We start from the raw sequence: 51,167 nt of genomic DNA, 5'->3' as shown, positions 1-51,167 counted from the left end.
ATGCCGAGGAGTCGTCGGACGCCTCCCGGTCTTCGGATGCCGAGGAGTCGTCGGACGCCTCCCGGTCTTCGGATGCCGAGGAGTCGTCGGACGCCTCCCGGTCTTCGGATGCCGAGGAGTCGTCGGACGCCGCCGAGGCTTCTTCCGAGGAACCGGCCGAGGCCGCGTCCGGGGCAACCACCTCCGACGACTCGGACACCGAGCGTCAGGAGTCAACCGACAAGTAAGGCATGACAAGTTGGCAAAGTCATGCGCATGACCGAACGGGAGAGCGCAGAGTCGACCCTGTCCGTGCGATCCGCTGATCGACGCACGCTCGAAGGGAAGACTCCATGGCACTCTCCCGTTCGGCACGTTTAGGATCCCTCGCCACCGCGGCGGCCTCCTTCCTCGTCATCGCCGCCTCCTCCGCCCCCACCCCCGGCGCGGACGGCATCGGCGACCCCTACTTCCCGCAGCTGGGCAACGGCGGCTTCGACGCCCGCCACTACGCCCTCGACATCGCCTACAACCCGGACACCGACCGCCTCGACGGCCGGGCGATGCTGACGGCCCGCGCCACTCGGACCCTGTCCTCCTTCGATCTGGACCTGCAGAAACTGGAGGTCACCCAGGTCGACGTGAACGGCAGACGCGCCCGGTTCACCCGCGACGGCGACGAACTGCGCATCACCCCGCGCGACGCCCTGCGCAAGGGCAGGACCTTCACGGTCACCGTCACCTACGGCGGCATACCCGAACCCCTCGGCGGCCCCATCGTGTTCGGCTCGAACTACGGCTGGATGAAGACCGGTGACGGTGTCTTCGTCGCCTGCGAGCCCAACGCCGCCTCCACCTGGTTCCCGTCCAGCGACCACCCCTCCGACAAGGCCACCTACGACATCCGGATCAAGGCGCCCAAGGGCCTGACCGGCGTCTCCAACGGCCGGCTGGTCTCGACGTACGACAGGGGCGGCTCGACGTACACCCACTGGCGCGAGACGAGGCCCATGGCGACGTACCTCGCGACCGCCACCATCGGGAAGTTCGACGTGAAGACCGGCAGGACGCCGGGCGGCATCCCGATCTATGTCGCCATCGACCCGAAGCTGGTGAACAGCAACAGCGTCGACGTCTACGCCGTCACCGCCGCGGCCACCGACTACTGGTCGCAGGTCTTCGGGCCGTACCCGTTCGAGGAGACCGGCGCGATCGTCGACGACATGCCCGAGGCCGGGTTCTCGCTGGAGGTGCAGTCCAAGCCCGCCTACTCGGCCGTGCGCAACGAGACGACGATCGTGCACGAGCTGGCCCACCAGTGGTTCGGCGACTCGGTGTCGGTGGAGCGCTGGAAGGACATCTGGCTCAACGAGGGCTTCGCCACCTACGCCCAGTGGCTGTGGGCCGAGCACCAGGGCACCCGCTCGGCGCACGACTCCTTCCGCGCGGCGTACGACGCCCGGCCGGCCGACAGCGCCTTCTGGCAGATCAAGGTGGCCGACCCGCAGCGCGACACCATGTTCGCCTCCGCCGTCTACCAGCGGGGCGCGATGACGCTCCAGGCGCTGCGCGAGCGCATCGGCGACGCGGCCTTCTTCCGGCTGCTGCCCGCCTGGACGAGGCTGCACCGCTACGGCAACGCGAACACGGCCGACTTCGTCCGGCTCGCGGAAAAGGTGTCCGGGCGAAAGCTCGGCGACCTTTTCCAGGAGTGGCTCTTCACGACAGGGAAACCCGCCCTCTGAACCTTGCATCGTAAGGTCGGCAGCCGATTCTGAGTAAGAATGTGGGGTGCTTGAGCAACTGTTCAACCCCTCCGTCCAGCACACGCTCGACCTGGTCGGCATCTTCGTGTTCGCCATCTCCGGCGCGCTGCTGGCCGTCCGCAAGAACTTCGACGTCTTCGGCATCGCCGTCCTCGCCGAGGCCACCGCGCTGGGCGGAGGGCTGTTCCGCGACCTGGTCATCGGGGCCGTACCACCGTCCGCCTTCACGGACCTCGGGTACTTCATCACCCCGCTGCTCGCCGCGCTCCTGGTCTTCTTCCTGCACCCGCACGTGGAGCGCATCCAGGTCGCGGTCAACGTCTTCGACGCGGCCGGCCTCGGCCTGTTCTGCGTCGCCGGCACGACGAAGGCGTACGACTACGGGCTCGGCCTCACCGCGTCGGCGGCCCTGGGTCTGGCCACCGCCGTGGGCGGCGGTGTGCTGCGGGACGTGCTCGCCAACGAGGTGCCCTCGCTGCTGCGCTGGGACCGCGATCTGTACGCGGTCCCGGCGATGGTCGGCGCCACCATGGTGGTGCTGTGCATCCGCTACGACGCGCTGACCCCCTTCACGAGCGGGCTCGCGGTGGTCACCGCTTTCGTCCTGCGCCTGCTTGCGATGAGGTTCCACTGGCGAGCGCCGCGTGCGTGGAACCGGCGGTCGACGGTACGGGAGGAGTAGACGTCCGGGTGTGGTGGGCGGAGTTCTGCCCCAGCTCCACCGTCAGCCAGCGGAACACCGTCGGCACCTGCGGCCGCCACAGAGCCATGCTGTGGGGGCCCGAGTTGCGCGGCAGGAAGACCACGCGCACGGTCGTCGGCGGCTTCGCGATCTGCTCCAGGGCGACGCCGGCCTGGTACCCGTCGCCGGACTCGCCGGAGAGGTAGAGCGCTATCCGGGGCGGCGTGCGGTACTTCTTCAACAGGACGTACGGGTTGTTCGCCCGGCGCAGCTCGATGCTCTGGGCGGCGAGTGAATTGCGTTCACCTATGGGGTCGTTGTAGCCGGAGAGGCTCACCGCGGCCCGGTAGCGGTCGGGGTGCGCGACCGCGAGCTTGGTCGCGCAGTGCGCCCCGGCCGAGTAGCCGGCGGTCGCCCAGCCGTTCGGCGCGGACTCGGCGCGGAAGTTGTCCGTGATCATCTTCGGTACGTCGATGCTCAGCCAGGAGTCCGCGTTCACGGTGCCCGGGATGTTGGCGCAGCCCGTGTCGATCTTGGCGATGAGGTTGGTGCGCGGGGCGACCAGGATGAACGGCGCGACCCGGCCGCTCTTCATCAGCGGCAGCAGCTGCTTGTGCACCTTCAGGGAGCCGAACCAGGCCTTCGCCGAGCCCGGGTAGCCGGACAGCAGCTCGACGACGGGGAACTTCTTGGTGCGGTAGGCGGGCTCGTCGTACTGCGGCGGCAGCCAGACGTAGACCTCGGCGTTCACGCCCGAGACCCGGCCCTTGAGCTGGGTGACCTTGACCCCGCCGGCCGCGTGCATCCCGGGGCCGTCGGCCTGGGTGAACGTCTGCCGCACCTTGGGCAGCTTGCGGTAGGCGATCCCGCCCGTGCCGTCGGCGCCCAGGTCGGCGGCCTGCTGCACGTGGTTGCCCGTGCCGAGCAGGTCGGACCAGTTGTCGTACAGGTTGTTGGCGTTGTTGACCAGCACGAAGACCAGGGTGACGGCCGTGGTCTGGGCGAACAGCAGCATCAGCGCCCGGACGGCGTTGCGCAGCACCCTGGGGCCCTTCAGGCGCGTCCACAGCACGAAGGGCAGCACCAGGGCGACGACGGCCAGCGCGATGGTCGTGTACAGGAACGGAGTCCCGGTGAGGCTCATGTCCCCATAGAGGGAAAAAGAGGGCCTCGGGTTACGGACGAGTACGGACACTTACCGAGAAATTGCCGGAGCCTCACCCATGAAGCGACGCGTGTCACATGATCACACCAGCCAAAGCTACCGCTTAGTAGTTTCCTGTTGTACGGTTCACGCATGCCAGAAGCAGCTTCCGTACCGGCCGTGCGGGCCACGATCGGCGACAGCGAGTTCGACCGTGACACCGCGGTCACCCTGCGCGCACCCGGCGTCTACGACATTGACCTCTCCGCCGGCTGGACGATCATCAACGCCGTCAACGGCGGCTATCTGCTGGCCGTGCTCGGCCGCGCCCTCGCGGACGCCCTGCCGCACCCGCATCCGTTCACGATCTCGGCGCACTACCTGACCGCGTCCCAGCCCGGGCCGGCCGTGGTCCGCACGGACGTCGTCCGCACCGGCCGCACCCTCTCCACCGGCCAGGCCTCCCTCTTCCAGTACGACGAGGAGGGCCGCGAGGTCGAACGCATCCGCGTCCTGGCCTCGTACGGCGACCTGGACGCGCTGCCCGACGACGTCCGCACCACGGCGAAGCCGCCCGCGATCCCGCCGATGGACCAGTGCTTCGGGCCCGAGGACGGTCCGGCTCCCGTCCCCGGCAGCTCGGCCATCGCCGACCGCCTGATGCTCAAGCTGGACCCGGCCACCCTGGGCTGGGCGCTCGGCTCGCCCTCCGGCAAGGGGGAGATGCGGGCCTGGTTCGGCCTCGCCGACGGCCGCGACGCCGACCCCCTCTCCCTGCTGCTCGCCGTGGACGCGTTGCCCCCCACCGCCTTCGAGCTCGGCCTGAGCGGCTGGGTGCCGACGGTCGAGCTGACCGTGCACGTCCGCTCCCGGCCGGCCCCGGGCCCGCTGCGCGTCTCCATCACCACGCGCAACCTCGCCGGCGGCTTCCTGGAGGAGGACGCCGAGGTGTGGGACAGCGCCGACCGGCTGGTGGCGCAGTCCCGGCAGCTGGCACGGGTCAGGCTCTGCTGAGCGGCCTGCGACCCAGCCAGGCCGCCAACTCCTCGTGGACGCCCGCCCCTTCGGGCGCGGGGCGGGCCGCGTCGAAGGGTGTGTCCGCGTCGCGCTGCGGGTCGGGCAGGACACGGCGGGCGGTGGTGAGAGCGAACTCGGCGAGTTCGGGGTCGAGTTCGAGGGGGCGGCCGAGCGCCTCGTTCAGGTCCCAGGTGTGCGTCACCAGCTCCATGACATATCCGGACAGGGCGGCGCGCCCGGGGATGACCGCGCCCCACGGCACGCGGACCGTCGCCGCCAGGCGCTCGTCGCCCGCCCAGGCCTTGAGGACCCGCGTACGGACCTCGTCGTAGGCCGCCACCCAGCCGTCGTCCTCGACGCCGTCGGCGAACGGCCGTACGGCGAGTCCGTCGCCGCCCTCGCCGACGACCGCGATGCGCACGGTGCCACCGACGACGTGGCTCAGCAGGGTGCGCACGTCGAACTCGGTACAGGGAGTGGGCCCGGCCAGCTGCTCGGGCCGTACGGTCTTGATGAGCGCCGCCGCCTGCTCGGTGGCGCGGGTGTACAGCGGGCGGGGGTCGATGGTGTCCATGAGTCGCCTCTCCGTGAGTCGGTACGGCCCGAGGATCCCCGCATAACGTGACAGTTTCCGTCAACATTTGCCCCGGACCGCACGCGGCGCGATTCTGGCGGCGTGAAGTCCGACCGCCTGCTGTCGATCCTGCTGCTCCTGCAGACCCGGGTCGCGTGCCCGCGCACGAACTCGCCGAACGGCTCGAGGTGTCGGTGCGCACCATCTACCGCGACATCGAGGCCCTGTCGGCCTCCGGTGTCCCCGTGTACGCCGAGCGCGGGCGGCACGGCGGCATCGAGCTGCTCGCCGGATTCCGTACGGACGTCACCGGCCTGACCGCCGACGAGTCCCGCGCCCTGTTCGTCCTGGCCGCGCAGGGCGCGCACGCCGCGCTCGGCCTGGACGCGGCGCTCGGCTCGGCGCTGCGCAAGGTGATGGCCGCGCTGCCGGCACCGCACCGGCCGGCCGCGGAGGCGACCAGCCGCCGTGTCCTGGTCGACGCCACGCGCTGGAAGGGCGGACCGCTAAAGGCCGTCGACCTCGACGTCCTGCAGGACGCGGTGTTCGCCGACCGGCGCCTGAAGCTGCGTTACCGGCACAGCGGGGAGCGGCAGACGCGGACGTACACGGTCGACCCCTACGGTCTCGTGTCCAAGGCGGGCGTCTGGTACCTGGTCGCCGACCGGCGCGCGAAACCGCAGCTCTTCCGCGCCGACCGGGTGCACTCGGCCCGGCTCCTGGACGACCCCGTGCGGCGTCGGCCCGGCGTCGAACTCGCCGACGCCTGGGAGGTGTTGCGCCGCCAGGTCGAGGAACGGCCCGGCGGACTGGACGTCACCGTACGGGTGCGGCGGGACCGCCTCGACATGTTCCTGCGCCTGAACGCCTCGTCGCTCGTCGAACTCCCCGACGACGACGGCGAGAGCGAGTGGGTGACCGCCCGGCTGTCGTACGGCTTCGTCCGCGAGGCCCGCCAACTGCTCTCGTTCACCGATCAGGTGGAGGTGCTCTCCCCGCCCGAGGTGCGCGAAGAACTCAGGGCGGCGGCCGCCTCAATCACGGAGCTGTACCAGTGAGCAGGCGAGGACGGCAGGTGTAATCCCTGGTCGGCGGGGCCTCTTGGGATCCGCTTTGCCCGACGCGCAGGCCGGGGACAGAGTGAGCCCGAGGAAGCCCGAAGCTGCCGGCTCGGGCTCAGTCCAGCCAGTGCCGGCGGCCGATGCTGATCAGCCGCAGCTGCCGGGTCGCGACCTGGGTCACGTGCTCCCGCTCCTCCTCCGGGGCGTCCAGCGCCTCCAGGAAGAGCGAGGCGGTGATCAGCATCTGGTCGACGTACAGGTGGGCGAGCATGAGCAGGTCGTCGTCGCTCCAGCCCTCGGACTCCGGGTCCTTCGCCAGCTCGTCCTTCACCTCCCGGGCGAACCGGACCAGTTGCTCCCGGATGGCCTCCCGCACCGGCTGGACCCCGCCATGTCGCTCACGGGCGATGAAACGGACGTGGGCGGGGTACGCGTCCACATGACGGGCGATCAGTTCGATGGCGCGCGTGATGCGTTCCTCGCTGTCGTCCGCCGTGGACACCGTCGTCCGGATCATCGGGTGCAGGCTGCCCAGGGCTTCCTCGACCAGGGCCACGCCGAGGTCCGCCGTGGAGCGGAAGTGCCGGTAGAAGGCGGTCGGGGCGACGCCGACGGCGCGCGTGACCTCGCGCAGGCCCAGGCTGCTCAGGCTCTGCTCCTCCAGCAGCCCCAACGCCGCGTCCAGGAGCGCCTTTCGGGTCTTCTGCTTCTGGGCCTGCCGGATGCCGAGGGTGTGACTCATGCCATGCAGTTAACAACTGTTCTCTTGAATTTCAAAGCCCTGGACACGCTAGACTCGGAAGTCAGTGAACAACTGTAACTACATCCGTTCACCAAAACTTCACGAGGGGCGATCCAAAAGCCCCTCGGAAGCACCTTGGAGGGGGATCTGATCCCATGCTGTTCCTCGTCGCCGCACTTCTGCTGCTCGGTGTGGTCATGGGCACCGTGGCCCATGCACCGCTGGGCTTCACCGTCGTCGCCGCCGTCGTGATCGCCGCCTGGCTCGTCGTCTTCGCGCTCCGCGAGCGCCATGGCCGCCGGCGCGGTACGTCGGCCAACTGACCCGCTGTCCCTCTGACCGTCTCGCCGTTGTCCCTCTGACCGTCTCGTCCGTCCGACCGTCGGGAGCTGACCCACCATGCAACTCACCGCACCGGCCACTCGCCGCACCGGTACACGCGACGCCGACGGCATGGCCGTCGCGTCCTTCGTCCTCGGCCTGCTCGGCCTCCTCGTCCTGAACGTCTTCCTTGGCCCCATCGCCATCGCCCTGGCCGGCGCGGCCCTGTGGCGCGGCACGACCCGCCGTGGCCGCGCATACCTGGGCCTGGCCCTCGGAGTCGCCGACCTCGTGGTCCTGCTCGCCTTCATGCAGGCGGACAGCACGGTGTCGTGGAGTTTCTGAGCAGGCCGAGGGCAATCCACGGTTGCGGCCCCGAGGACGACGGGGCGCACACCCCCGCCCGCAATCCCGCCCGCAATGGCAACCCCGGCCGAGACTCGGCCGAGGTCGGCCACACGCGCCCCGTAGAATCGGGCTCACCATGGCTTACCTCGACCACGCCGCGACCACCCCGATGCTCCCGGAGGCGGCAGAGGCGCTGACCGCCCAGCTGAGCGTCACCGGCAACGCCTCCTCCCTCCATGCATCCGGCCGTAGGGCCCGCCGCACGGTCGAGGAGTCCCGCGAAACCCTCGCCGAAGCCCTCGGCGCCCGCCCCAGCGAGGTCGTCTTCACCTCCGGCGGCACCGAGGCCGACAACCTCGCCGTGAAGGGCCTGTACTGGTCCCGGCGTGACGCCGACCCGGCCCGTACCCGCGTCCTCGCCAGCCCCGTCGAGCACCACGCGGTCCTCGACGCCGTCCACTGGCTCGGCGAACACGAGGGCGCCACCGTCGAGTACCTCCCGGTCGACACCTACGGCCGCGTCCACCCCGAGGCCCTGCGCGAGGCCATCGCCCGCAACCCCGACGACGTCGCCCTGGCCACCGTCATGTGGGCGAACAACGAGATCGGCACGGTGCTGCCGGTCCGTGAACTGGCGGAGGTGGCGGGGGAGTTCGGCATCCCCCTGCACGCCGACGCAGTCCAGGCCTTCGGCCAGGTCCCGGTCGACTTCGCCGCCTCCGGCCTCGCCGCGATGACGGTCTCCGGACACAAGATCGGCGGCCCGTACGGCATCGGCGCCCTGATCCTCGGCCGCGAGTACACCCCGATACCCGTCCTGCACGGCGGCGGCCAGGAGCGCCACGTCCGCTCCGGCACCCTCGACGTCCCCGCGATCGCGTCCTTCGCGGTGGCCGGCCGTCTGGCCGCCGAGCAGCGCGAGTGGTTCGCCCGCGAGATCGGCGCCCTGCGCGACGACCTGATCGCCGCGGTCCGCGCGGCGGTGCCGGACGCGATCCTGGGCGGTGACCCGGTGGACCGTCTCCCGGCCAACGCCCACTTCACCTTCCCCGGCTGCGAGGGCGACTCCCTGCTGCTCCTGCTGGACGCCCAGGGCATCGAGTGCTCGACCGGCTCCGCCTGCACCGCGGGCGTCGCGCAGCCCAGCCACGTCCTTCTGGCCACCGGCACCGACCCGGACCTGGCCCGCGGCACCCTCCGCTTCTCCTTCGGCCACACCTCTACGGAGGCGGACGTGGAAGCGGTCGCCAAGGCCATCGGCCCCGCGGTGGAACGCGCCCGCGCGGCGGGCCTCAGCTAGGACAGGCGGCGGGCCTCAGCCTGTAAAGAGTCCTCCGCCTGTACAGAGCCAGTACAGAGCCAGTACAGAGCCAGTACAGAGCCAGTACAGACGCAAACGACCTACGAGACGGGTTCCCTTCGCCGGCATTGCCCGGATCAGGTACTAGGGGTCGCTGTCCAGTCTTTCGACTTTTCGGCCTCTCAGCCCCACCGTCGATGTCGGCCCTGGCGGAGGTCTAAGCCTCACGCCAAAGTCGGCTACTCCGGTCGGACTCCCTCACTCGTCCCGTAGGTCTGTTATCACTATAGACCTGATGTAGTCGGGCATAAGGGTCTGAAGCATGATTTTTTTCTTTAATTCTCGCGGGCTGGCCTGTTCCGGTCCGCTCCCGGCCGACTATGCCTTCGCCGTGCGCGCCTGCCGCACCGACCGTGGGTAGCGGTCCCAGTCCCAGTGCGGCCCCGGATCCGTGTGATCCGTCCCCGGCACCTCCACGTGGCCGATGATGTGCTGCCGGTCGACGGGTATGCCGTACCGCCCGCAGATCCGGGCCGTCAGCCGCGCCGAGGCGGCGTACATCGCGTCCGTGAAGGACGAGGACCGCTCGACGAAGCCCTCGTGCTCGATGCCGACGCTCCGCTCGTTGTAGGCCCGGTTGCCCGCGTGGAAGGCCACGTCCAGCTCGCGGATCAGCTGTGTGACGTGCCCGTCCCGGCGGACGGTGTAGTGCGCGGCGGCCCCGTGCCCCGGGTCCTGGAAGACCTTCACCGCGGTTGCGTAGCTGCCCTGCGTGACATGGATGACGACCCGGTCGATGGAGTAGTCGTCCGGGCGGTCCGCCCGCCGGTAGTTCGCCGGGGAGGCCGCCACCCACCGCGCGCCCCGGAAGTCCACCGCGCCCGCCACCCGCGGCTTCTCCACACCCGGCAGCCGCCACCACAGCCGGGACAGTTCGTCCCGGGCAGCGCGGCCCCGCCCACGGCCGCCACCGCCCCGCCGATGAGCACCGCCCGCCGCGCCGGCCGCCGCCCCGTGTCGTCCTTCGTCGCCCCCATGCGATTTTCAACGGATATGCGGCCGCCCCGGTTCCCGCGGCCCCGTACTCTGGAAGAGCTATGACTGACACCCCGCAGCGCCCCCTCCGCGTCCTCGCCGCCATGTCGGGCGGAGTCGACTCCGCCGTCGCCGCCGCGCGCGCCGCGGAAGCCGGCCACGACGTGACCGGCGTCCACCTCGCACTCTCCGCGAACCCGCAGTCGTTCCGCACGGGCGCGCGCGGCTGTTGCACCATCGAGGACTCGCGCGACGCCCGCCGCGCCGCGGATGTCATCGGCATCCCGTTCTACGTCTGGGACCTCGCCGACCGCTTCCATGAGGACGTCGTCGAGGACTTCGTCGCCGAGTACGAGGCCGGCCGCACCCCGAACCCGTGCCTGCGCTGCAACGAGAAGATCAAGTTCGCCGCGCTCCTGGACAAGGCGCTGGCCCTCGGCTTCGACGCGGTCTGCACCGGCCACTACGCGAAGATCGTCACGCTGCCCGACGGCACGCGCGAGCTGCACCGCGCCTCCGACATGGCCAAGGACCAGTCGTACGTCCTCGGTGTGCTCGACGAGAAGCAGCTGGCGCACGCGATGTTCCCGCTCGGCGACACGGTCACCACCAAGGACGAGATCCGCGCGGAGGCCGAGCGCCGCGGACTCGCCGTCGCCAAGAAGCCGGACTCGCACGACATCTGCTTCATCGCCGACGGCGACACCCAGGGCTTCCTCGCCCGGCGGCTCGGCAAGGCCGAGGGCGACATCGTCGACGAGTCCGGCACCAAGCTGGGCACGCACGAGGGCGCGTACGGCTTCACCATCGGCCAGCGCAAGGGCCTCAGGATCGCCACCCCGGCCCCCGACGGCAAGCCGCGCTACGTCCTGGACATCTCCCCGGTGACGAACACCGTGATGGTCGGACCAGCGTCCGCCCTGGACGTCAGCGGGCTCACGGCGATCAAGCCGCGCTGGTGCGGCACCGCCCCGACCGGCCCCGGCACCTACACCGCCCAGCTGCGCGCCCACGGCGGCGAGACCGAGGTCACCGCCGAACTCGTCGACGGCGAGCTCCGGGTGACCTTCACCGAGCCGGTCCGCGGCGTCGCCCCCGGACAGGCGATCGTCCTGTACGACGGCACGCGCGTGGTGGGCTCGGCGACCATCGCGTCGACGGTCCGGGCGACGGCCGGGGTGGCGTGACCGGAACCCCGCAGGCCGGGGCCGCGTAACCGCCGGAGCTACACGCCGAAGAACTCCGCCAGCACCGGCGCCAGGACCTGCGGCTCCACCGCGTGGGTCTGGCCCTCCAGGGTTCGGTGCGTCCCCTGGGGCACGCTCTGCACGATCTGCTGGGCCGCCTCACGCATCCAGTCCGGGCTCGCGCCGCCCGCAAGGGCCAGGACCGGCACCGTGATCGTGGCCAGCCGGTCGCGGGGGACCAGGCCGTCGCCCATCACGGCGTTGTCGTACGCGAGCGTGGGTGCGATCGCCTCCATGCCGGCCCACATGGGGGACTGGCGGGCGTTGGCGATCATCTCCGGAGCCAGGCCGGTGAGCCGGAGGAACAGCTCGACCGCGTCCCCGCGCCGGTCCTCCGCGAGCGCCTTGGTCAGGTTGCCGGTGTACTGCGCGCGCTCCTCGGCGCCGCCCTCGTACAGGGCGAACGGCGGCTCGTAGACGGCCACTTGACGGACCGGCAGCCCGCTTGCCGCCGCGTGCAGTGCCAGCGCGCCGCCCGACGAGGTGCCGTAGAGCGCCGCCTCGCCGCCCACCGCCTCGATCACCGCCGCGAGGTCCTCGACCTCGCGCTGCACCGCGTACGGCGCCGTGTCCCCGCTCTCGCCGCGGCCCCGGCGGTCGTACACGACGGCGCTGAAGCGGTCCGAAAGGGCAGCCGCCAGCGGCGCCACCGTGGCCCCCGTCGACATCGCGCCGCTGACGAGGACGACCACCGGGCCCTGTCCGGTGCGGTGGTAGGCGATGGAGGTGCCGTCACGCGAGATGGTCTTCTTGTCCATGTCTGTGAAGACTGCCACGGGAGACGGAACTCATCCGGGAGGCGCCGGAAGTCGGTCGGCGGCGTGACACCCAGTCGGTCACCACGCTTCTGCTTCGTAGAAGCAGAGGTGGTCCTTGATCTCGGCGACATCGGGCTTGGGATCCGGATACGCCCAGACGAGGTCCGCCGCGCCCGGCACGGACCAGTACGACGCCGTCCCCTTGAAGGGGCAGTAGGTGTGCGTGTCGGAGGGAGTGAGGAGGTCGAGGCGTACGTCCTCGGCGGGGAGGTAGTAGCGCACCGGGCAGCCGGTCTCGCGCAGCACGAGGGGCCGGTCGCTCTCCGCGAGGACCTGGTCGCCGTGGACGACCCGTACGCGCTGCGTGCCGTGCTCGATGGTGATCGTGTGTCCTTGAGTCATACCTGCATAGCGTCCGCGGGGGCGGGGTTCTTCCCGTGTACGGCACATGCTTCCCCTCCCGCGTACGGTGGGCGCATGAACATCTGCGTCTTCCTCTCCGCCGCCGACCTCGACGACCGCTACACGCGCCCCGCGCGGGACTTCGCCAAGCTGATCGGCAAGGGCGGGCACAGCCTGGTGTGGGGAGGTTCCGACGTCGGGCTGATGAAGGTGGTCGCCGACGGCGTGCAGGAGGCGGGCGGCCGGCTCGTCGGCGTCTCGGTCGACTTCCTCTCGGCCAAGGCCCGGCCGGGCGCCGACGAGATGGTGATCGCGCGGGACCTCGCCGAACGCAAGAAGCTCCTGCTGGAGAAGGCCGACGCGGTGGTGATCATGGTGGGCGGCACCGGAACGCTCGACGAGGCCACCGAGATCCTGGAGCTGAAGAAGCACGGCCGGACGGACAAGCCGGTCGTGCTGCTGAACACGGCCGGCTTCTACGACGGCCTCGAGGAGCAGTTCCGCCGCATGGAGGCCGAGGGGTTCCTGCCGCGGCCGCTGAGCGACCTGGTGTTCTTCGCCGAGGAGCCGGCGAGCGCGATGACCTACCTGGAGGAGTCGCTCGGCGGCCGCTGAGGCGGTGGTGCGAGCATGGCGGGCATGGCTACACATGTGATCACCGGGGCGGGTTCCGGCATCGGCGCGGCCGTGGCCCGCCGCCTGCACGCGCGCGGGGACGACCTCGTGCTGCACGCGCGTGATGCGGGAAGGGCGAAGGAGCTGGCGGCCGAGTTCCCCGGCGCCCGGACGCTGGTCGGCGACCTGGCTGACCCGGACCGGCTGAGCTGGGCCTTCTCGCACCAGACGCTTCCCGACCGGGTGGACTCCCTCCTTCACATCGCGGGCGTGGTCGACCTGGGCCCGGTCGGCGAGCTGACCCCCAAGGCCTGGCACCAGCAGCTCAACGTCAACCTGATCGCCCCCGCCGAGCTGACCCGCCACTTCCTGCCCCAGCTGCGCGCGTCACGCGGCCACGTGGTGTTCGTGAACTCGGGCGCCGGCCTGAACGCCCACGCCGACTGGTCCGCGTACGCGGCGTCGAAGCACGGTCTGAAGGCCCTCGCCGACTCCCTCCGCCACGAGGAACACGCCAACGGCATCCGCGTCACCTCGGTCTACCCCGGCCGCACGGCGAGCCCCATGCAGGCGAAGGTCCACCAGCAGGAGGGCAAGGAATACGACCCCGGGAAGTGGATCAACCCCGAGTCGGTCGCGACGACGATCCTGATGGCCCTGGACCTCCCGAGGGACGCGGAGGTCAACGAACTGACGGTGCGACCGGGGCGGTGACAGGGGCTTCCGCGGCGCCGACGGTCGCTGCTCAGCGCGGACCGGCGGCACTCGGCCGGCCCGGTGTTCAGGGACGAGGACAGCCATCCCGGGCCCCCACCCACCCGCCGCGGAGCCGGAGCGGGAAGCGGTGCCTCTTCGGCTTTGGTCGGCGGCATCCCAGCCCGTCCGGCGTTTGAGGACGAGGCCGTTCAGGCCGAAGCGGGGATCCGGGGGCGGCAGCCCCCGGGGACGGCCGCAGCGGCACCGGGCACCCCGGAACGGGCACAGGCACCCTGAATCGGCCCCACCGCCGGCGGCATACGCTTCGGGGGTGACTGAAAACAGCGAGTTCAGGTTCGGTGCCGCCACCGGCGTCGGGTCGATGCCGGGCGGCGACGCCCGGGAGGCGGCCAAGACCGTCACCGACACCTTCGAGGACTTCCCCTTCCTGCCCGAGCTGCCTGCCCGCGGGCCCGGGGCCGACATGGTCGGGCGGACCGCGGGGATGCTGGTCGAGCTGTACGCGCGCGTGGAGCCCAGCGGGTGGCGGATCGGGGACCGGCCGGGGCGGGACACCCATCGGGCGCGGTCGTGGCTCGGGGAGGACCTGGACGCGCTGGAGGAGTTCACGCAGGGATACGAGGGCCCGTTGAAGGTGCAGGCCGTCGGCCCCTGGACCCTCGCCGCCCACCTGGAACTGAAGAACGGCGAGGCCGCCCTCTCCGATCCCGGCGCCTGCCGGGACCTGGCCGCATCGCTCGCCGAGGGGCTGCGGCTCCATCTCGCCGAGGTGCAGCGTCGCGTCCCCGGCGCGCAGCTCGTCCTGCAGCTCGACGAGCCCTCCCTCACCGCCGTCCTGCGCGGCCAGGTGAAGACCGCCAGCGGCTACCGCACCCACCGGGCCGTCGACCGGCAGGTCGTCGAGGCCACGCTCCGGGACGTCCTCGGGGTTCACGCCCGAGGTCCCGTCGTGGTCCACTCGTGCGCACCGGACGTCCCGATCGCCCTCCTGCGCCGCGCGGGCGCGGCGGCGATCTCCCTCGACCTCTCGCTCCTCACCGAGCGTGACGACGACGCGATCGGAGAAGCCGTGGAAGGAGGCACCCGGCTCTTCGCCGGTGTCGTCCCGACCGCGGACGGCCCATTGTCAGACCCTGCCGGTAGCGTCATGGGTGTCAGGACGCTGTGGCGCAGGCTGGGGCTGCAACCGGGGCTTCTCGCGGAGGCGGTCACCATCACCTCGGCATGCGGACTCGCGGGCGCTTCCCCCGCGTACGCACGCCAGGCGCTCGCCCACTGCGTCCGGGCGGCGAGATCCCTCGCGGACAACCCAGAGTAACGGGAGGACAACACGGTGGCCGGCGACAAGCAAGCGGAGACGACGGTGCCCGCCGAGGCACGGGAGAAGCACGCGCGGCTGGCGGAGCAGGTCGAGGAGCACCGCTTCCGGTACTACGTGAAGGACGCTCCCGTCATCAGCGACGCCCAGTTCGACCAGCTCCTGCGCTCCCTGGAGGCGTTGGAGGAGGAGTACCCGGAGCTGCGCACGCCCGACTCGCCGACCCAGAAGGTCGCGGGGTCGTACGAGACGGAGTTCACGGAGGTCGAGCACCGCCAGCGCATGCTCTCCCTGGACAACACCTTCAACGACGACGATCTCGCCGCCTGGGCCGACCGTGTCGCCAGAGAACTGGGCGACCAGGAGTACCACTTCCTGTGCGAGCTGAAGGTCGACGGCCTCGCCGTCAACCTCACCTACGAGCGTGGCCGCCTCACCCGCGCGGCCACCCGCGGCGACGGCCGCACCGGCGAGGACATCACCCCCAATGTCCGGACGATCGCGGAGATTCCGGACCGCCTGAAGGGCGACCGCGTCCCGGACCTCGTGGAGGTCCGCGGCGAGGTCTACTTCCCGATGGAGAAGTTCGAGGAGCTCAACGCCCGCCTGGTCGCGGCCGGCGACAAGCCCTTCGCCAACCCGCGCAACGCAGCGGCCGGTTCGCTGCGCCAGAAGGACCCGCGCGTCACCGCCACCCGCCCCCTGCACATGGTGGTCCACGGCATCGGCGCCCTGGAGGGCTTCGAGGGCCTCACCCGCCTCTCCCAGGCCTACGACCTGCTGAAGACCTGGGGCCTGCCCACCTCCCGGCACACCAAGGTGGTCGACGACCTCGACGGCGTCCGCGAGTTCATCGCCTACTACGGCGAGAACCGCCACTCCGTGGAGCACGAGATCGACGGCGTCGTCGTCAAGGTCGACGAGATCCCGCTCCAGGGCCGCCTCGGCTCCACCTCGCGCGCCCCGCGCTGGGCGATCGCCTACAAGTACGCGCCGGAAGAGGTCAACACCAAGCTCGTCAACATCCGCGTGGGCGTGGGCCGTACGGGCCGGGTCACGCCGTACGCCCAGGTCGAACCGGTCACGGTCGCGGGCTCGGAGGTCGAGTTCGCCACGCTGCACAACCAGGACGTCGTCAAGGCCAAGGGCGTCCTCATCGGCGACACGGTGGTGCTGCGCAAGGCGGGTGACGTCATCCCGGAGATCCTCGGCCCGGTCGTCGACCTGCGTGACGGCAGCGAGCGCGAGTTCGTGATGCCGTCCGAGTGCCCCGAGTGCGGTACGCCGCTCAGGCCGATGAAGGAGGGCGACGTCGACCTCCGCTGCCCGAACGCCCGTACGTGTCCTGCCCAGTTGCGCGAACGCCTCTTCTATCTCGCGGGTCGCAAGGCGCTGGACATCGAGCACTTCGGGTACGTCGCCGCGGCCGCCCTCACCAAGCCGCTGGAGCCCGAGGAGCCGCCGCTGAAGGACGAGGGCGACCTGTTCGACCTCACCGTCGAGCAGTTGCTGCCCATCAAGGCCTACGTCCTCGACCAGGACAGCGGTCTGCCCAAGCGCGACCCGAAGACCGGTGAGGAGAAGGTCGTCAGGGTCTTCGCCAACCAGCAGGGCGAGCCCAAGAAGAACGCGCTTGCCATGCTGGAGAACATCGCAGCCGCCAAGCAGCGCCCGCTCGCCCGTATCCTCACCGGCCTGTCGATCCGTCACGTCGGGCCGGTCGCCGCCGAGGCGCTGGCCCGCGAGTTCCGTTCCATCGACCGCATCGAGCAGGCCAGTGAGGAGGAGTTGGCGAACACCGACGGCGTAGGCCCGATCATCGCCGCCTCCCTCAAGGAGTGGTTCGCCGAGGAGTGGCACCAGGAGATCATCCGCAAGTGGAAGGCCGCGGGCGTCCGCATGGAGGAGGAGGGCTCCGGCGAGGACGAAGGCCCGCGCCCGCTCGAGGGGCTGACCGTCGTGGTCACCGGCACGCTCGAACACTTCACGCGCGACGGCGCCAAGGAGGCGCTGCAGAGCCGGGGTGCGAAGGTGACCGGTTCGGTTTCGAAGAAGACGTCCTTCGTTGTTGTGGGTGACAATCCTGGGTCGAAATACGACAAGGCGATGCAGCTCAAAGTGCCTGTTCTGAACGAGGAGGGCTTCAACGTCCTGCTGGAACAGGGCCCGGACGCGGCGGCCGAAGTCGCGCTTCCGACCGGCGAGTAGCGGTTGAAGGCCACCCGTTCGGCGCATACCAGATGCATACGGGCGGCCGGGGCGCATTCGGGCAACCGTCGACGACCGCTGCCCGTGAAAGCCTTCTGCGGCCTACTGTTGAGGTGTGCGCCTGCCGTGCCCAGCTGCGGTCGGGGCATCCCCGTGCTCTTGATGAGTACGTGGAAGGGTTTTCCAACGCGGTGCCGTTGATGGTTGTCGGGCAACGGGCCGCGGGGCGTGGGCACCGCCGGCTGTGAGAGGGACGGGAATGGAACCGACCGAGAGCGCTGTCGCGCACTCACGGCTGCGCCGGATGACCGGCGCATGGCGGGGGTGGTGCCGGGGCCGGACTTCGGTGCGTCCGGGCCCGGAGGGGCGCGCCGTTGGACAGTACACCGTGGCGGAGGGCCGCGCCTCCGCACAGTTGACCACCGAACGCGCCCCCGGACTGGCGGGCGCCGAGTCCGAACGGCACCTGTCTCGGCCCGTGCTGCCCGCGACGCTCGTCGCGGCTGCGGTGTTCGCCCTGGGCGCCGGCTTCTACCGGGCGTTCACCGGCCACCACGCGCTCTTCCCGTCCGGCACGGTCGGCTGGTCCCTGGCCGTGCTCACCGGCATCATCGTCGGACACCTGGTCATGCTCGGCCGCGCCTGCCGGTGGGGCGGCACTGGCTCGGGTGCCGCCCTCACCCTCGCCGTCCTCATGCTCTACGGCTGGGTGCCCGCCGGCATGGTCAGCCTCACCGTCGTCGTCCTGGTCGGCATAGCCCGGCGCCACCGCTGGCGGCAGGGCGTGCTGCACGGCGCGGTGGACATCCTCGGCATCGGCGCCGGCGCCCTGGTGCTGGGCGCCTTCGGCCGCGTACCGACGGTCGAGCAGCCCTGGAACCCCGGCAGTTGGACCGCCTACACCGTGCCCCAGGTGATGCTGGCCGCGGCCGCCTACCTCGCGGTCACCCGCACCCTGCTGTGGTACCTGCACGCCCCGCGCACCGGCGGCCTGCCCACCGTCGCCTGCACCGCCCTGGCCCGACAGGGCCTGGTCGCGGTCGCGCTGCTGGGCATCGCCCCGCTGGTGTGCGTGGTCGCCGTCGCCAACCCCATCCTGCTGCCGCTGTTCTCCATCCCGCTCATCGCCCTCGACTCCACCCTGTGGATAGCCCGCGCCCGCGCCGAGGAGCAGCTGCGCGACCCGCTGACCGGGCTGCCCAACCGGCAGTGGCTCCTGGAGCGCATCTGGACCGCCCTGGACGACGCCGAGCGCATCGGCGCACGTGCCGCCCTCATGCTGATCGACCTCGACCGGTTCCGTTCGGTCAACGACACGCTCGGCCATCTCGCCGGGGACCGGCTGCTGCTCCAGATAGCCGACCGGCTGCGGCTGGCGCTGCCGCGCGGGGCGGAGGCCGCGCGGCTGGGCGGTGACGAGTTCGCCGTGTTACTGCCGGTCGCCGACTCCACGACGTCCGCGACCCGCGTCGCCCGCGGCCTGGTGGCCGCCCTCAGCTCCCCCCTCGACCTCGACGGGCTCACCCTCGTCCTGGAGGCCAGCGCCGGTGTCGCCGTCTTCCCCGACCACGCCCTTGACGCCGAGGGCATGCTGCGCCGGGCGGACGTGGCGATGTACCAGGCGAAGCGGGACCGCACGGGGGTGGAGGTCTACGAGTCCAAGCGGGACTCGAACACACCCGACCGGCTCGGCCTGCTGGGGGATCTGCGCCGGGCCCTCGACGCCCACGAGGTCGAGCTGCACTACCAGCCGAAGGTCCGCTTCGACGGACAGGTCGTCGGCCTCGAGGCGCTGGTCCGCTGGGTGCATCCCGAGCGCGGCAAGGTGCCGCCGGACGAGTTCATAGCGATCGCCGAGTCCTCGGGGCTGATGCCCCATCTGACGGAGTACGTGCTGGAGACCGCCCTCGGGCAGGTCGCCGAGTGGCGGGCCCAGGGCCTGTACGTACCGGTGGCGGTCAACGTCTCCCCGCGCGACGTCCACACCCCCGGCTTCGCCGGTTCGGTGGCCGCCCGCCTGGCCCGGCACGGCGTCCCGGCGGGAGCGCTCCAGCTGGAGATAACGGAGCACGTCCTGCTGGAGGACCCGCAGCGCGCCGCCGACACCCTGCACGCCCTGACCGGACACGGCGTGAAGATGTCGCTGGACGACTTCGGCACCGGCTACTCCTCCCTGGTGCACCTGCGTCGGCTGCCGGTGAGCGAGCTGAAGATCGACCGCTCGTTCGTGGCCCGGCTGGTGGTGGACACGGAGGACGCCGAGATCGTGCGCTGCACGGTCGACCTCGCACACTCCCTCGGCCTGCTCGTCGTCGCCGAGGGCGTCGAGGACGACGAGACCTGGGAACGCCTGCGCGACCTCGGCTGTGACGCCGTCCAGGGCTGGCTGGTCGCGGCCGCGATGCCCCCCGAGGAGACGACGGCGTGGCTGCGGGCGCGGGGGTCCCGCGGGTGGCAGCGCCCCGCGGCCGCGTTGCCTGCGGCGGCTGCCGACGAGTGACTTTCCCGCCCGCCAGTTCGGCCCGGGGCAGGCCTCTCCCGTGGGGGTTGCCCGCCGTTGGCGGCGGTCTGTTCAGTTCACCTTCTCCGGCACGAAGTGACTGATCAGCAGCGCCAGCCGACGCTCGTGCGCCTTGGCCGGTAGGCGGCCGCTGCGCATCAGGGTCACCAGGCCGTGCAGCCCGGCCCAGTACGTCTCCGTCAGCAGCCCCGGGTCGTCCCCCTCGGCCGCGACCGGCTCGACGGCCTGCAGCAGCTCGCCGAACGCCTCCTGCAGGGCCGGCGGAGCCTCCGGCGTGGCGAACGGCAGGTCGACGGTGTGCGTGAACATCGCGTCGTACAGCGCGGGCCGCCGCTGCGCGAAGGCGGTGTACGCCTCGCCCACCGCCGCCAGCGCCTCCCGGGCGCCGTTGGCCGCCGTGCGCGCCGTCCGCAGTTCGGCCGCCATCTCCGCGAAACCCTGCACCGCGACCGCGGCCATGATCGCGTCCTTGCCCTTGAAGTGGCTGTAGAGGACGGGCTGGCTGTACTCGATCTCGGCGGCCAGCCGCCGCGTGGTGACCGCGTCCCAGCCCTCGGCCTCCGCCAGTTCCCGCGCGGCGGTGACGATCAGCCGTTGCCGCTCCGCCCGTTCGCGCTCCCGGCGCGTCTGAATCGACATGGCTGGGATTCTAGCAGTGCTAGTGTTTCTGTCGGCGCTCTGCTAGCTTCGCTCTCATCCCTAGCGCTGCTAGCAAGGACATGGGCGTGACCACCACCGCGTACACCCTGGCCGTCGTGCTCGACCTGTTCGTCCTGTTCATCGGGGCCCGGTTCCTGCTCCAGCCCCGCCCCTCCGCGGCCGGCTACGGCGTGCCCGCCAAGCCGGACGGGGACGCCGCCTACCTCACGATCAAAGGACTGAGGGACGGCACCTTCGGTCTCCTGGGCCTGGCCCTGCTCGCGTTCGTCGGCGCCGAGGCCGAAGCCTGGTTCATGCTCTGCGTGGCGGTGATCCCGCTGTTCGACGCCCTGATCGTGCTGCGCCACGGCGGCACGAAGGCCGTGGCGTTCGGGATTCACTTCGCCACCGCAGTCGTTGTGCTGATCAGTGCCGGACTGCTCTTCGCCGTCTGATCACGTCCGTATGGACACGTCCGATCACGTCCGTATAGACACGTCCGATCACGTTCGTACAGACACGTCCGATCACGTTCGTACGGACATGCCTGATCACGTCCGTAGCGACACAAGGGGCCCAAGAAATGTCTCTGTTCGTGCCGAAGTTCGACGAGTCCGTGATCGTCCGCGATGCCGAGGCCGAGGTGGTCGGCCGTGCGCCCACCACGGTGAAGCTGCTGGCCGACAGCAGCGCGACCGGCGGGGCGCTGTCCACCGTGCGCGTCACCCTCACCGAGGGTGCCGACGGCGCCCGCCCGCACCTCCACAACAACTCCGCCGAGATGTTCTTCATCCTCGACGGCGCCGCCGAGCTCCTCTCCGGCGACGACGTCGTCACCGCCGAGCGCGGCGACCTCGTCGTCGTCCCGCCGGGCAGGCCGCATGCCTTCGCCGCCGCTCCGGGGACCGCTGCCGACCTCCTCATCGTCATCACCCCCGGCGTCGAACGCTTCGAGTACTTCCGCCACCTCCAGCGCATCCGCCTCGGCGAGGTCACCCCGGAGAGCCTGCTGGAGGTGCAGGAGCTGTACGACAACCACTTCCTGCGCAGCGAGGCCTGGGACGGGCGCCGCTGAGCGACGTGGCCTGCGGGCCCCGGGGAAACCGTTTCACGGGCACCGGGCCCCGCCCCATAGGATTGGGTCCAAACCACACACACTCACCCCAGAGGATCGCTGCATGCCTGGCATCACGCGCGAGGAGGTCGCCCACCTCGCCCGGCTGGCGCGTCTGGAGCTGAAGCCCGAAGAGCTCGACCACTTCGCAGGCCAGCTGGACGACATCATCGGCGCGGTGGCCCGCGTCAGTGAGGTCGCCGACCAAGACGTACCGCCGACCTCCCACCCGCTGCCCCTGACGAACGTCATGCGTGCGGACGAGGTCCGTCCCTCGCTCACCCCCGAGCAGGCGCTCTCCGGCGCCCCGGCCCAGGAGCAGCAGCGTTTCAAGGTGCCGCAGATCCTGGGTGAGGAGTAACAGCCATGACGGACACCCCCATCATCAAGCTCACCGCCGCCGAGACCGCCGAGAAGATCGCCTCCGGTGAGCTCACGGCCGTCGAGGTCACCGAGGCCCACCTGGCCCGGATCGAGGCCGTCGACGAGAAGGTCCACGCCTTCCTGCACGTCGACCGCGAGGGCGCCCTCGCGCAGGCCCGCGCCGTCGACGAGAAGCGGGCGCGCGGCGAGAGGCTCGGCCCGCTGGCCGGCGTGCCGCTCGCCCTCAAGGACATCTTCACCACCGAGGGCGTGCCGACCACGGTCGGCTCCAAGATCCTCGAGGGGTGGATCCCGCCGTACGACGCGACCCTCACCAAGAAGCTGAAGGCCGCCGACGTCGTGATCCTCGGCAAGACCAACATGGACGAGTTCGCCATGGGGTCCTCGACCGAGAACAGCGCCTTCGGCCCGACCGGCAACCCGTGGGACCTCACCCGCATCCCGGGCGGTTCCGGCGGCGGGTCGAGCGCCGCGCTCGCCTCCTTCCAGGCCCCGCTCGCCATCGGCACCGACACCGGCGGCTCCATCCGCCAGCCGGCCGCGGTCACCGGCACGGTCGGCGTGAAGCCGACCTACGGCGCGGTCTCCCGGTACGGCATGGTCGCCTTCTCGTCCTCCCTCGACCAGGGCGGCCCCTGCGCCCGTACGGTGCTGGACGCGGCCCTGCTGCACGAGGTGATCGCCGGGCACGACCCGCTCGACTCCACCTCCATCGACGCCCCGGTCCCGCCGGTCGTCGAGGCCGCCCGCAACGGCTCGGTGCAGGGCATGCGCGTGGGCGTCGTCAAGCAGTTCCGCGGCGAGGGCTACCAGGCCGGCGTCATCCAGCGGTTCGACGAGTCCGTCGAGCTGCTCAAGAAGCTGGGCGCCGAGATCGTCGAGCTGGACTGCCCGTCCTTCGACCTGGCCCTGTCGGCCTACTACCTGATCGCGCCGTCCGAGTGCTCGTCCAACCTGGCCCGCTTCGACGGCCTGCGCTACGGCCTGCGCGTCGGCGACGACGGCACGCACTCCGCCGAAGAGGTCACCTCTTTCACCCGTGAGGAGGGCTTCGGCCCCGAGGTCAAGCGCCGCATCATGCTCGGCACGTACGCCCTGAGCTCCGGCTACTACGACGCGTACTACGGCAGCGCCCAGAAGGTCCGCACGCTCATCAAGCGGGACTTCGACAAGGCCTTCGAGCAGGTCGACGTGATCGTCTCCCCGACGACCCCGACCACCGCCTTCCCGATCGGCGAGCGCGCCGACGACCCGATGGCGATGTACCTCGCGGACCTGTGCACCATCCCGACCAACCTGGCGGGCAACGCGGCCATGTCCCTGCCCTGCGGCCTCGCGCCGGAGGACAACCTCCCGGTCGGCCTGCAGATCATCGCCCCGGTGATGAAGGACGACCGCCTGTACAAGGTCGGCGCCGCCGCCGAGGCCGCGTTCGTGGAAAAGTGGGGGCACCCGCTGCTCGAGGAGGCTCCGTCGCTGTGAGTAAGGCACTGTCCAAGGCCAAGGGCTTCAAGAAGTCCCGGTCCGGTACGTACCTGTCCATGGCCACCACCGCGTTCGGCGCGATCAGTGTCGTCAAGCAGGCCAAGAAGGCCCGCCTGGAGAGCGACACGCTGCGCCTGATCGACGCGGCCGTGTCCGCCGCCGCCATCGTCACCGGCCTCGCCATCCTCTACCGCGAGCTGAAGCGGCTGGGCGACGACGACGTCCTGCTGGGCTGAGAGGGAAGTTTTCACCGTGACCACCACGACCGACCTGGTGTCGTACGAGGACGCGCTGGCGTCGTACGACCCCGTCATGGGCCTCGAGGTCCATGTCGAACTCGGCACCAAGACCAAGATGTTCTGCGGCTGTTCCACCGCCCTTGGCGCCGAGCCGAACACCCAGACCTGCCCCACCTGCCTCGGCCTGCCCGGCTCGCTCCCCGTCGTCAACGCGACCGGCGTCGAGTCCGCGATCAAGATCGGTCTCGCGCTGAACTGCGAGATCGCCGAGTGGTGCCGCTTCGCCCGGAAGAACTACTTCTATCCGGACATGCCGAAGAACTTCCAGACCTCCCAGTACGACGAGCCGATCGCCTTCAACGGCTACCTCGACGTGCAGCTGGAGGACGGCGAGACCTTCCGCGTGGAGATCGAGCGTGCCCACATGGAGGAGGACACCGGCAAGTCGACGCACGTCGGCGGCGCCACCGGCCGTATCCACGGCGCGTCCCACTCCCTGCTGGACTACAACCGCGCCGGCATCCCGCTCATCGAGATCGTCACCAAGCCGATCGTCGGCGCCGGCGAGCGCGCCCCCGAGGTGGCCAAGGCGTACGTCCGCGAGCTGCGCGAGCTCATCCGGGCGCTCGGCGTCTCCGAGGCCCGCATGGAGATGGGCCAGATGCGCTGCGACGTGAACCTGTCGCTGATGCCCAAGGGCAGCGACAAGTTCGGCACCCGCTCCGAGACGAAGAACGTCAATTCGCTGCGATCGGTGGAGCGCGCCTGCCGCTACGAGATCCAGCGTCACGCGGCCGTCCTCAGCAGCGGCGGCACGATCGTCCAGGAGACCCGCCACTTCCACGAGGACACCGGGACCACGACCTCGGGCCGAGTGAAGGAGGAGGCCGAGGACTACCGGTACTTCCCGGAGCCGGACCTGGTGCCGGTGGCCCCGCCGCGCGAGTGGGTCGAGGAGATCCGCGCCGCGCTGCCCGAACTGCCGCTGGTCCGCCGCAACCGGCTCCGCGAGGAATGGGGCATCTCGGCGACCGACATGCAGGCGATCCTCAACGCCGGTGCCCTGGAGCCGATCGTCGCCACCATCGAGGCCGGTGCCGACGCCGCCTCCGCCCGCAAGTGGTGGATGGGCGAACTCGCCCGGCACGCCAACGAGTCCGGCAAGGCCCTGGACGAGCTGCCGATCACGCCGCAGCAGGTCGCCCGGGTCACCGAGCTGGTCTCCTCCGGCGACCTGAACGACAAGCTGGCCCGCCAGGTCATCGAGGGCGTCCTCGCGGGCGAGGGCACCCCGGACGAGGTCGTCGACAAGCGCGGCCTGAAGGTCGTCTCCGACGAGGGCGCGCTCACCGCCGCCGTCGACGAGGCCATCGCCGGCAACCCGGCCATCGCGGACAAGATCCGCGGCGGCAAGGTGGCCGCGGCCGGCGCCCTGGTCGGCGCGGTCATGAAGGCCACCCGCGGCCAGGCCGACGCGGCCCGCGTCAAGGAGCTGATCCTGGAGAAGCTGGGCGTCAGCGAGGGCTGAGCCCTCATCAAGTCGCCCCAGGGGGATGCATCGGCTGCGATGCATCCCCCTGGGCATGCCGTCAGTTTTCAGGGCATGTCATCACAGGCGCCGCCCCACGACACGGGCGAAGCCCAGCGCGCGGCCTTCGTCTGCGCGCAGCATCGCTGCCGACTCGCGGGCCATGCCCGCCATGACCTCGCTCGGGCTCTCCTCGGCGCACACCTCGCTCCACAGCAGCCAGTCCCGCCAGCCGTCCGGCTGCCAGTCGGCGGCCTCGACCGCCACGGCCCCGCTGCGCGTCCAGTGGCGCCGCCACCAGGCAGGGGAGTGGAACGCCCAGAAGTCGGGGTCCCAGTACAGCTTGAGGTGCTCCGGCGGCTCGACGCCTTCCGGCTCCTCGCGCAGCGCCGGTACGACGACGCCGATCCGCTCGCCGTGCTTCAGCAACCGCGTCAGGGTGGGCAGGTACAGGTCGTTGGTGTCGAAGTACTGGTATGCGTCGATGGAGACGATCGCATCGAAGGTGCCCTCGCCGAACGGCAGGTCGTGCGCCTCGGCGTACACCGGCAGCACCCGGTCGGCGACGCCCGCCTCGGCGACGCGGCGGGGGTTCTCGTCGGGCTTGATCCACAGGTCGGCCGCGGTGACCCGGAGGTCGTACTCCCTGGCCAGGAAGACGGAGGTCAGCGCCCGGCCGCAGCCCAGGTCGAGGACCCGTGCACCGGAGGGCAGGGAGTCCAGTCCCAGAGCTGGGGCCAGCCACTCCAGCAGCCACAGCGGGTGCGGGCCCATCTGGTTGTCGACGATCCAGCGGACGTCGTAGCGGTTGCTGTGCGGGTAACGGGCGTGGGTCAGGCGGCTAGTGAGGTCGTCGGTCGAAGTCCTCGAGGTGAAGTCGGACATCGGTGAACGGGCTCCTTGGGTCCTTGGGGAACGAAAGGGGCGCGTAGGAGCTCGGTCGGACCTTCAAACAATGCACCTGCCCTGGTCGGCGGCGAGGAGCCGAGGACGGTGGTCGCGCGGAGGCTAACAAGCGCCGCCTGCCACCCGCACGCGGTTTTCCTCAGCCGGAGGCGCTACGCTCGCCCGCCATGAGTGGACGCGCCGATTCCCAAACGCACCCCGAGACAGCCGAACTGGAGGACGTCGAGGCTGCCGGCGTAGAGGACGAGGAAGACGTCGAGGACCCGGCCGGGGAGGCGCGCCGGGCCCGTTGGGCGGCGGCCGGGGCCGGGGCCTTGCTGACGCTCGCCGGCCTCGCCGCGTCGCTGCTGCGCCTGACCGGCTCGGCCCCGGCCCTCGTCCCCGCCGCCTACGCCCTCGGCGCCGCTGTCTGCGCGCTCGCGGCCTTCCTGGGTTCCCGGGGCCGCACCCGGCGGGCGCTGTGGCTGCTGATCGCCGGGGTGATGGTGATGGCGCTCGGGGACCAGTCCGACTGAGCAACCGTTCCTAAAGACTGAGCGGGAGTGAGTCCTGTTGCCAGGACTCATGCTCAGCCGAACGCCCCGAACGGTGTTGGGCGTTCTGGTTCCCTGCGTTCGCTCCGCATCCGGCGTCGACGGATCGTGTCCATGGTCCGGGAATGCGGGGGCGGGTTCCCTCACGCCCAGGGACCTCCCATCGGGCCTGGGCGGTCCGATGCCCCGCACGATCGCTCTGGTCGTGTGGGGGCGGTGCCGTCCGTCGCCGGATGGGGTGTCCCTGGGCGCGCCTTCCGATCGCCACGGCGGCCGCGTCGTGGCGGGTGGTTTCTGATCCTCGTCTCGGTGGCCGTCCTCGATCAGTCGTTGATCGACGACGAGTAGCCGGGGCCGTGCGCGGCCTCGCGAAAGGGAGAGCGATGTTCAACGCGTTCGAGGAACTGTTCGCACCAGGCCGCAAGCACACCCGCGACGAGCAGAACCGGCTGGAGCTGACCCGGGAGGACGTCGGGGACAACGACCCCGGCAGGGGCCCGATAGACCTCGCGTCCGGGAAGGTGGTGGTGCGGCTGTCCGGGCCGGACGAAGAGGAGTCCGCCGAGGAGTGAGAACCGGGCGGTTCACTTCACTTCACTTCACCTCCAGCTCCAGGATGCGGTCGTCGCCCTTCTTCGGTGTGCCCCGGCCGTCCGTGTTGCTGGTGACCAGCCAGAGTTTGCCGCCGCCCGCCGAGACCACCGTGCGCAGGCGGCCGTACGCCCCGCTCAGGAAGGCCTGCGGGGCCGCCGAGGCTTCCGTGCCCTTCAACGGGATGCGCCACAGGCGCCGCCCCTTCAGGCCCGCCATCCAGACGGAGCCCTCGGCGTAGGCGATGCCGCTGGGGGAGGCCTCTTCGGTGTGCCACTGGGCGATCGGGTTGTGGTACTTCGGGTTGCCGGATGTGCCCTCGGCGTCCGGCCAGCCGTAGTCGTCGCCCGGCTTGATCGCGTTCAGCTCGTCCCAGGTGTCCTGCCCGAACTCCGAGGCGAACAGGCGCTGTCTGTCGTCCCAGGCCAGCCCCTGCACATTGCGGTGGCCGTACGAGTACACCGGGGAGTGCGGGAACGGGTTGCCCGGGGCCGGTTCGCCCTCGGGGGTCAGACGCAGGATCTTGCCGCCGAGCGACTCCTTGTCCTGGGCCAGGCCCCGCTCACCGCTCTCGCCCGTGCCCGCGTACAGCATTTTGTCGGGGCCGAAGGCGATCCGGCCGCCGTTGTGGATGATGCCCTTGGGGATGCCCTTGAAGATCGTGTCGGGTGCGCCCAACTGCTCCCCGGACGGCTTCTTCTCGGCGTACAGCATGCGGACGATGCGGTTGTCCGAGGCCGAGGTGAAGTACGCGTAGATCATGTGGTCCGAGGCGTAGTCGGGGGAGAGCGCGATGCCGAGGAGGCCGCCCTCGCCGGCCGGTGACACCCCGGACACCCTGCCGAGCTCGGTCTTCTTCCCCGTCCTGTCGTCGACCCGCGTGATCGTGCCCTGGTCGCGGGAGGAGACGAGGAGATCGCCGTCGGGCAGGGGAGCCAGGCCCCAAGGTGTGTTCAGGCCCTCCGCGACCGTGCGCAGCACCTTCACCGAGCCCTTGGCGGGCGGCGCGGTCTCGCCGGCCGCACGCCCGGTGGGCGAGGAACCCGCGGCCGTTCGGCTCGGCGAGGCGCTGTCACCGCCGCCCGACGAGCCGCCTCCGCCGTCGGAGGAGCAGCCGGCCGTCAGCAGCACCGCGGTAGCGGCCAACACGGCCGTCACAGCTCGACGTTGCACGATCATGTCCCTTCGACGCGGCGGGTCCTACTTGTCTTACACCGCCCGCACCTTCCAGGTTCCCGATCACCGCGATCCGATGCACCGGCCCGAGCCCGTCACGGACTCCGCACCGCCCACCCGTCAGTCCCAGGCCTCCCACCCGTCAGTCCCACGACCCCTGCGCCGCCGGAAGCCGAGCCACCTCCGCCAGGTCCTCCGGGGTCAGTCGCAGGTCCGCCGCACCCGCGTTCTCCGTGACCCAGCGCTCCTGCTTGGTGCCCGGTACCGGGATGACGTGGCGGCCCTGGGCAAGGACCCACGCCAGGGCGACCTGGGCCGGGGTGACGTCCTCGCCGTGGCGTCGGGCCACGCGGCGCAGGCCGGCGACGATCGGCTGGTTCGCGGCCATCATCTCGGCGGTGAAGCGGGGGTGGCGGGCGCGCACGTCGTCCGGTTCAAAGCCCTCGCCGGGGGTCAGCGTGCCGGTCAGGAAACCGTTGCCGAGCGGCATCGCGGCCAGGAAGCCGACCCCGCGAGCCTCGCACCACGGCAGCAGCGCCTCCAGCGCCTCCGTCGACCACACCGACAGCTCGGCCTGCACCGCGCTCACCGGGAAGACCTGCTGCACCCGCTCCAGTTGCCGGATCGTCCCGTCGTGCAGCCGCGCCCCGGACCGGCGCCCGCCGCGGGCACCCACGGCGCACAGACCCAACGCCCTCACCTTTCCGGCCCGCACGAGCTCCGCCATCGCCCCCCAGGTCTCCTCGATCGGGACCTCGGGGTCGGCGCGGTGCAGCTGGTAGAGGTCGATCACGTCCGTCTGCAAACGCCTGAGCGACGCGTCGCAGGCCCGCTTCACATAGCCGGGGCGGCCGTTGGCCACGATGTGCTGCTCGCCCACCAGAAGGCCGACCTTCGTCGACACGAAGGCGTCCTCGCGCCGCTCCTTCAACGCCCGCCCCACCAGCAGCTCGTTGGTGAACGGGCCGTACATGTCGGCCGTGTCCAGGAGCGTCGAGCCCACGTCCAGCGCCCGGTGCACCGCCCTGAGGGACTCCTCGCCCCGCTGCCGCGACGCACTGTACGCCCAGCTCATCGGCATGCACCCGAGTCCGACGGCCCCCACCGCGAGTGCCGCCGCGCCGATCGTCCTGCGCTCCACCTGGCCGTAACCCTCCCTCTCCTGGGGCCCACCAACCTAACCTCTGCGTCCGCGCGCCCCTGACATAGCCTCCTGACCATGACTGCTGACGTGTGGCTGCCCATCCCGCCGGACGAGATCGAAGGGCTCCCCGAGGGGCCCGCCTACCGCTTCTGGGACGGCGCCGAGGAGTTCCCCGCGGACCCCGCCGACTGCGTCTTCTACGTCGTCCCCTACATGAAGCCCAGCGAGGTCGGCGTACGCCCGCTGCCCCGCATGAGCTCGGTGCGGGTCGTGCAGACGCTGTCCGCCGGCACCGACCACGTGGAGCCGGGCCTGGAGCACCTGCCCCCGGGGGTGCAGCTCTGCAACGCGCGCGGGGTGCACGAGGCGAGCACGGGCGAGCTCACCCTCGCCCTGATCCTCGCCTCGCTTCGCGGCATCCCCGACTTGGTACGGGCCCAGGACCGGGAGGAGTGGCTGGGAGGTTTCCGTCCGGCGCTGGCCGACAAGAACGTCCTCATCGTGGGGTACGGCTCCATCGGCGCCGCCATCGAGGACCGGCTCGCACCGTTCGAGGTTGCGCGGGTGGCGCGCGTGGCGCGCTCCGAGCGCACCACGGCGCGCGGTCCGGTGCATCCGCTCACCGATCTGCCCTCCCTGCTTCCGGAAGCCGATGTCGTCGTCCTGTCCACGCCCTTGACAGAGGCCACGCGCGGCCTTGTGGGAGCCGACTTCCTCGCGCGGATGAAGGACGGCGCGCTCCTCGTGAATGTCGCCCGCGGTCCCGTCGTCGACACCAAGGCGCTGCTGGCCGAGCTGGAAAGGGGCCGCATCATCGCCGCCCTCGACGTCACCGACCCCGAACCGCTGCCCCCGGGACACCCCTTGTGGCACGCGCCGGGCGTGCTGATCAGCCCCCATGTCGGCGGGCCCACGTCCGCGTTCCTGCCGCGCGCCAAGCGGCTGCTGGTGGACCAGTTGCGCCGCTTCGTGAACCGGGAGCCGCTCGCCAACGTGATCCTTACGACGGGCACGACCGGCCCGTAATCCGCTTCGGGTACCCTCCGCAACCCTTCGGACGCGGTCCGTACCCGGCTCCCCGCTGATCGTCACGGAGCGTAGAGAACCTATGTCCCTGAGTGACGAGACTGGTGTATCGTCCCGACAGGGGCTGCGCCGCGCACCATTCGGCGCCGGGATGGACATTTCAGACTTGTGAGGGGGGCGACGGGCGATGCACGGCCTATGGACGAACGATCCGACGCGGCGGAGCCGTCGGCGGCGACCCTGGCGCACGGCCGCGCGCAGACGCGGCCATCACAGCTGTCACGGGGGCCATCACAGCCCACACCACCGTAGGCACAGCGGCCGCAGGAGGCATGCGCACCCAGCGCACCCAGCGCACCGGGACCCGCGGGACCCGGCAGCGCGGACCGGGAGGGTCCGGTGAGCCCGCCCCCGCCCGCCACGACCACCCTGGACGGAGTGCTGCGGGCGGAGCCGTCGTCGGGAGCGCTGCCGCCCCGCCGGTCCGCCACCGGCGGCAGGCTGAGCCTGGCCCCCCAACTGGTCCTGGTGCTGGTGTGCGCGGGATACGGCGTCGGCTCCGCGTTCGGCTGGGGTTCCAGCGAGGTCGCTCTGATCATGGGTGACTTCGGGCTGAGCGCCGCGGCCGGCACCGCCGCCGTGTCCTGCGCCCTGTACGCCCGCAGCCACCGTGTCCGCTTTCGACCCGCGTGGCTGCTGTTCGCCCTCTCCTCGGCGATGGCGTCCCTCGGCAACGCAATCTGGGGGTGGTACGAGGTCGTCCTCGACGCGCCCGTGCCCAGCCCCAGTTGCGCCGACCTGTTCTTCCTGTGTTTCGCGCCGCCCGCGATCGTCGGCCTGTTGGTGCTCGCCAAACGGCCGGTGACCAAGGCGGGTTGGGTGTGCCTGGCGCTGGACGCCTGGCTGATCGGGGGATCGCTGCTCACGCTGTCGTGGAGCCTCGCGCTCGCCCAGGCGGCCAAGTTCGACGGGCCGAGCGTGGCGCACACCGCGCTCTCCCTGGCGTACCCGCTGCTGGACATCGCCCTGGTCAGCATGGTGCTCGCGCTGCACTTCCGGCGCTCGTCGGTCAACCGCACCGCCGTGAACACCGCGATCGGCGCGCTCGCCCTGACCGTGATGTGCGACGCGCTGTTCACCTCGCCGCTGCTGCACAACAGCTACCACTCCGGTCAGCTGCTGGACGCGGGCTGGTTCGCGGGCTCGCTGCTCCTGGCGTACGCCCCCTGGGCCGCACCCCGGTCCGGGCAGGAGGCGGCCGCCGAACGGCACGACATGGACCGGCACCAGGCGGACGGGCACGCGCGCGTCATGGACCGGCAACAGGCGGACGGGCACGCGCGCGTCATGGACCGGCAACAGGCGGACGGGCACGCGTGCGTCATGGACCGGCAACAGGCGGACGGGCACGCGCCCGTCGCCGACGGGCACACGCGCGTGAAGCGGGAGCACGTGCCCGGACAACGCCGGACCATGCGCAGCCTGTACGTCCACCCGCCCGCGCAGGGAGGTGATCAGATCCGATATCCGGTCAGCCGGCCCATCGCCGGCTCCCTCGCCGCCCTCACGCCGTACCTCGCCGCCGCCGTGTGCACGCTGGGGATCCTCTACAACGTGCTCAACGGACACAGCGTCGACCGCGTGGTGCTGATCACCGCGGGCGCCGTTGTGCTCGCCCTCGTCGTCCGCCAGGGCATCATGCTGCTCGACAACATCACCCTCACCCAGGAGCTGGCCCAGAAGGAGAACCACTTCCGCTCCCTGGTGCAGGGCTCCAGCGACGTCATCATGATCGCCGCGCCCAACGGCATACTCCGGTACGTCTCCCCGGCCGCCGCCGGGGTGTACGGGCGGCCCGCGGAGGAGCTGGTGGGCGCCGAACTGGCCAGTCTCATCCATCCGGAGGACCTGGGCTGCGTGGTGCACGAGGTGCGCCGCTTCCTGGCCGCCAGCCCGCTCGAGGAACCCACTACACGCATCGAGTGCCGCTTCCGGTCCGGTGAGGGCGGCTGGCTCAACGTCGAGTCGACCATCAACCGCCACCACGGCGGCCTCATCTTCAACAGCCGGGACGTGACCGAGAGAGTGCGCCTGCAGGCACAGCTGCAGCACAACGCCGAGCACGACCCGCTCACCGACCTGCCCAACCGCGCGCTGTTCACCAAGCGCGTGCAGCAGGTGCTGTCCGGCCGCCGCTCCACCGACCGCGGCACGGCCGTGCTCTTCATCGACCTGGACGGCTTCAAGGCCGTCAACGACACGATCGGGCACCAGGCCGGGGACGAGCTGCTCGTCCAGGCCGCCCGCAGACTCCAGGAGGCGGTCCGGCACGGGGACACCGCCTCCCGGCTCGGCGGCGACGAGTTCGCGGCCCTCATCGTCGGGGACGGCACCCGCGACCGCACCGCCCGCGAAGGGCACATCCTGGAGCTCGCCGACCGCCTCAGGGTCACGCTGTCGCAGCCGTACCTCATCGACGGCAACGATGTCCGGGTCGCCGCGTCCATCGGCGTCGCCTTCGCCGAACCGGGCCTCGGGGCGGGGGAGTTGCTGCGCAACGCCGACCTCGCCATGTACCGCGCCAAGGCGGCCGGCAAGGGCCGCGTGGAGCTGTACAAGCCGCAGATGCAGCAGGACGTCGTCCGCAAGGCGGAGCTGGCCACACGGCTGCGGGCCGCCCTGCACGACGGCGAGTTCACGCTGCTGCACCAGCCGGTGGTGTGCCTGGACAACGGCCGGATCACCTCGGTCGCCGCCCAGGCGCGCTGGCGCTCCTCGCAAGGGGTGCTCTCCACGCCCGCCGAGTTCCTGCGGGTGGCCGAGGACAGTGACAAGACCGCCGAACTGGGCCGGTGGATGCTGGAAGAGGCGGTCGAGCAGGCCGCCGAGCGTGCCGCGACCGGCCTGCCCGTGCCCGTGGTGGTCCGGATGGGCGCCCGCCGGCTGCTGGACCGGTCGCTGCCGCCCGGCTCGGTCGAGGCCATGCTGACCCGGCACGGGCTGCCGCCCGGGTCCCTGCTGATCGAGCTGTCCGACACCGACCCGCGGGTCTCGCTGGACGAGCTGGAGCGGCGTCTGACCGCCCTCAGACGGCTCGGCGTCCGGATCGCGCTCGACGACTTCGGCAGCGGCTACGCGGCCATCACGGCGCTCAGGCGGCTCCCCGTCGACGTGCTGAAGCTCGACCGCAGCCTGGTCGAGGGCGTCGTCGAGTCCGCGCGGCTGCACAAGATCACCAGCGGTCTGCTGCGCATCGCCACCGACCTCGGGCTGCAGTCCGTGGCCGACGGCGTGGACCTGCCGGAGCAGGTCGTCGCCCTGCGCGCGATGGGCTGCACCCACGGGCAGGGCATGGCGTTCTCCGGTCCGCTGGACGAGTACCGGCTGCGCCAGGCGCTCACCTCCGGCCACTACCCGGTGCCGCACGGACCGGCCGAACCGGCGTTCGCCGGGGGTGGTGCGGGGGCGTACACCGGTGGTGTGACGGCCGTCCTCGGAGGCGGTACGGCCCTCCGCTCACATAATGAGACTCCCGTCCCACCCGCTTGACAGTGGGTGCGTGCCGGGGGGAGGGTCAGTGCCATGCGCACCCGAATTCTCGTACTTGGACAGCGCGTCGGCTGAGCTGGGACCCACCGGAGGACGATCCGGAATTCCCAGCGACCTCACCGGCGCGCTCCCCTCGCTTGCCCTACGGCACGAGGGGTTTTTTGTTGCACAGGCACCTGTCGCACAGCAGTCGCACCCCGCACAAACCTCGCAAAAACCCTCAGCATCGAGAAGAGAATGCCGATGACCGAGCAGGCCACCGGGGCCCATCACCCGCAGCCGCGGCCCCGATCCGGAGGACACCAGTCCGCGCCCGAGCACGTCACGGGTGCGCAGTCCCTCATCCGCTCTCTCGAGGAGGTCGGCGCCGACACGGTATTCGGCATTCCCGGCGGTGCGATCCTTCCCGCGTACGACCCGCTGATGGACTCCACCAAGGTGCGCCACGTCCTGGTCCGGCACGAGCAGGGCGCCGGTCACGCGGCCACCGGGTACGCGCAGGCCACCGGCAAGGTCGGCGTCTGCATGGCGACGTCCGGCCCCGGCGCCACCAACCTGGTCACCCCGATCGCCGACGCCCACATGGATTCCGTGCCGCTGGTCGCGATCACCGGCCAGGTCGCCTCCAAGGCGATCGGCACGGACGCCTTCCAGGAGGCGGACATCGTCGGCATCACCATGCCGATCACCAAGCACAACTTCCTGGTCACCAAGGCCGAGGACATCCCCCGGGTGATCGCTCAGGCGTTCCACATCGCCTCCACCGGCCGCCCGGGCCCGGTCCTGGTGGACATCGCCAAGGACGCGCTGCAGGCGAAGACCACCTTCTCGTGGCCGCCGGTGATGGACCTGCCCGGTTACCGGCCCGTCACCAAGCCGCACGCCAAGCAGATCCGCGAGGCGGCGAAGCTCATCACCTCCGCCAGGCGGCCCGTTCTCTACGTCGGCGGCGGCGTCCTCAAGGCCCGCGCCACCGCCGAGCTGAAGGTCCTCGCGGAACTCACCGGAGCGCCCGTCACCACCACCCTGATGGCGCTCGGCGCATTCCCCGACAGCCACCCGCTGCACGTGGGAATGCCGGGCATGCACGGTTCGGTCACCGCCGTCACCGCGCTGCAGAAGGCCGATCTGATCGTCGCCCTCGGAGCCCGCTTCGACGACCGCGTCACCGGCAAGCTGGACAGCTTCGCGCCGCACGCCAAGATCGTCCACGCCGACATCGACCCGGCCGAGATCGGCAAGAACCGCGTCGCCGACGTGCCGATCGTCGGCGACGCCCGCGAGGTCATCGCCGACCTGATCCAGGCCGTACAGAAGGAGCACAGCGAGGGCCACAAGGGCGACTACAGCGCCTGGTGGAAGGACCTCAACCGCTGGCGCGAGACCTACCCGCTCGGTTACGACCAGCCCGAGGACGGCTCCCTGTCCCCGCAGCAGGTCATCGAGCGTATCGGGCAGCTCGCGCCGGAGGGCACGATCTTCGCGGCGGGCGTCGGCCAGCACCAGATGTGGGCCGCGCACTTCATCCAGTACGACAAGCCCGCCACCTGGCTGAACTCCGGCGGCGCCGGAACCATGGGCTACGCCGTCCCGGCGGCGATGGGCGCCAAGGCCGGACAGCCGGACCGGACCGTCTGGGCGATCGACGGCGACGGCTGCTTCCAGATGACCAACCAGGAGCTCACCACCTGCGCCCTGAACAACATCCCGATCAAGGTCGCCATCATCAACAACGGCGCCCTCGGGATGGTCCGCCAGTGGCAGACCCTCTTCTACAACCAGCGGTACTCCAACACCGTCCTGCACTCCGGCCCCGAGGCGGACGGCAAGCAGCCGAGCAGCGGCACCCGCGTCCCCGACTTCGTGAAGCTGTCGGAGGCCATGGGCTGCTACGCCATCCGCTGCGAGTCCCCGGAGGACCTCGACAAGGTCATCGAGGAGGCGAACTCCATCAACGACCGCCCGGTCGTCGTCGACTTCATCGTCCACGAGGACGCGATGGTGTGGCCGATGGTCGCCGCCGGCACCTCCAACGACGAGATCATGGCCGCCCGGGACGTCCGCCCCGACTTCGGCGACAACGAAGACGACTGAGCGAGGAAGAGCAACCAGACATGTCCAAGCACACGCTCTCCGTCCTGGTGGAGAACACGCCGGGCATCCTCGCCCGGATCGCCGCCCTGTTCTCCCGCCGCGGCTTCAACATCGACTCGCTCGCGGTCGGCGTCACCGAGCACCCCGACATCTCCCGCATCACCATCGTGGTGAACGTCGAGGACCTGCCGCTGGAGCAGGTGACCAAGCAGCTCAACAAGCTCGTCAACGTGCTGAAGATCGTCGAGCTGGAGCCGTCGCAGGCCGTGCAGCGCGAACTCGTTCTGGTGAAGGTGCGCGCCGACAACGAGACGCGCTCCCAGATCGTCGAGATCGTCCAGCTGTTCCGCGCCAAGACCGTCGACGTCTCCCCGGAGGCCGTCACCATCGAGGCCACCGGCAGCAACGACAAGCTGTCGGCCATGCTCAAGATGCTGGAGCCGTTCGGCATCAAGGAGCTGGTCCAGTCCGGCACGATCGCGATCGGCCGCGGCGCGCGTTCGATCACGGACCGTTCCCTGCGCGCCCTCGACCGGTCCGCGTAGTAACTCGTAGAAGATTCACTCACGACCGGATACGGGCGGCCGGTCGGCCGCCCGTATACCGAGACCCCGAAACTTCCCTTCCCCTCACCGGCATACGGTGGGACGCAACACCTGCACACCAAGGAGAGAACCCAAAGTGGCCGAGCTGTTCTACGACGCTGACGCCGACCTGTCCATCATCCAGGGCCGCAAGGTCGCGGTCATCGGCTACGGCAGCCAGGGCCACGCCCACGCCCTGTCGCTGCGCGACTCGGGTGTCGACGTCCGGGTCGGCCTGCACGAGGGCTCCAAGTCCAAGGCCAAGGCCGAGGAGCAGGGCCTGCGCGTCGTGACCCCGTCGGAGGCCGCCGCCGAGGCCGACGTCATCATGATCCTGGTGCCGGACCCGATCCAGGCCCAGGTCTACGAGGAGTCCATCGCCCCGAACCTGAAGGACGGCGACGCGCTGTTCTTCGGCCACGGCTTCAACATCCGCTTCGGCTTCATCAAGCCCCCGGCCGGCGTGGACGTCTGCATGGTCGCCCCGAAGGGCCCGGGCCACCTGGTGCGCCGCCAGTACGAGGAGGGCCGCGGCGTTCCCTGCATCGCCGCCGTCGAGCAGGACGCCTCCGGTAACGCGTTCGCGCTGGCGCTGTCGTACGCCAAGGGCATCGGCGGCACCCGCGCCGGCGTCATCAAGACGACCTTCACCGAGGAGACCGAGACCGACCTGTTCGGCGAGCAGGCCGTGCTGTGCGGTGGCACCTCCGCCCTGGTGAAGGCCGGCTTCGAGACTCTGGTCGAGGCGGGCTACCAGCCGGAGATCGCCTACTTCGAGTGCCTGCACGAGCTGAAGCTGATCGTCGACCTCATGTACGAGGGCGGCCTGGAGAAGATGCGCTGGTCGATCTCCGAGACCGCCGAGTGGGGCGACTACGTCACCGGCCCGCGCATCATCACCGACGCCACCAAGGCCGAGATGAAGAAGGTCCTCGCCGAGATCCAGGACGGCTCCTTCGCCCGGAACTGGATGGACGAGTACCACGGCGGTCTGAAGAAGTACAACGAGTACAAGCAGCAGGACTCCGAGCACCTGCTGGAGACCACCGGCAAGGAGCTGCGCAAGCTCATGAGCTGGGTGAACGAGGAGGCGTAAGCCCCACGGCCGAGGGGTCGGAGCGGGTGCTCCGGCCCCTTTCGGCGAACCCGGGGTAATGTCGGTTGTCTCAGGGGATTCACTGCGTTGTCCACCCCGGCCAGCCACGGACGGGTGATCCTTCCGCAGCGGCGTAATACGACGCAGGCGGCGCCACTACACTGCTGCACTAACAAACGCGTCAGGCCCACAGCGTCGTGCGTCTTCCACGCGGCTAGCCCCCCTCCTCCGCCTGCGGCCGTCGGGACGGCCGTCCGCATGCATTGGACTTGTGAGGACTCACGTGAGCTCGAAACCTGTCGTACTCATCGCTGAAGAGCTGTCGCCCGCGACCGTCGACGCGCTCGGCCCGGACTTCGAGATCCGGCACTGCAACGGCGCTGACCGAGCCGAACTGCTCCCCGCCATCGCCGACGTGGACGCGATCCTGATCCGCTCGGCCACCAAGGTCGACGCCGAGGCGATCGCCGCCGCGCGCAAGCTCAAGGTCGTCGCGCGAGCCGGCGTCGGCCTGGACAACGTCGACGTCTCGGCCGCCACCAAGGCCGGCGTGATGGTCGTCAACGCCCCCACCTCCAACATCGTGACCGCCGCCGAGCTGGCCTGCGGTCTGATCCTCTCCACCGCCCGCAACATCCCGCAGGCCAACACCGCGCTGAAGAACGGCGAGTGGAAGCGCAGCAAGTACACGGGCGTCGAGCTCGCCGAAAAGACCCTCGGTGTCGTGGGCCTCGGCCGCATCGGCGCCCTGGTCGCCCAGCGCATGTCCGCCTTCGGCATGAAGATCGTCGCCTACGACCCCTACGTGCAGCCCGCGCGGGCCGCGCAGATGGGCGTCAAGGTGCTGTCGCTGGACGAGCTGCTTGAGGTCTCGGACTTCATCACCGTCCACCTGCCCAAGACCCCCGAGACGATCGGCCTGATCGGCGACGAGGCGCTGCGCAAGGTCAAGCCGAGCGTGCGGGTCGTCAACGCTGCGCGCGGCGGCATCGTCGACGAGGAGGCGCTGTACTCGGCGCTGAAGGAGGGCCGTGTCGCGGGCGCGGGCCTGGACGTGTACGCCAAGGAGCCGTGCACGGACTCGCCGCTGTTCGAGTTCGACCAGGTCGTCTGCACCCCGCACCTCGGCGCGTCGACGGACGAGGCGCAGGAGAAGGCGGGCATCGCGGTCGCCAAGTCCGTCCGCCTCGCCCTCGCCGGTGAGCTGGTGCCGGACGCGGTGAACGTCCAGGGCGGTGTCATCGCCGAGGACGTCAAGCCGGGTCTGCCGCTCGCCGAGCGCCTCGGCCGCATCTTCACCGCGCTCGCGGGCGAGGTCGCGGTCCGCCTCGACGTCGAGGTGTACGGCGAGATCACCCAGCACGACGTGAAGGTGCTGGAGCTGTCGGCGCTCAAGGGCGTCTTCGAGGACGTCGTCGACGAGACGGTGTCGTACGTCAACGCGCCGCTGTTCGCCCAGGAGCGGGGCGTGGAGGTGCGCCTGACCACCAGCTCCGAGTCGGCCGACCACCGCAACGTCGTCACTGTGCGCGGCACGCTCGCGGGCGGCGAGGAGGTGTCGGTCTCCGGCACGCTGGCCGGCCCGAAGCACGTCCAGAAGATCGTGGCGGTCGGCGACTACGACGTCGACCTCGCCCTCGCCGACCACATGGTCGTCCTGCGCTACGAGGACCGTCCGGGTGTCGTCGGCACGGTCGGCCGCATCATCGGCGAGGCGGGCATCAACATCGCCGGCATGCAGGTGTCGCGGGCGGCGGTCGGCGGGGAGGCGCTGGCGGTGCTGACGGTCGACGACACGGTGCCCCCCAACGTGCTGGCCGAGGTTGCGGCGGAGATCGGGGCGACGTCGGCTCGGTCCGTGAACCTGGTCTGAGGTTGCCGACCCTGGGGGCGGCTTGCTGGGCTCCCTGGGGGCTCCGCCCCGGACCCCCGTTCGCACTGAACGGGCTCGTCCTCGAACGCCGGACGGCTGACAAGTCAGCCCGTCCGGCGTTTGCTTTGCACGTGCGGTGAGTGCCCTCAGGCCACAGCCTCCTCCGCCTCCGCCACCGGTGCCTGCCGTACGTGGATCCGGCGCAGGGTCGTCGTCGCCGCGATCGCCGAGAGGGCCAGGAGCGTCGCGCCGACGATCGCCGCGCCCTGCATTCCGCTGGTGAAGGCCTCCCTTGCCGCCGTTGCCAGGGTCTCACCCGCACGCCCCGGAAGCTGCCCGGCGACGGCGAGGGCGCCGCTCAGGGTTTCGCGGGCCTCGGCCGGGGCCGCGGACGGGATCTCTCGGCGACCGACGCCGACCAGCTCACCGAGGGGCTGCGCCGGGTGATCGAGGGCGTCAACCGGACCTGACCCGCCCGTCCCGCGCCCCTGCCGTGCTTCTCGCGAGGCGAAGCGTCCTCAACTCGTTCTCGGGTTCGGCCAGGTGACGGAGCGTGCGATCAGGGATGGCATCGCGGCCGTGGGGATGTGCCGGGCGTCGGCGGCGGACCGGCACGCGACCGCGCGGCCTAGAGCCGCGCCGCCTTCAGAGCCATGTGCAGCAGCAGGCGGTCCTCGCCGTCGTCCAGATCGAGGCCCGTCAGCTGCTCCACCCGGGACAGGCGGTAGTAGAGGGTCTGGCGGTGGATGCCCAGCTCGGCAGCGGTCCGGCCGGCCTGCCCGGCGCAGTCGAGGTAGACCTCGGCGGTGCGGGCGAGTTCGTGGTGGGCGGGGGAGAGGAGGGCGCGCACGGCTGGGTCGTGGGCGGTCTCCGGGGGCAGCGCCGTGAGCAGGCGGAACGGGCCGATCGACGCCCACTCCGCGATCGGCCCCAGCCGCGGCTCCGCCAGCGCGGCCCGCGCCGCCGCCGATGCCTCGGCCCAGGCGGTGCCCACCTCCGCGAGTCCGATCCGCGCGGCGGCGATCCCGGCGGCGGCCCTCGTCCCGTGGGCGGCCCCGGCCTCGCCGGCAACCCCGCCCGCTGCCGCAGGCCCGCCTCGGCCTCCGGCCCCACCGCCAGCTCCGCCGAGGGCTCCTGCTCCGGGCACCGCTCCCGTCCCGGGCACCGCTCCTGCTCCGGGCACCGCTCCTGTCCCGGGCACCGCTCCCGTCCCGGGCACCGCCCCCGCCCGGGCCCGTTCCAGCAACCGGGCCGCCGCCGATACCGCCGGGGCCAGCGTGTCCGTCGAGCGCAGCCGGACCAGCAGGGCGAGGCACTGGGCGGTCGTGCCCCAGGGCACGGTGCACAAGGCCGTCGCGCCCGGCAAGGTGCGGAACGACGGGGCGTCGTCGGGCTCGGCCGAGGGCCACGGGGCCACGCACACCACCGTGTGGGGGCCGTCCGCGCGGGCGCCCAGGGCCGTGCGCAGCTCCGCCACCGCCATGTCCCGCGGCCAGCCGCGCTCGGCGGTCAGCACCGCCCGCAGCTCCCGGGTGAGGTCGGCGCCGTGCTGCGCCTCGTCCGCGAGCAACGCGCCGATCCGCCCGGTCACCCGCATGGCGGACGCCAGCTGCTGCTCGGTGGGCCCGGGATCGTTCTCCAGGAGCCAGACGTATCCGAGGACGACACCCCGATGGCGTACGGGGAGGCAGATCCGTCCCCGGTACACGCCCGCCTCCGGGGTCGGCGGGATCCGGACGGGGCCCGTGGCGCGGGTGATGCCGAACCCCTCGAACCACTTGCGGACCGCCGCCGTGGAACGGCGGGTGAGGATCGAGCGGGTGCGCACCGGGTCCAGGGCCGACGGATCGAGGTCGCACTCGCTGTCGTAGGCACCGAAGGCGATCAGCTCGAAGTTCCGGTTCTCCAGGGTCGCGGGCGCGCCGAGCAGCTCCGAGATCTCGTCGACCAGCTCCTGGTAGTCACCCTTGTAATCCGCCGCCACTCGGGCATTCTCCCGCATTTTCGCAGCGCCCTCATACACCTGTCTGAGATCCCAGGCACGGATGCGTGACAGCTGTCGATGGCCGACGATCGGTGAAATCCTTAACTTTCACGGTGGTTCTCCGTGCCGTCCCTGAATGGTTGGGTTTCGGCCATCTGTTGCTTGTTGGAGGTGCCCCGTGCTGGGTCCCGTGATTCTTGCCGCGTCGCGCAGCGACCGGATGCGACGCCTGATCTCGGCGGCCCCGGTGACCAAGCAGGTCGTCGACCGCTTCATCCCCGGCGAGACCGTGGACGACGTCGTCCCGATCATCAAGGACCTGACCGGCAAGGGTCTGGAGCTGACCATGGATGTGGTCGGCGAGGACATCACCACCCCCGAGCAGGCCACCGCCGCCCGGGACGCCTATCTGGAGCTGGTCGACCGGCTCAAGGACCTGCAGCTCGGCCCCAAGGTCGAGATGTCCGTGAAGCTGTCCATGTTCGGCCAGGCGCTGGACGGCGGCCACGAGCTCGCGCTCGCCAACGTCCGCCCCGTCGTCGAGGCCGCCGCCGCCATCGGTACCACGGTCACCCTGGACGCGGAGGACCACACCACCCTCGACTCGATGTTCGCCATCCACGACGAGCTGCGGAAGGACTTCCCGCAGACCGGCTGCGTCATCCAGGCCTACCTCTACCGCACCGAGGCCGACGCCCGCCGCCTCGCCGCGAGCGGCAGCCGCGTGCGCCTGGTGAAGGGCGCGTACAAGGAACCCGCCGAGGTCGCGTACCAGAACAAGCACGAGATCGACAAGGCGTACGTCCGGATCCTGCGGATCCTGATGGAGGGCGACGGCTACCCGATGATCGGGTCCCACGACCCACGGCTCATTTCCATCGCGCAGGAGCTGGCCCGGCGCGCCGGGCGCAAGCTGGACGAGTACGAGTTCCAGATGCTCTACGGCATCCGCAGCGACGAGCACCTGCGGCTGGCCGCCGAGGGCCACCGCATGCGCGTCTACACCGCCTACGGCACCGACTGGTACGGCTACTTCATGCGCCGTCTCGCGGAGAAGCCGGCCAACCTGCGCTTCTTCCTCCGCTCGATGGTCAGCAAGGGCTGAGTCCGCACCACCGCTCGAGAACACCGCTCAAGTCAAGGAGTTACGGAACCCATGGACGCTGTGACCCAGGTCCCCACCCCCGTCAACGAGCCGGTGCACGGCTACGCCCCTGGCTCGCCCGAGCGCGCCCGCCTGGAAGCCAAGCTGAAGGAGCTGGCCGACAACCCGATCGACCTGCCCTGCACCATCGGCGGCGAGAAGCGGATGGGCGGCGGTGAGGCCTTCCAGGTCGTCCAGCCGCACAACCACAAGGCCGTCCTCGGCACCTATCGCAACGCCACCCAGCAGGACGCCCAGGACGCCATCGACGCGGCCCTGGCCGCCGCGCCCGCCTGGCGTGCGATGTCCTTCGACGACCGCGCCGCGATCATCCTGCGCGCCGCCGAGCTGCTGGCCGGTCCCTGGCGGGAGACGCTGGCCGCCTCCACCATGCTCGGCCAGTCGAAGACCGTCCAGCAGGCCGAGATCGACACCCCGTGCGAGCTGGTCGACTTCTGGCGGTTCAACGTCCACTACGCCCGCCAGATCCTGGCCGAGCAGCCCCCGGCCAACTCCCCGGGCGTCTGGAACCGCCTCGACCACCGCCCGCTGGAGGGCTTCGTCTACGCGATCACGCCGTTCAACTTCTCGGCGATCGCGGGCAACCTGCCGACGGCCCCTGCCCTCATGGGCAACGTGGTGGTCTGGAAGCCGTCCCCGACCCAGACCCACGCCGCTGTGCTGCTGATGCAGCTGCTGGAGGAGGCGGGCCTGCCCAGGGGCGTCATCAACCTCCTCACCGGCGACGGCATCGAGGTCTCCAAGGTCGCCCTGGAGCACCGCGACCTGGCCGGCATCCACTTCACCGGCTCGACCAAGACCTTCCAGTACCTGTGGAAGACGGTCGGCAACAACATTGAGAAGTACCGCTCGTACCCGCGGCTGGTCGGCGAGACGGGTGGCAAGGACTTCCTGGTCGCCCACCCGTCGGCCGACCGCGCGGTCCTGAAGACGGCGCTGACCCGAGGTGCCTTCGAATACCAGGGCCAGAAGTGCTCGGCCACCTCCCGGGCGTACATCCCTGCCTCGATCTGGAACTCCGGGTTCAAGGAGGAGTTCGCGGCCGAGGTCGACCACCTGACCATGGGCGACGTGACGGACCTGTCGAACTTCATCGGCGCGGTCATCGACGAGCGTGCCTTCGCGAAGAACAAGGCGGCGATCGACCGGGCGAAGGAGGACCCGACCTGCACGATCGTCGCGGGCGGCACCTACGACGACTCGGTCGGCTACTTCGTCCGCCCGACCGTCATCGAGTGCACCGACCCGGAGAACGAGGTCTTCCGTACGGAGTACTTCGGTCCGATCCTCGCCGTGTACGTCTACGAGGACGACAAGTACGACGAGATGCTGACCCAGATGGAGTCGGTGTCCGACTATGCCCTGACTGGCTCGGTCATCGCCAACGACCGCGCGGCCGCCGCCTACACGGCGGAGAAGCTGCGCTATGCGGCCGGCAACTTCTACATCAACGACAAGTCGACCGGCGCCGTCGTCGGCCAGCAGCCCTTCGGCGGCGGCCGTGCCTCCGGCACCAACGACAAGGCCGGCGCCCCGCAGAACCTGCTGCGCTGGACCCTGACCCGCGCCATCAAGGAGACGCTGGTCCCGCCGACCGACTACACCTACCCGCACATGGGCTGACCCGCCCCTCGCACCCGCCGGGCCAGGAAACCGTCCCCCAGGGGCGGCGACCTGGCCCGCATGCGTCTCCGGCCGGGCGGACCGCCGGTATGGCCAGGCCGGAGAGCGAGGTTGGTGACGGCCGAAAAGGGCCGAATACTGGGGCGATGACCACCCGCCTCCGTACCGCCCACACCACCGACCTCACTCCGGCAGACCTCCGCGCCGTCCGCACCCTCCTGGACGACGCCTTCGACGGCGACTTCGACGACGAGGACTGGGAGCACGGCCTCGGCGGCATGCACGCCCTCGTCCATGACGACGTGGGACTCGCCGCCCACGGCTCGGTCGTCATGCGCCGCCTGCGGCACCGCGGGCGCTGGCTGCGCGTCGGATACGTCGAGGCCGTCGGCGTACGGCCCGACGTGCGCCGCACCGGTCTGGGCAGCCGGGTCATGGGTGCCCTGGAGCGGATCGTCGACGGTGCGTACGATCTCGGCGCGCTCTGCGCGAGCGACGACGGGGCACGCCTGTACACCGCCCGCGGCTGGCAGCTGTGGACCGGCAGGATCTGCGCCCTCGGGCCGGACGGCATCGTCCACCTCCCGGACGAGGAGGACAGCACCTACGTCCGCCCCGCCCTCGCCCGGCCCCTCGACGCCGCCCACGAGCTGCTCTTCGACTGGCGTGACGGGGACGTCCTCTGACGCTCCGTCAACGTCACCTTCTGCGCCGAGCCCGCGCTGCCGGTCAGCCGGGTCCATCATTTCGCGGTGGTAGGGGTCAACGGACCAGTGCAGGGTCTCCGCCGGCGCCGTGCCGGGCGATGTGCCCGACACGGTCCGTCGGCTCTGTGACCACCCCGGACGGCCACGACGGCGGCCGTCCGGGCACTCGTCCGGGAGTTGGGGGCGCTGCACCCGCGCCAGGCGAAACCGCAGGTCAACGCCGTGTGACCCAATCCACCGTCTCAGATAGTAGGAAGTCCGAGTAATTGTGGAGACAGACGCCCGGTCCTCCCTTAGGTTTGTAGAAGCCGAACGTCTCGCTCGATCCAGCGAATGGCGGTCGTGAGCCGGGCCCTGAGCAGGTCACCCCTGCGGCACGCTCCCCGCCCCATCCGGCGTCTCGTAACCCCTTTTTCCGCACTCCACGTTTGTCGAAGGAGTCGATTCCCCATGGCCGAGACGACCGTCCGCCGCCGAGTCCGTCACATCTCCCGTACGAGCGAGTCCGACCGCAAGAACGCCGCCGCCGCCCTCCAGCGCGCCCTCGACCGCCGTGACAACGGCGGCGCGACCGGCCACTGAACCGCAGCCCCCGAAACACCCTCGAAGCCGCAAGCCGCACCCGCGCGGGGTGCGGCGCGGCCCTCAGGCGCCGCGCCGCATCTCGGAGTGGTCGACGCGCGTGCCGTCCTGCGCGAGCGCCGACAGCCCCGAAGGGCTGACGTTGTCCCTCGCCCGGGCGTCCGAATCGCGGACACCCCGTGTCATCTCATGGGACGAGGAGTAGGGTGCCGGCATGTCTCGCAGCATCAATCTCGCAGTGATTCCCGGTGACGGCATCGGCCAGGAAGTCGTGGCCGAGGGCCTGAAGGTCCTGACCGCCGTCCTTCCGCAGGATGTGAAGCTGGAGACCAAGGAGTACGACTTCGGCGCCCGGCGCTACCACGCCACCGGTGAGACCCTCACCGACGCCGACCTCGAGCAGCTCAAGCAGCACGACGCCATCCTGCTCGGCGCGATCGGCGACCCGTCGGTCCCCTCCGGCGTCCTGGAGCGCGGCTTCCTGCTCAAGCTCCGCTTCGCCTTCGACCACCACGTCAACCTGCGCCCGTCGAAGCTGCTGCCCGGCGTCGCGACCCCGCTCGCGGGCAACCCGCAGATCGACTTCGTCGTCGTCCGCGAGGGCACCGAGGGCCCGTACACCGGCAACGGCGGCACCATCCGCAAGGGCACCCCGCAGGAGGTCGCCACCGAGGTTTCCGTCAACACGGCCTTCGGCGTCGAGCGCGTCGTCCGCGACGCCTTCGCCCGCGCGCAGGCCCGCCCGCGCAAGAAGCTCACGCTGGTCCACAAGAACAACGTGCTGACCTTCGCCGGGCACCTGTGGACGAACATCTTCAACCAGGTGGCCGAGGAGTACCCCGAGGTCACCACCGAGTACATCCACGTCGACGCGGCGACGATCTACCTCGTCACCCAGCCCGAGCGCTTCGACGTCATCGTCACCGACAACCTCTTCGGCGACATCATCACCGACCTCGCCGCGGCCGTCTCCGGCGGCATCGGCGTCGCCGCCTCCGGCAACATCAACCCGAGCGGCGAGTTCCCGTCCATGTTCGAGCCCGTCCACGGCTCGGCCCCGGACATCGCCGGCCAGGGCAAGGCCGACCCCACCGCCACGGTCCTGTCCGTCGCCCTGCTGCTGCGCCACCTCGGCTACGACGCCGAGGCGACCCGGATCGAGGACGCCGTCTCCGCCGACCTGGCGGAGCGCGGCCAGCTGCCCGCACGCAGCACCGGCGAGATCGGCGACGCGCTTTCCGTACGAGTAGCCGGCTGACCCGCCGCGCCACCTCGAAGCTGTAGGACTCGCCAGAAGTCCGCAGAAACCCTCGAAGCCGTCGGGTCGGTTCCGCACCCGGCGGCTTTCCGTATGCGGCGCCGGGTGCCACCATCAACCCCTGGGCCGCATTCACCCCGTTTTCTTCCGCTGTCGGCTCCGCGTGATAATCGAACGCGGAGCCGCGGTATGAGGGAATGCTCGGACGTCCTAGCACCGGCCACTGGCCGTGCGGGCGTGAGCGCGGCCCGTCACGACAACCGGTGAAGGACAACCACTCATGACGACGCCCACGATCGAGCTCAAGCCCTCGGCCAACCCGCTCTCCAACGCGGAGCGCGAGGCGATCCTGGCCAACCCCGGGTTCGGCCGCCACTTCACCGATCACATGGTGACGATCAGGTGGACGGAGGGCCGGGGCTGGCACGACGGCCAGCTCGTCCCGTACGCGCCGATCTCCCTCGACCCGGCCACCCACGTCCTGCACTACGCGCAGGAGATCTTCGAGGGCCTGAAGGCCTACCGCCAGCCCGACGGCTCGGTCGCCACCTTCCGCCCCGAGAAGAACGCCCAGCGCTTCCAGGCCTCCGCGCGCCGCCTGGCCATGCCCGAGCTGCCCGTCGAGACCTTCATCGAGGCGTGCGACGTTCTGGTCCAGCAGGACAAGGCCTGGGTGCCGGCGCACGGCGGCGAGGAGTCCCTCTACCTGCGTCCGTTCATGATCGCCACCGAGGTCGGGCTGGGCGTCAAGCCGGCCAACGAGTACCTCTTCCTGGTCATCGCCTCCCCGGCCGGCGCGTACTTCCCGGGCGGCGTGAAGCCCGTCTCCATCTGGGCCTCCGAGGACCGCGTCCGCGCCGTCCCCGGCGGCATGGGCGACGCGAAGACGGGCGGCAACTACGCGGCCTCCCTGCTCGCCCAGGCCGAGGCTGCGGCCAAGGGCTGCGACCAGGTCTGCTACCTCGACGCCGTGGAGCACAAGTGGGTCGAGGAGCTCGGCGGCATGAACCTGTACTTCGTCTACGGCAACAAGATCGTCACCCCGACCCTCACCGGCTCGATCCTGGAGGGCGTCACGCGTGACTCGCTGCTGACGGTCGCCCGTGACCTCGGCTACGAGGCCGAGGAGGGCCGCGTCTCCATCGACCAGTGGCAGCGCGACTCCGAGAACGGCACGCTGACGGAGGTCTTCGCCTGCGGCACGGCCGCCGTCATCACCCCGGTCGGCACGGTCAAGCGCGCGACCGCCGAGTGGCAGCAGTCGGGCGGCGAGCCCGGCGAGGTCACGCTGAAGCTGCGTCAGGCGCTGCTGGACATCCAGCGGGGCATCACCGAGGACAAGCACGGCTGGATGCACCGGCTCGGCTGAGTCACCCACGGCCCGGTGCACCGGCTCGGCCGACTCGCCCCTGGCCGGATGCACCGGCGCTGCCGACTCGCCCCTGGCCGGTCCCCGTCCGCCGCGAACAGGCGGACGGGGACCGGCAGTTGGTTCGGCGCGTACCAACTTCCCCGCGCGGGTATCCACTGATTCCGCGGGGGGAGCGTGCACGCCCTCGCCGGAGAGGCGGCCGACGTGTTTCGCGCCTTCACCCCACGTGACCTGGACGGCCTGCTGCGGCGCGTGTCGCTGCCGCCCGCCGAGCGCCTTGCCCTGCGGGCCGTGTCGGCGGTGCTGCCGTTCCGGACGAACGCCTATGTCGTCGACGAGCTGATCGACTGGTCGGCCGTGCCCGACGACCCGGTCTTCCGGCTGACCTTCCCGCAGACCAGCATGCTGCCCCGCCTCCGACGTGCGCCGGGCGGCGCGAGCCGGTTCCTTCCCGGCCTCGAGACGGGCTGACGGCTGGCCGGGGTGTGAGTGCCCGGTGGACCAGGCCACCGACCGTGTGGGTGGCCCGGCGTGGTCGACGGCCGCCCGGGCCGTGTACGCGATGAAGGTGCCGAACAGCTGCGGACCAGCAGGCCGAGGACCGGGCCGACCAGCCGGCCGAGGCCGCCCATGGATTAGAGCGACGTTCGATGTGACGTGCATGAGTCTTGGCGTCAACCTTTTCTTTCCCTGAATCTCGCATTTAGAGTGATGCTCTAAATGGAGGAGGCGAGGAGGTGTCGTGGCGTGAGGCTGACCCCCACGGAGCGTGACCGGTTGCTGCTGTTCTCGGCCGCCGAGCTGGCTCGGGCCCGCAAGGCCCGCGGCCTGCGGCTCAACGTGCCGGAGGCCACCGCCCTGATCGCCGACACGGTGTGCGAGGCGGCCCGCGACGGCGCCCGGCTCGCCGAGGCGATCGAGCGCGCCCGCGCGGTGCTCGGCCCGGACGACGTCCTGCCCGGCGTCGCGGACGTCGTCACCGAGGTCCACGTCGAGGCCGTCTTCGACGACGGCTCGCGGCTGGCGGTCGTCAGCGACCCCATCGGGGGCGGCGGGCTGGGCGACCGGGGTCCGGGTGCGCTGCTGCCGGGTCCGGAGCACGCCGAGCCCGAGGCGGCGGTCCGGCTGACGGTCACCAACACCGCGACCGTGCCGGTCTCCGTCACCTCCCACTTCCACTTCTTCGAGGCCAACCCGCGGCTGGACTTCCCACGCGAGAAGGCCTACGGGATGCGGCTCGCCGTACCCGCCGGGTCGTCCGTCCGCTTCGGTCCCGGTGAGAGCGTCGAGGTGGGGCTCGTGCCGATCGGGGGCGAGCGGATCGCGATCGGCTTCGCCGGGCTGGTCGACGGACCGCTCGACGCGCCGGGGGCGAAGGAAGAGGCCCTGCGCAGGGCCGCCGCCTGCGGATATCTGGGAGCCGAGCGGTGAATCCGTACGAGTACGCCGCCACCCACGGCCCCCGCGCCGGCGACCGCATCCGCCTCGGCGACTCGGGGCTGGTGGTCCGCGTGGAGTCCGACGCGCAGCACTACGGCGACGAGTTCCTCGCCGGCTTCGGCAAGACCGCCCGCGACGGGCTGCACCTCAAGGCGGCCGCCGTCCGCGAGACCTGTGACGTCGTCATCAGCAACGTCGTCGTGATCGACGCCGTGCTGGGCATCAGGAAGGTCTCCATCGGGATCCGCGAAGGCCGGATCTCCTCCATCGGGCGGGCCGGCAACCCCGACACGCTCGACGGGGTCGACGTCGTGGTCGGCACGGGCACGTCGATCGTGTCCGGCGAGGGGCTGATCGCCACCGCCGGGGCCGTCGACACGCACGTGCACCTGCTGTCGCCGCGCATCATGGAGGCCTCGCTCGCCTCCGGCGTCACCACGATCATCGGCCAGGAGTTCGGACCCGTGTGGGGCGTCGGCGTGAACTCGCCCTGGGCGCTGCGGCACGCGTTCAACGCCTTCGACGCCTGGCCGGTCAACATCGGCTTCCTGGGCCGCGGTTCGTCGTCCCACCCCGCCCCCCTGATCGAGGCGCTGGCCGAGGGCGGCGCGTCCGGCTTCAAGGTGCACGAGGACATGGGCGCCCACACCCGCGCCCTCGACACCGCCCTGCGCGTGGCTGAGGAGCACGACGTCCAGGTCGCCCTGCACAGCGACGGGCTGAACGAGTGCCTGTCCGTCGAGGACACCCTGCGGGTACTGGAAGGCCGGACGATCCACGCGTTCCACATCGAGGGGTGCGGCGGCGGCCACGTCCCGAACGTGCTGAAGATGGCCGGTGTCCCCAACGTGATCGGCTCCTCCACCAACCCCACCCTGCCCTTCGGCCGGGACGCCGTAGCCGAGCACTACGGCATGATCGTCTCCGTCCACGACCTGAAGACCGACCTGCCGGGCGACGCCGCCATGGCCCGCGACCGCATCCGCGCCGGAACCATGGGTGCCGAGGACGTGCTGCACGACCTGGGCGCGATCGGCATCACCTCGTCGGACGCGCAGGGCATGGGCCGGGCGGGCGAGACCGCGCGCCGCACCTTCGCGATGGCCGGGAAGATGAAGGCCGAACTGGGCCCGACGGACGGGGACGGTCCGGATGACGACAACGCCCGCGTCCTGCGCTACATGGCCAAGCTGACCATCAACCCCGCCATCGCGCACGGGCTCTCGCACGAGGTCGGCTCCCTCGAGGTCGGTAAGCTGGCCGACATCGTGCTGTGGCGCCCGGAGTACTTCGGCGCCAAGCCGCAGCTCGTGCTCAAGG

At 70.9% G+C, this 51,167-nt stretch carries 47 protein-coding genes, 4 pseudogenes and 1 riboswitch (1 of these 52 running past the window's edge); of the genes and pseudogenes, 37 read left to right on the top strand and 14 right to left on the bottom strand.

All coding sequences use genetic code 11. The features are described from left to right. From ABZV31_RS16980 to ABZV31_RS16970, 3 genes are all read left to right on the top strand, one after another. Window positions 1-227 (top strand): hypothetical protein (locus tag ABZV31_RS16980; RefSeq protein WP_355894020.1); only part of this gene is annotated, 227 nt, incomplete at its 5' end. A 105-nt stretch (window positions 228-332) separates the two neighbouring features. Next, window positions 333-1,724, top strand: a complete 1,392-nt coding sequence (locus ABZV31_RS16975) for a M1 family metallopeptidase (protein ID WP_355894016.1) — start codon at window positions 333-335, stop codon at window positions 1,722-1,724. Window positions 1,725-1,770: 46 nt separating this feature from the next. After that, window positions 1,771-2,427: a trimeric intracellular cation channel family protein gene (locus tag ABZV31_RS16970; RefSeq protein ID WP_355894014.1), complete on the top strand. Its 657-nt coding sequence runs from the start codon at window positions 1,771-1,773 to the stop codon at window positions 2,425-2,427. Here ABZV31_RS16970 and ABZV31_RS16965 read toward each other — a convergent pair. Next, window positions 2,336-3,571: an alpha/beta hydrolase-fold protein gene (locus ABZV31_RS16965; protein ID WP_355894011.1), complete on the bottom strand. Its 1,236-nt coding sequence runs from the start codon at window positions 3,569-3,571 to the stop codon at window positions 2,336-2,338. The genes ABZV31_RS16970 and ABZV31_RS16965 overlap by 92 nt on opposite strands. 153 nt (window positions 3,572-3,724) lie before the next feature. On the opposite strand from ABZV31_RS16965, the gene ABZV31_RS16960 reads away from it, so the two are divergent. Continuing rightward, complete coding sequence (locus ABZV31_RS16960; protein WP_355894010.1) at window positions 3,725-4,585, top strand: thioesterase family protein; 861 nt, start codon at window positions 3,725-3,727, stop codon at window positions 4,583-4,585. Here the strand turns inward: ABZV31_RS16960 and ABZV31_RS16955 are convergent. Then, window positions 4,572-5,162 (bottom strand): TIGR03086 family metal-binding protein, encoded by a 591-nt coding sequence (locus ABZV31_RS16955; RefSeq protein ID WP_355894007.1) that lies wholly within the window; start codon window positions 5,160-5,162, stop codon window positions 4,572-4,574. The two genes, ABZV31_RS16960 and ABZV31_RS16955, sit on opposite strands and share 14 nt — an antisense overlap. Before the next feature lie 102 nt (window positions 5,163-5,264). Between ABZV31_RS16955 and ABZV31_RS16950 the strand changes: the two are divergent. Beyond that, window positions 5,265-6,220, top strand: a pseudogene (locus ABZV31_RS16950) (YafY family protein). A gap of 118 nt (window positions 6,221-6,338) precedes the next feature. On the opposite strand, the gene ABZV31_RS16945 reads toward ABZV31_RS16950, so the two are convergent. Continuing rightward, window positions 6,339-6,965, bottom strand: a complete 627-nt coding sequence (locus ABZV31_RS16945) for a TetR family transcriptional regulator (RefSeq protein WP_355894004.1) — start codon at window positions 6,963-6,965, stop codon at window positions 6,339-6,341. Window positions 6,966-7,120: 155 nt separating this feature from the next. Between ABZV31_RS16945 and ABZV31_RS16940 the strand changes: the two genes are divergently transcribed. The 3 genes from ABZV31_RS16940 to ABZV31_RS16930 all read left to right on the top strand — a co-directional run bounded on the left by ABZV31_RS16940 (window position 7,121) and on the right by ABZV31_RS16930 (window position 8,934). Further along, on the top strand, window positions 7,121-7,288 hold the full coding sequence (locus ABZV31_RS16940) for a hypothetical protein (RefSeq protein ID WP_355894001.1): 168 nt from the start codon (window positions 7,121-7,123) through the stop codon (window positions 7,286-7,288). 76 nt (window positions 7,289-7,364) lie between these two features. Beyond that, window positions 7,365-7,631: a DUF4190 domain-containing protein gene (locus ABZV31_RS16935; RefSeq protein ID WP_355893998.1), complete on the top strand. Its 267-nt coding sequence runs from the start codon at window positions 7,365-7,367 to the stop codon at window positions 7,629-7,631. A 139-nt stretch (window positions 7,632-7,770) separates the two neighbouring features. After that, complete coding sequence (locus tag ABZV31_RS16930) at window positions 7,771-8,934, top strand: cysteine desulfurase family protein (RefSeq protein WP_355893996.1); 1,164 nt, start codon at window positions 7,771-7,773, stop codon at window positions 8,932-8,934. 97 nt (window positions 8,935-9,031) lie between these two features. Next, window positions 9,032-9,204, bottom strand: a riboswitch (TPP riboswitch). 108 nt (window positions 9,205-9,312) lie between these two features. Here ABZV31_RS16930 and ABZV31_RS16925 read toward each other — a convergent pair. After that, a pseudogene (locus tag ABZV31_RS16925) lies at window positions 9,313-9,971 on the bottom strand (N-acetylmuramoyl-L-alanine amidase). 60 nt (window positions 9,972-10,031) lie between these two features. On the opposite strand from ABZV31_RS16925, the gene mnmA reads away from it, so the two are divergent. After that, window positions 10,032-11,156 carry a tRNA 2-thiouridine(34) synthase MnmA gene (gene mnmA, locus ABZV31_RS16920; RefSeq protein ID WP_355893993.1) on the top strand — a complete coding sequence of 375 codons (1,125 nt, stop codon included), beginning with the start codon at window positions 10,032-10,034 and terminating at the stop codon, window positions 11,154-11,156. A gap of 38 nt (window positions 11,157-11,194) precedes the next feature. On the opposite strand, the gene ABZV31_RS16915 is transcribed toward mnmA, so the two are convergent. Together ABZV31_RS16915 and ABZV31_RS16910 are read right to left on the bottom strand one after the other, a co-directional pair. Continuing rightward, on the bottom strand, window positions 11,195-11,974 hold the full coding sequence (locus ABZV31_RS16915; protein ID WP_355894105.1) for an alpha/beta fold hydrolase: 780 nt from the start codon (window positions 11,972-11,974) through the stop codon (window positions 11,195-11,197). Between the two features lie 78 nt (window positions 11,975-12,052). Further along, window positions 12,053-12,376, bottom strand: a complete 324-nt coding sequence (locus ABZV31_RS16910) for a DUF427 domain-containing protein (RefSeq protein ID WP_355893991.1) — start codon at window positions 12,374-12,376, stop codon at window positions 12,053-12,055. 75 nt (window positions 12,377-12,451) lie between these two features. Here ABZV31_RS16910 and ABZV31_RS16905 point away from each other — a divergent pair, with 75 nt between their 5' ends. The 5 genes from ABZV31_RS16905 to ABZV31_RS16885 all read left to right on the top strand — a co-directional run bounded on the left by ABZV31_RS16905 (window position 12,452) and on the right by ABZV31_RS16885 (window position 19,734). Beyond that, window positions 12,452-12,991, top strand: a complete 540-nt coding sequence (locus ABZV31_RS16905) for a TIGR00730 family Rossman fold protein (RefSeq protein ID WP_355893988.1) — start codon at window positions 12,452-12,454, stop codon at window positions 12,989-12,991. Window positions 12,992-13,006: 15 nt separating this feature from the next. Next, complete coding sequence (locus ABZV31_RS16900) at window positions 13,007-13,705, top strand: SDR family oxidoreductase (RefSeq protein ID WP_355893985.1); 699 nt, start codon at window positions 13,007-13,009, stop codon at window positions 13,703-13,705. 313 nt (window positions 13,706-14,018) lie between these two features. Next, window positions 14,019-15,026: a methionine synthase gene (locus ABZV31_RS16895; RefSeq protein WP_355893982.1), complete on the top strand. Its 1,008-nt coding sequence runs from the start codon at window positions 14,019-14,021 to the stop codon at window positions 15,024-15,026. Window positions 15,027-15,041: 15 nt separating this feature from the next. Next, window positions 15,042-17,234 carry an NAD-dependent DNA ligase LigA gene (gene ligA, locus ABZV31_RS16890; RefSeq protein ID WP_355893979.1) on the top strand — a complete coding sequence of 731 codons (2,193 nt, stop codon included), beginning with the start codon at window positions 15,042-15,044 and terminating at the stop codon, window positions 17,232-17,234. A gap of 259 nt (window positions 17,235-17,493) precedes the next feature. After that, window positions 17,494-19,734, top strand: a complete 2,241-nt coding sequence (locus ABZV31_RS16885; RefSeq protein ID WP_355893976.1) for a bifunctional diguanylate cyclase/phosphodiesterase — start codon at window positions 17,494-17,496, stop codon at window positions 19,732-19,734. A 72-nt stretch (window positions 19,735-19,806) separates the two neighbouring features. On the opposite strand, the gene ABZV31_RS16880 is transcribed toward ABZV31_RS16885, so the two are convergent. Then, the gene (locus ABZV31_RS16880) at window positions 19,807-20,394 is read right to left on the bottom strand and encodes a TetR/AcrR family transcriptional regulator (RefSeq protein WP_355893974.1); all 588 of its coding nucleotides are present in this window, start codon (window positions 20,392-20,394) and stop codon (window positions 19,807-19,809) included. An 86-nt stretch (window positions 20,395-20,480) separates the two neighbouring features. Here ABZV31_RS16880 and ABZV31_RS16875 point away from each other — a divergent pair, with 86 nt between their 5' ends. The 6 genes from ABZV31_RS16875 to gatB all read left to right on the top strand — a co-directional run bounded on the left by ABZV31_RS16875 (window position 20,481) and on the right by gatB (window position 25,144). Continuing rightward, a complete protein-coding gene (locus tag ABZV31_RS16875) occupies window positions 20,481-20,849 on the top strand; it encodes a DUF4267 domain-containing protein (RefSeq protein WP_355893971.1) in 369 nt (122 codons plus the stop codon). A gap of 128 nt (window positions 20,850-20,977) precedes the next feature. Further along, window positions 20,978-21,469, top strand: coding sequence for a cupin domain-containing protein (locus tag ABZV31_RS16870; RefSeq protein ID WP_355893968.1), 492 nt, complete (start codon window positions 20,978-20,980; stop codon window positions 21,467-21,469). 103 nt (window positions 21,470-21,572) lie between these two features. Then, window positions 21,573-21,869, top strand: coding sequence for an Asp-tRNA(Asn)/Glu-tRNA(Gln) amidotransferase subunit GatC (gene gatC, locus ABZV31_RS16865; RefSeq protein ID WP_006130840.1), 297 nt, complete (start codon window positions 21,573-21,575; stop codon window positions 21,867-21,869). A gap of 5 nt (window positions 21,870-21,874) precedes the next feature. Continuing rightward, window positions 21,875-23,374 (top strand): Asp-tRNA(Asn)/Glu-tRNA(Gln) amidotransferase subunit GatA, encoded by a 1,500-nt coding sequence (gene gatA / locus ABZV31_RS16860; protein WP_355893965.1) that lies wholly within the window; start codon window positions 21,875-21,877, stop codon window positions 23,372-23,374. Next, window positions 23,371-23,613, top strand: a complete 243-nt coding sequence (locus tag ABZV31_RS16855; protein WP_355893962.1) for a hypothetical protein — start codon at window positions 23,371-23,373, stop codon at window positions 23,611-23,613. The genes gatA and ABZV31_RS16855 overlap by 4 nt, the downstream gene beginning before the upstream one ends. A 16-nt stretch (window positions 23,614-23,629) precedes the next feature. Further along, window positions 23,630-25,144, top strand: a complete 1,515-nt coding sequence (gatB, locus tag ABZV31_RS16850) for an Asp-tRNA(Asn)/Glu-tRNA(Gln) amidotransferase subunit GatB (RefSeq protein WP_355893959.1) — start codon at window positions 23,630-23,632, stop codon at window positions 25,142-25,144. Window positions 25,145-25,225: 81 nt separating this feature from the next. Here the strand turns inward: gatB and ABZV31_RS16845 are convergent, their stop codons facing one another. Beyond that, window positions 25,226-26,029, bottom strand: coding sequence for a methyltransferase domain-containing protein (locus ABZV31_RS16845; RefSeq protein WP_355893956.1), 804 nt, complete (start codon window positions 26,027-26,029; stop codon window positions 25,226-25,228). A 188-nt stretch (window positions 26,030-26,217) separates the two neighbouring features. On the opposite strand from ABZV31_RS16845, the gene ABZV31_RS16840 reads away from it, so the two are divergent. Then, the gene (locus ABZV31_RS16840; protein ID WP_355893954.1) at window positions 26,218-26,565 is read left to right on the top strand and encodes a hypothetical protein; all 348 of its coding nucleotides are present in this window, start codon (window positions 26,218-26,220) and stop codon (window positions 26,563-26,565) included. 10 nt (window positions 26,566-26,575) lie between these two features. Here ABZV31_RS16840 and ABZV31_RS16835 read toward each other — a convergent pair. After that, a pseudogene (locus ABZV31_RS16835) lies at window positions 26,576-26,878 on the bottom strand (IS200/IS605 family accessory protein TnpB-related protein); the annotation flags it as partial. Window positions 26,879-26,966: 88 nt separating this feature from the next. Here ABZV31_RS16835 and ABZV31_RS16830 point away from each other — a divergent pair. Beyond that, window positions 26,967-27,155 (top strand): DUF6191 domain-containing protein, encoded by a 189-nt coding sequence (locus ABZV31_RS16830; protein WP_355893951.1) that lies wholly within the window; start codon window positions 26,967-26,969, stop codon window positions 27,153-27,155. A gap of 22 nt (window positions 27,156-27,177) precedes the next feature. On the opposite strand, the gene ABZV31_RS16825 is transcribed toward ABZV31_RS16830, so the two are convergent. After that, on the bottom strand, window positions 27,178-28,353 hold the full coding sequence (locus ABZV31_RS16825) for a PQQ-dependent sugar dehydrogenase (RefSeq protein WP_355893948.1): 1,176 nt from the start codon (window positions 28,351-28,353) through the stop codon (window positions 27,178-27,180). A gap of 139 nt (window positions 28,354-28,492) precedes the next feature. Further along, entirely contained in the window at window positions 28,493-29,491 is a 999-nt protein-coding gene (locus ABZV31_RS16820; RefSeq protein WP_355893946.1) for an aldo/keto reductase, read from the bottom strand. A gap of 78 nt (window positions 29,492-29,569) precedes the next feature. On the opposite strand from ABZV31_RS16820, the gene ABZV31_RS16815 reads away from it, so the two are divergent. The 6 genes from ABZV31_RS16815 to serA all read left to right on the top strand — a co-directional run bounded on the left by ABZV31_RS16815 (window position 29,570) and on the right by serA (window position 39,716). After that, window positions 29,570-30,520, top strand: a complete 951-nt coding sequence (locus ABZV31_RS16815; RefSeq protein ID WP_355893943.1) for a 2-hydroxyacid dehydrogenase — start codon at window positions 29,570-29,572, stop codon at window positions 30,518-30,520. 399 nt (window positions 30,521-30,919) lie between these two features. Next, entirely contained in the window at window positions 30,920-34,069 is a 3,150-nt protein-coding gene (locus tag ABZV31_RS16810; protein WP_355893940.1) for an EAL domain-containing protein, read from the top strand. A gap of 237 nt (window positions 34,070-34,306) precedes the next feature. After that, window positions 34,307-36,163, top strand: coding sequence for an acetolactate synthase large subunit (locus ABZV31_RS16805; RefSeq protein ID WP_355893937.1), 1,857 nt, complete (start codon window positions 34,307-34,309; stop codon window positions 36,161-36,163). A 20-nt stretch (window positions 36,164-36,183) separates the two neighbouring features. Beyond that, the gene (ilvN, locus tag ABZV31_RS16800; RefSeq protein ID WP_355893934.1) at window positions 36,184-36,708 is read left to right on the top strand and encodes an acetolactate synthase small subunit; all 525 of its coding nucleotides are present in this window, start codon (window positions 36,184-36,186) and stop codon (window positions 36,706-36,708) included. A gap of 136 nt (window positions 36,709-36,844) precedes the next feature. Further along, window positions 36,845-37,843, top strand: a complete 999-nt coding sequence (gene ilvC / locus ABZV31_RS16795; protein ID WP_355893933.1) for a ketol-acid reductoisomerase — start codon at window positions 36,845-36,847, stop codon at window positions 37,841-37,843. 283 nt (window positions 37,844-38,126) lie between these two features. Beyond that, on the top strand, window positions 38,127-39,716 hold the full coding sequence (gene serA, locus ABZV31_RS16790; protein ID WP_355893930.1) for a phosphoglycerate dehydrogenase: 1,590 nt from the start codon (window positions 38,127-38,129) through the stop codon (window positions 39,714-39,716). A 146-nt stretch (window positions 39,717-39,862) separates the two neighbouring features. On the opposite strand, the pseudogene ABZV31_RS16785 reads toward serA, so the two are convergent. Next, window positions 39,863-40,117, bottom strand: a pseudogene (locus tag ABZV31_RS16785) (MFS transporter); the annotation flags it as partial. A 227-nt stretch (window positions 40,118-40,344) separates the two neighbouring features. Continuing rightward, entirely contained in the window at window positions 40,345-41,700 is a 1,356-nt protein-coding gene (locus ABZV31_RS16780) for a helix-turn-helix domain-containing protein (RefSeq protein WP_355893929.1), read from the bottom strand. Window positions 41,701-41,878: 178 nt separating this feature from the next. Here ABZV31_RS16780 and ABZV31_RS16775 point away from each other — a divergent pair, with 178 nt between their 5' ends. The 4 genes from ABZV31_RS16775 to ABZV31_RS16760 all read left to right on the top strand — a co-directional run bounded on the left by ABZV31_RS16775 (window position 41,879) and on the right by ABZV31_RS16760 (window position 45,777). Beyond that, on the top strand, window positions 41,879-42,805 hold the full coding sequence (locus tag ABZV31_RS16775) for a proline dehydrogenase family protein (protein WP_355893927.1): 927 nt from the start codon (window positions 41,879-41,881) through the stop codon (window positions 42,803-42,805). 51 nt (window positions 42,806-42,856) lie between these two features. Continuing rightward, the gene (gene pruA, locus ABZV31_RS16770) at window positions 42,857-44,488 is read left to right on the top strand and encodes an L-glutamate gamma-semialdehyde dehydrogenase (protein WP_355893925.1); all 1,632 of its coding nucleotides are present in this window, start codon (window positions 42,857-42,859) and stop codon (window positions 44,486-44,488) included. A gap of 146 nt (window positions 44,489-44,634) precedes the next feature. Beyond that, window positions 44,635-45,174, top strand: coding sequence for a GNAT family N-acetyltransferase (locus tag ABZV31_RS16765; RefSeq protein ID WP_355893922.1), 540 nt, complete (start codon window positions 44,635-44,637; stop codon window positions 45,172-45,174). A gap of 471 nt (window positions 45,175-45,645) precedes the next feature. Beyond that, window positions 45,646-45,777: a hypothetical protein gene (locus ABZV31_RS16760; RefSeq protein WP_355893920.1), complete on the top strand. Its 132-nt coding sequence runs from the start codon at window positions 45,646-45,648 to the stop codon at window positions 45,775-45,777. Window positions 45,778-45,840: 63 nt separating this feature from the next. On the opposite strand, the gene ABZV31_RS16755 is transcribed toward ABZV31_RS16760, so the two are convergent. Further along, entirely contained in the window at window positions 45,841-45,993 is a 153-nt protein-coding gene (locus tag ABZV31_RS16755; protein WP_355893917.1) for a hypothetical protein, read from the bottom strand. Here ABZV31_RS16755 and ABZV31_RS16750 point away from each other — a divergent pair. From ABZV31_RS16750 to ABZV31_RS16730, 5 genes are all read left to right on the top strand, one after another. After that, on the top strand, window positions 45,992-47,035 hold the full coding sequence (locus tag ABZV31_RS16750; protein WP_355893915.1) for a 3-isopropylmalate dehydrogenase: 1,044 nt from the start codon (window positions 45,992-45,994) through the stop codon (window positions 47,033-47,035). The genes ABZV31_RS16755 and ABZV31_RS16750 overlap by 2 nt on opposite strands. Before the next feature lie 280 nt (window positions 47,036-47,315). Further along, window positions 47,316-48,404 carry a branched-chain amino acid aminotransferase gene (locus ABZV31_RS16745; protein WP_355893912.1) on the top strand — a complete coding sequence of 363 codons (1,089 nt, stop codon included), beginning with the start codon at window positions 47,316-47,318 and terminating at the stop codon, window positions 48,402-48,404. 177 nt (window positions 48,405-48,581) lie between these two features. Next, entirely contained in the window at window positions 48,582-48,878 is a 297-nt protein-coding gene (locus ABZV31_RS16740; protein WP_355893909.1) for a hypothetical protein, read from the top strand. Between the two features lie 276 nt (window positions 48,879-49,154). After that, on the top strand, window positions 49,155-49,838 hold the full coding sequence (gene ureA, locus ABZV31_RS16735) for an urease subunit gamma (RefSeq protein ID WP_355893906.1): 684 nt from the start codon (window positions 49,155-49,157) through the stop codon (window positions 49,836-49,838). Then, a protein-coding gene (locus ABZV31_RS16730; RefSeq protein ID WP_355893903.1) for an urease subunit alpha crosses the window boundary here: on the top strand, window positions 49,835-51,167 show its 5' portion. 350 nt of this gene lie beyond the right edge of the window; 1,333 of the gene's 1,683 nt are visible here — the first part of the coding sequence; it begins with the start codon at window positions 49,835-49,837; its stop codon lies off the right edge, out of view. The genes ureA and ABZV31_RS16730 overlap by 4 nt, the downstream gene beginning before the upstream one ends.

It is taken from the genome of Streptomyces sp. NPDC005202 (assembly GCF_040608235.1).
Classification (GTDB): domain Bacteria; phylum Actinomycetota; class Actinomycetes; order Streptomycetales; family Streptomycetaceae; genus Streptomyces.
The sequence above is the reverse complement of the archived record's forward strand: the minus strand, read 5'-3'. Positions and strand labels throughout refer to the sequence as shown.

Excerpts from the sequence above, each read along its gene's own strand:
- ABZV31_RS16840 (WP_355893954.1), top strand. The coding sequence starts at position 26,218 with ATGAGTGGACGCGCCGATTCCCAAACGCACCCCGAGACAGCCGAACTG.
- ABZV31_RS16955 (WP_355894007.1), bottom strand. The coding sequence starts at position 5,162 with ATGGACACCATCGACCCCCGCCCGCTGTACACCCGCGCCACCGAGCAG.
- ABZV31_RS16945 (WP_355894004.1), bottom strand. The coding sequence starts at position 6,965 with ATGAGTCACACCCTCGGCATCCGGCAGGCCCAGAAGCAGAAGACCCGA.
- ABZV31_RS16755 (WP_355893917.1), bottom strand. The coding sequence starts at position 45,993 with ATGCCGGCACCCTACTCCTCGTCCCATGAGATGACACGGGGTGTCCGC.
- pruA (WP_355893925.1), top strand. The coding sequence starts at position 42,857 with ATGGACGCTGTGACCCAGGTCCCCACCCCCGTCAACGAGCCGGTGCAC.
- ABZV31_RS16910 (WP_355893991.1), bottom strand. The coding sequence starts at position 12,376 with ATGACTCAAGGACACACGATCACCATCGAGCACGGCACGCAGCGCGTA.
- mnmA (WP_355893993.1), top strand. The coding sequence starts at position 10,032 with ATGACTGACACCCCGCAGCGCCCCCTCCGCGTCCTCGCCGCCATGTCG.
- ABZV31_RS16905 (WP_355893988.1), top strand. The coding sequence starts at position 12,452 with ATGAACATCTGCGTCTTCCTCTCCGCCGCCGACCTCGACGACCGCTAC.
- ABZV31_RS16760 (WP_355893920.1), top strand. The coding sequence starts at position 45,646 with ATGGCCGAGACGACCGTCCGCCGCCGAGTCCGTCACATCTCCCGTACG.
- ABZV31_RS16975 (WP_355894016.1), top strand. The coding sequence starts at position 333 with ATGGCACTCTCCCGTTCGGCACGTTTAGGATCCCTCGCCACCGCGGCG.
- ABZV31_RS16830 (WP_355893951.1), top strand. The coding sequence starts at position 26,967 with ATGTTCAACGCGTTCGAGGAACTGTTCGCACCAGGCCGCAAGCACACC.
- ABZV31_RS16815 (WP_355893943.1), top strand. The coding sequence starts at position 29,570 with ATGACTGCTGACGTGTGGCTGCCCATCCCGCCGGACGAGATCGAAGGG.
- gatC (WP_006130840.1), top strand. The coding sequence starts at position 21,573 with ATGCCTGGCATCACGCGCGAGGAGGTCGCCCACCTCGCCCGGCTGGCG.
- ABZV31_RS16940 (WP_355894001.1), top strand. The coding sequence starts at position 7,121 with ATGCTGTTCCTCGTCGCCGCACTTCTGCTGCTCGGTGTGGTCATGGGC.
- ABZV31_RS16765 (WP_355893922.1), top strand. The coding sequence starts at position 44,635 with ATGACCACCCGCCTCCGTACCGCCCACACCACCGACCTCACTCCGGCA.
- ABZV31_RS16805 (WP_355893937.1), top strand. The coding sequence starts at position 34,307 with ATGCCGATGACCGAGCAGGCCACCGGGGCCCATCACCCGCAGCCGCGG.
- ABZV31_RS16930 (WP_355893996.1), top strand. The coding sequence starts at position 7,771 with ATGGCTTACCTCGACCACGCCGCGACCACCCCGATGCTCCCGGAGGCG.
- ABZV31_RS16750 (WP_355893915.1), top strand. The coding sequence starts at position 45,992 with ATGTCTCGCAGCATCAATCTCGCAGTGATTCCCGGTGACGGCATCGGC.
- ABZV31_RS16935 (WP_355893998.1), top strand. The coding sequence starts at position 7,365 with ATGCAACTCACCGCACCGGCCACTCGCCGCACCGGTACACGCGACGCC.
- ABZV31_RS16915 (WP_355894105.1), bottom strand. The coding sequence starts at position 11,974 with ATGGACAAGAAGACCATCTCGCGTGACGGCACCTCCATCGCCTACCAC.
- ABZV31_RS16870 (WP_355893968.1), top strand. The coding sequence starts at position 20,978 with ATGTCTCTGTTCGTGCCGAAGTTCGACGAGTCCGTGATCGTCCGCGAT.
- ilvN (WP_355893934.1), top strand. The coding sequence starts at position 36,184 with ATGTCCAAGCACACGCTCTCCGTCCTGGTGGAGAACACGCCGGGCATC.
- ABZV31_RS16900 (WP_355893985.1), top strand. The coding sequence starts at position 13,007 with ATGGCGGGCATGGCTACACATGTGATCACCGGGGCGGGTTCCGGCATC.
- ABZV31_RS16960 (WP_355894010.1), top strand. The coding sequence starts at position 3,725 with ATGCCAGAAGCAGCTTCCGTACCGGCCGTGCGGGCCACGATCGGCGAC.
- ABZV31_RS16745 (WP_355893912.1), top strand. The coding sequence starts at position 47,316 with ATGACGACGCCCACGATCGAGCTCAAGCCCTCGGCCAACCCGCTCTCC.
- ABZV31_RS16845 (WP_355893956.1), bottom strand. The coding sequence starts at position 26,029 with ATGTCCGACTTCACCTCGAGGACTTCGACCGACGACCTCACTAGCCGC.
- ABZV31_RS16880 (WP_355893974.1), bottom strand. The coding sequence starts at position 20,394 with ATGTCGATTCAGACGCGCCGGGAGCGCGAACGGGCGGAGCGGCAACGG.
- ABZV31_RS16965 (WP_355894011.1), bottom strand. The coding sequence starts at position 3,571 with ATGAGCCTCACCGGGACTCCGTTCCTGTACACGACCATCGCGCTGGCC.
- ABZV31_RS16885 (WP_355893976.1), top strand. The coding sequence starts at position 17,494 with ATGGAACCGACCGAGAGCGCTGTCGCGCACTCACGGCTGCGCCGGATG.
- gatA (WP_355893965.1), top strand. The coding sequence starts at position 21,875 with ATGACGGACACCCCCATCATCAAGCTCACCGCCGCCGAGACCGCCGAG.
- ABZV31_RS16825 (WP_355893948.1), bottom strand. The coding sequence starts at position 28,353 with ATGATCGTGCAACGTCGAGCTGTGACGGCCGTGTTGGCCGCTACCGCG.